54 protein-coding genes and 3 pseudogenes (1 of these 57 running past the window's edge) are annotated in these 55,328 nt (G+C 69.9%); 30 read left to right on the top strand and 27 right to left on the bottom strand.

All coding sequences use genetic code 11. The annotated features are described in order from the left end of the window. Positions 1–897, top strand: the 3' portion of a protein-coding gene (locus ACWGJ5_RS21420) for an alpha/beta hydrolase family protein (protein WP_453311248.1). It extends 396 nt beyond the left edge of the window; only the last 897 of its 1,293 coding nucleotides appear in the window; its start codon lies beyond the left edge, outside the window; its stop codon occupies positions 895–897. A gap of 40 nt (positions 898–937) precedes the next feature. Here ACWGJ5_RS21420 and ACWGJ5_RS21415 read toward each other — a convergent pair whose 3' ends face one another. Together ACWGJ5_RS21415 and ACWGJ5_RS21410 are read right to left on the bottom strand one after the other, a co-directional pair. Next, a complete protein-coding gene (locus ACWGJ5_RS21415; RefSeq protein WP_453311247.1) occupies positions 938–1,945 on the bottom strand; it encodes an NADP-dependent oxidoreductase in 1,008 nt (335 codons plus the stop codon). 121 nt (positions 1,946–2,066) lie between these two features. After that, positions 2,067–2,771 carry a TetR/AcrR family transcriptional regulator gene (locus ACWGJ5_RS21410; protein WP_453311246.1) on the bottom strand — a complete coding sequence of 235 codons (705 nt, stop codon included), beginning with the start codon at positions 2,769–2,771 and terminating at the stop codon, positions 2,067–2,069. A gap of 90 nt (positions 2,772–2,861) precedes the next feature. On the opposite strand from ACWGJ5_RS21410, the gene ACWGJ5_RS21405 reads away from it, so the two are divergent. The 3 genes from ACWGJ5_RS21405 to ACWGJ5_RS21395 all read left to right on the top strand — a co-directional run bounded on the left by ACWGJ5_RS21405 (position 2,862) and on the right by ACWGJ5_RS21395 (position 6,141). Further along, on the top strand, positions 2,862–3,914 hold the full coding sequence (locus tag ACWGJ5_RS21405; protein ID WP_453311245.1) for an alcohol dehydrogenase catalytic domain-containing protein: 1,053 nt from the start codon (positions 2,862–2,864) through the stop codon (positions 3,912–3,914). A gap of 155 nt (positions 3,915–4,069) precedes the next feature. Then, positions 4,070–4,528 (top strand): DUF485 domain-containing protein, encoded by a 459-nt coding sequence (locus ACWGJ5_RS21400; protein WP_453311244.1) that lies wholly within the window; start codon positions 4,070–4,072, stop codon positions 4,526–4,528. After that, complete coding sequence (locus ACWGJ5_RS21395) at positions 4,525–6,141, top strand: sodium/solute symporter (RefSeq protein WP_453311243.1); 1,617 nt, start codon at positions 4,525–4,527, stop codon at positions 6,139–6,141. The genes ACWGJ5_RS21400 and ACWGJ5_RS21395 overlap by 4 nt, the downstream gene beginning before the upstream one ends. Positions 6,142–6,176: 35 nt before the next feature. Here ACWGJ5_RS21395 and ACWGJ5_RS21390 read toward each other — a convergent pair. The 8 genes and pseudogenes from ACWGJ5_RS21390 to ACWGJ5_RS21355 form a co-directional block, all read right to left on the bottom strand. Beyond that, positions 6,177–6,464: pseudogene (locus tag ACWGJ5_RS21390) on the bottom strand (ATP-binding protein); the annotation flags it as partial. 233 nt (positions 6,465–6,697) lie between these two features. Then, a complete protein-coding gene (locus ACWGJ5_RS21385) occupies positions 6,698–7,123 on the bottom strand; it encodes a PucR family transcriptional regulator (RefSeq protein ID WP_453311242.1) in 426 nt (141 codons plus the stop codon). A 10-nt stretch (positions 7,124–7,133) separates the two neighbouring features. Further along, positions 7,134–7,325, bottom strand: coding sequence for a hypothetical protein (locus ACWGJ5_RS21380; protein ID WP_453311241.1), 192 nt, complete (start codon positions 7,323–7,325; stop codon positions 7,134–7,136). A gap of 476 nt (positions 7,326–7,801) precedes the next feature. Continuing rightward, positions 7,802–9,079: an ABC transporter substrate-binding protein gene (locus ACWGJ5_RS21375; protein ID WP_453311240.1), complete on the bottom strand. Its 1,278-nt coding sequence runs from the start codon at positions 9,077–9,079 to the stop codon at positions 7,802–7,804. A gap of 5 nt (positions 9,080–9,084) precedes the next feature. Beyond that, positions 9,085–10,233, bottom strand: a complete 1,149-nt coding sequence (locus ACWGJ5_RS21370) for a branched-chain amino acid ABC transporter permease (RefSeq protein ID WP_453311239.1) — start codon at positions 10,231–10,233, stop codon at positions 9,085–9,087. Further along, complete coding sequence (locus tag ACWGJ5_RS21365) at positions 10,230–11,111, bottom strand: branched-chain amino acid ABC transporter permease (protein WP_453311238.1); 882 nt, start codon at positions 11,109–11,111, stop codon at positions 10,230–10,232. Before ACWGJ5_RS21365 ends, ACWGJ5_RS21370 begins: the two co-directional genes overlap by 4 nt. Positions 11,112–11,116: 5 nt before the next feature. Beyond that, on the bottom strand, positions 11,117–11,911 hold the full coding sequence (locus tag ACWGJ5_RS21360; protein ID WP_453311237.1) for an ABC transporter ATP-binding protein: 795 nt from the start codon (positions 11,909–11,911) through the stop codon (positions 11,117–11,119). Beyond that, positions 11,908–12,666 (bottom strand): ABC transporter ATP-binding protein, encoded by a 759-nt coding sequence (locus tag ACWGJ5_RS21355; RefSeq protein WP_453311236.1) that lies wholly within the window; start codon positions 12,664–12,666, stop codon positions 11,908–11,910. The genes ACWGJ5_RS21360 and ACWGJ5_RS21355 overlap by 4 nt, the downstream gene beginning before the upstream one ends. 189 nt (positions 12,667–12,855) lie before the next feature. On the opposite strand from ACWGJ5_RS21355, the gene ACWGJ5_RS21350 reads away from it, so the two are divergent. Together ACWGJ5_RS21350 and ACWGJ5_RS21345 are read left to right on the top strand one after the other, a co-directional pair. Next, positions 12,856–14,151 (top strand): PucR family transcriptional regulator, encoded by a 1,296-nt coding sequence (locus ACWGJ5_RS21350; RefSeq protein WP_453311235.1) that lies wholly within the window; start codon positions 12,856–12,858, stop codon positions 14,149–14,151. Beyond that, positions 14,148–14,813 carry a TetR/AcrR family transcriptional regulator gene (locus ACWGJ5_RS21345; protein ID WP_453311234.1) on the top strand — a complete coding sequence of 222 codons (666 nt, stop codon included), beginning with the start codon at positions 14,148–14,150 and terminating at the stop codon, positions 14,811–14,813. The genes ACWGJ5_RS21350 and ACWGJ5_RS21345 overlap by 4 nt, the downstream gene beginning before the upstream one ends. A 91-nt stretch (positions 14,814–14,904) precedes the next feature. Here the strand turns inward: ACWGJ5_RS21345 and ACWGJ5_RS21340 are convergent, their stop codons facing one another. The 3 genes from ACWGJ5_RS21340 to ACWGJ5_RS21330 are packed head-to-tail and all read right to left on the bottom strand — an operon-like array spanning position 14,905 to position 17,543. After that, positions 14,905–15,597 carry a TetR/AcrR family transcriptional regulator gene (locus tag ACWGJ5_RS21340; protein WP_453311233.1) on the bottom strand — a complete coding sequence of 231 codons (693 nt, stop codon included), beginning with the start codon at positions 15,595–15,597 and terminating at the stop codon, positions 14,905–14,907. A gap of 52 nt (positions 15,598–15,649) precedes the next feature. Further along, positions 15,650–16,297 (bottom strand): HAD family hydrolase, encoded by a 648-nt coding sequence (locus tag ACWGJ5_RS21335; RefSeq protein WP_453311232.1) that lies wholly within the window; start codon positions 16,295–16,297, stop codon positions 15,650–15,652. Positions 16,298–16,343: 46 nt separating this feature from the next. Beyond that, positions 16,344–17,543, bottom strand: coding sequence for an acetyl-CoA C-acyltransferase (locus ACWGJ5_RS21330; protein ID WP_453311231.1), 1,200 nt, complete (start codon positions 17,541–17,543; stop codon positions 16,344–16,346). Between the two features lie 309 nt (positions 17,544–17,852). Here ACWGJ5_RS21330 and ACWGJ5_RS21325 point away from each other — a divergent pair, with 309 nt between their 5' ends. Next, entirely contained in the window at positions 17,853–18,053 is a 201-nt protein-coding gene (locus tag ACWGJ5_RS21325) for an alpha/beta fold hydrolase (protein WP_453311230.1), read from the top strand. Beyond that, positions 18,050–18,871, top strand: coding sequence for an SCO6745 family protein (locus ACWGJ5_RS21320; protein WP_453311229.1), 822 nt, complete (start codon positions 18,050–18,052; stop codon positions 18,869–18,871). The genes ACWGJ5_RS21325 and ACWGJ5_RS21320 overlap by 4 nt, the downstream gene beginning before the upstream one ends. Before the next feature lie 8 nt (positions 18,872–18,879). On the opposite strand, the gene ACWGJ5_RS21315 is transcribed toward ACWGJ5_RS21320, so the two are convergent. Both ACWGJ5_RS21315 and ACWGJ5_RS21310 read right to left on the bottom strand, forming a co-directional pair. Further along, a complete protein-coding gene (locus tag ACWGJ5_RS21315; RefSeq protein ID WP_453311228.1) occupies positions 18,880–19,641 on the bottom strand; it encodes a nitroreductase family protein in 762 nt (253 codons plus the stop codon). After that, the gene (locus tag ACWGJ5_RS21310) at positions 19,638–20,072 is read right to left on the bottom strand and encodes a hypothetical protein (RefSeq protein ID WP_453311227.1); all 435 of its coding nucleotides are present in this window, start codon (positions 20,070–20,072) and stop codon (positions 19,638–19,640) included. Before ACWGJ5_RS21310 ends, ACWGJ5_RS21315 begins: the two co-directional genes overlap by 4 nt. Before the next feature lie 580 nt (positions 20,073–20,652). Between ACWGJ5_RS21310 and ACWGJ5_RS21305 the strand changes: the two genes are divergently transcribed. Further along, positions 20,653–22,125 carry an alpha/beta hydrolase gene (locus ACWGJ5_RS21305; RefSeq protein WP_453311226.1) on the top strand — a complete coding sequence of 491 codons (1,473 nt, stop codon included), beginning with the start codon at positions 20,653–20,655 and terminating at the stop codon, positions 22,123–22,125. A gap of 320 nt (positions 22,126–22,445) precedes the next feature. On the opposite strand, the gene ACWGJ5_RS21300 is transcribed toward ACWGJ5_RS21305, so the two are convergent. Further along, positions 22,446–23,732, bottom strand: coding sequence for a PAS domain-containing protein (locus tag ACWGJ5_RS21300; protein ID WP_453311225.1), 1,287 nt, complete (start codon positions 23,730–23,732; stop codon positions 22,446–22,448). Between the two features lie 321 nt (positions 23,733–24,053). On the opposite strand from ACWGJ5_RS21300, the gene ACWGJ5_RS21295 reads away from it, so the two are divergent. Genes ACWGJ5_RS21295 through ACWGJ5_RS21285 form a run of 3 tightly spaced genes read left to right on the top strand, consistent with a single transcriptional unit; the run spans position 24,054 to position 28,836 of the window. Next, on the top strand, positions 24,054–25,427 hold the full coding sequence (locus tag ACWGJ5_RS21295; protein ID WP_453311224.1) for an ATP-grasp domain-containing protein: 1,374 nt from the start codon (positions 24,054–24,056) through the stop codon (positions 25,425–25,427). Next, a complete protein-coding gene (locus tag ACWGJ5_RS21290) occupies positions 25,424–27,436 on the top strand; it encodes a PEP/pyruvate-binding domain-containing protein (protein WP_453311223.1) in 2,013 nt (670 codons plus the stop codon). The genes ACWGJ5_RS21295 and ACWGJ5_RS21290 overlap by 4 nt, the downstream gene beginning before the upstream one ends. Before the next feature lie 8 nt (positions 27,437–27,444). Continuing rightward, the gene (locus ACWGJ5_RS21285; RefSeq protein ID WP_453311222.1) at positions 27,445–28,836 is read left to right on the top strand and encodes an MFS transporter; all 1,392 of its coding nucleotides are present in this window, start codon (positions 27,445–27,447) and stop codon (positions 28,834–28,836) included. Between the two features lie 133 nt (positions 28,837–28,969). On the opposite strand, the gene ACWGJ5_RS21280 is transcribed toward ACWGJ5_RS21285, so the two are convergent. Continuing rightward, a complete protein-coding gene (locus ACWGJ5_RS21280; protein WP_453311221.1) occupies positions 28,970–30,613 on the bottom strand; it encodes a M4 family metallopeptidase in 1,644 nt (547 codons plus the stop codon). An 860-nt stretch (positions 30,614–31,473) separates the two neighbouring features. Here ACWGJ5_RS21280 and ACWGJ5_RS21275 point away from each other — a divergent pair. From ACWGJ5_RS21275 to ACWGJ5_RS21245, 7 genes are all read left to right on the top strand, one after another. Next, positions 31,474–31,902, top strand: coding sequence for a hypothetical protein (locus tag ACWGJ5_RS21275; RefSeq protein WP_453311220.1), 429 nt, complete (start codon positions 31,474–31,476; stop codon positions 31,900–31,902). Positions 31,903–31,992: 90 nt separating this feature from the next. Next, positions 31,993–33,762, top strand: a complete 1,770-nt coding sequence (locus ACWGJ5_RS21270; RefSeq protein WP_453311304.1) for a fatty acyl-AMP ligase — start codon at positions 31,993–31,995, stop codon at positions 33,760–33,762. Continuing rightward, positions 33,752–34,654: an acyl-CoA desaturase gene (locus ACWGJ5_RS21265; RefSeq protein ID WP_453311219.1), complete on the top strand. Its 903-nt coding sequence runs from the start codon at positions 33,752–33,754 to the stop codon at positions 34,652–34,654. Before ACWGJ5_RS21270 ends, ACWGJ5_RS21265 begins: the two co-directional genes overlap by 11 nt. An 18-nt stretch (positions 34,655–34,672) precedes the next feature. Beyond that, positions 34,673–35,701, top strand: a complete 1,029-nt coding sequence (locus tag ACWGJ5_RS21260; RefSeq protein WP_453311218.1) for an acyl-CoA desaturase — start codon at positions 34,673–34,675, stop codon at positions 35,699–35,701. After that, positions 35,695–35,910: an acyl carrier protein gene (locus ACWGJ5_RS21255; RefSeq protein WP_453311217.1), complete on the top strand. Its 216-nt coding sequence runs from the start codon at positions 35,695–35,697 to the stop codon at positions 35,908–35,910. The genes ACWGJ5_RS21260 and ACWGJ5_RS21255 overlap by 7 nt, the downstream gene beginning before the upstream one ends. 19 nt (positions 35,911–35,929) lie before the next feature. Continuing rightward, the gene (locus ACWGJ5_RS21250; protein WP_453311216.1) at positions 35,930–37,024 is read left to right on the top strand and encodes a fatty acid desaturase; all 1,095 of its coding nucleotides are present in this window, start codon (positions 35,930–35,932) and stop codon (positions 37,022–37,024) included. A 20-nt stretch (positions 37,025–37,044) separates the two neighbouring features. Further along, positions 37,045–38,316 (top strand): cytochrome P450, encoded by a 1,272-nt coding sequence (locus ACWGJ5_RS21245; protein ID WP_453311215.1) that lies wholly within the window; start codon positions 37,045–37,047, stop codon positions 38,314–38,316. A gap of 609 nt (positions 38,317–38,925) precedes the next feature. On the opposite strand, the gene ACWGJ5_RS21240 is transcribed toward ACWGJ5_RS21245, so the two are convergent. After that, on the bottom strand, positions 38,926–39,264 hold the full coding sequence (locus ACWGJ5_RS21240; protein ID WP_453311214.1) for a hypothetical protein: 339 nt from the start codon (positions 39,262–39,264) through the stop codon (positions 38,926–38,928). A gap of 441 nt (positions 39,265–39,705) precedes the next feature. Between ACWGJ5_RS21240 and ACWGJ5_RS21235 the strand changes: the two genes are divergently transcribed. After that, a complete protein-coding gene (locus tag ACWGJ5_RS21235; protein WP_453311213.1) occupies positions 39,706–39,870 on the top strand; it encodes a hypothetical protein in 165 nt (54 codons plus the stop codon). Between the two features lie 558 nt (positions 39,871–40,428). Continuing rightward, positions 40,429–41,625: an alkaline phosphatase family protein gene (locus ACWGJ5_RS21230; RefSeq protein WP_453311212.1), complete on the top strand. Its 1,197-nt coding sequence runs from the start codon at positions 40,429–40,431 to the stop codon at positions 41,623–41,625. Positions 41,626–41,951: 326 nt separating this feature from the next. Here the strand turns inward: ACWGJ5_RS21230 and ACWGJ5_RS21225 are convergent, their stop codons facing one another. Both ACWGJ5_RS21225 and ACWGJ5_RS21220 read right to left on the bottom strand, forming a co-directional pair. After that, the gene (locus ACWGJ5_RS21225) at positions 41,952–43,166 is read right to left on the bottom strand and encodes a glycosyltransferase (protein WP_453311211.1); all 1,215 of its coding nucleotides are present in this window, start codon (positions 43,164–43,166) and stop codon (positions 41,952–41,954) included. Continuing rightward, positions 43,163–43,963: a MerR family transcriptional regulator gene (locus ACWGJ5_RS21220; protein ID WP_453311210.1), complete on the bottom strand. Its 801-nt coding sequence runs from the start codon at positions 43,961–43,963 to the stop codon at positions 43,163–43,165. The genes ACWGJ5_RS21225 and ACWGJ5_RS21220 overlap by 4 nt, the downstream gene beginning before the upstream one ends. Before the next feature lie 262 nt (positions 43,964–44,225). Between ACWGJ5_RS21220 and ACWGJ5_RS21215 the strand changes: the two genes are divergently transcribed. Continuing rightward, complete coding sequence (locus ACWGJ5_RS21215; RefSeq protein ID WP_453311209.1) at positions 44,226–44,414, top strand: hypothetical protein; 189 nt, start codon at positions 44,226–44,228, stop codon at positions 44,412–44,414. A 22-nt stretch (positions 44,415–44,436) separates the two neighbouring features. Here ACWGJ5_RS21215 and ACWGJ5_RS21210 read toward each other — a convergent pair whose 3' ends face one another. Genes ACWGJ5_RS21210 through ACWGJ5_RS21190 form a run of 5 tightly spaced genes read right to left on the bottom strand, consistent with a single transcriptional unit; the run spans position 44,437 to position 46,964 of the window. After that, the gene (locus ACWGJ5_RS21210) at positions 44,437–45,000 is read right to left on the bottom strand and encodes a hypothetical protein (RefSeq protein ID WP_453311208.1); all 564 of its coding nucleotides are present in this window, start codon (positions 44,998–45,000) and stop codon (positions 44,437–44,439) included. Next, positions 45,000–45,209 (bottom strand): hypothetical protein, encoded by a 210-nt coding sequence (locus tag ACWGJ5_RS21205; RefSeq protein ID WP_453311207.1) that lies wholly within the window; start codon positions 45,207–45,209, stop codon positions 45,000–45,002. The genes ACWGJ5_RS21210 and ACWGJ5_RS21205 overlap by 1 nt, the downstream gene beginning before the upstream one ends. Next, the gene (locus ACWGJ5_RS21200) at positions 45,202–45,390 is read right to left on the bottom strand and encodes a hypothetical protein (RefSeq protein ID WP_453311206.1); all 189 of its coding nucleotides are present in this window, start codon (positions 45,388–45,390) and stop codon (positions 45,202–45,204) included. The genes ACWGJ5_RS21205 and ACWGJ5_RS21200 overlap by 8 nt, the downstream gene beginning before the upstream one ends. Before the next feature lie 56 nt (positions 45,391–45,446). After that, positions 45,447–46,187 carry an ABC transporter permease subunit gene (locus ACWGJ5_RS21195; protein ID WP_453311205.1) on the bottom strand — a complete coding sequence of 247 codons (741 nt, stop codon included), beginning with the start codon at positions 46,185–46,187 and terminating at the stop codon, positions 45,447–45,449. Positions 46,188–46,208: 21 nt separating this feature from the next. Beyond that, positions 46,209–46,964, bottom strand: coding sequence for an ABC transporter ATP-binding protein (locus tag ACWGJ5_RS21190; protein WP_453311204.1), 756 nt, complete (start codon positions 46,962–46,964; stop codon positions 46,209–46,211). A 268-nt stretch (positions 46,965–47,232) separates the two neighbouring features. Between ACWGJ5_RS21190 and ACWGJ5_RS21185 the strand changes: the two genes are divergently transcribed. The 5 genes and pseudogenes from ACWGJ5_RS21185 to ACWGJ5_RS21165 all read left to right on the top strand — a co-directional run. Beyond that, positions 47,233–48,462, top strand: a complete 1,230-nt coding sequence (locus ACWGJ5_RS21185) for a sensor histidine kinase (protein ID WP_453311203.1) — start codon at positions 47,233–47,235, stop codon at positions 48,460–48,462. Further along, positions 48,459–49,133 carry a response regulator gene (locus ACWGJ5_RS21180; protein ID WP_453311202.1) on the top strand — a complete coding sequence of 225 codons (675 nt, stop codon included), beginning with the start codon at positions 48,459–48,461 and terminating at the stop codon, positions 49,131–49,133. The genes ACWGJ5_RS21185 and ACWGJ5_RS21180 overlap by 4 nt, the downstream gene beginning before the upstream one ends. An 86-nt stretch (positions 49,134–49,219) precedes the next feature. Next, positions 49,220–50,113 carry a class I SAM-dependent methyltransferase gene (locus ACWGJ5_RS21175; RefSeq protein ID WP_453311201.1) on the top strand — a complete coding sequence of 298 codons (894 nt, stop codon included), beginning with the start codon at positions 49,220–49,222 and terminating at the stop codon, positions 50,111–50,113. A 26-nt stretch (positions 50,114–50,139) separates the two neighbouring features. Next, positions 50,140–50,493, top strand: coding sequence for a BlaI/MecI/CopY family transcriptional regulator (locus ACWGJ5_RS21170; protein ID WP_453311200.1), 354 nt, complete (start codon positions 50,140–50,142; stop codon positions 50,491–50,493). A gap of 23 nt (positions 50,494–50,516) precedes the next feature. Then, positions 50,517–51,089 (top strand): annotated as a pseudogene (locus ACWGJ5_RS21165) (M56 family metallopeptidase); the annotation flags it as partial. Between the two features lie 167 nt (positions 51,090–51,256). On the opposite strand, the pseudogene ACWGJ5_RS21160 reads toward ACWGJ5_RS21165, so the two are convergent. After that, a pseudogene (locus ACWGJ5_RS21160) lies at positions 51,257–52,603 on the bottom strand (glycoside hydrolase family 27 protein); the annotation flags it as partial. Between the two features lie 161 nt (positions 52,604–52,764). Continuing rightward, complete coding sequence (locus tag ACWGJ5_RS21155) at positions 52,765–53,409, bottom strand: NPCBM/NEW2 domain-containing protein (protein WP_453311199.1); 645 nt, start codon at positions 53,407–53,409, stop codon at positions 52,765–52,767. 174 nt (positions 53,410–53,583) lie between these two features. Here ACWGJ5_RS21155 and ACWGJ5_RS21150 point away from each other — a divergent pair, with 174 nt between their 5' ends. The 3 genes from ACWGJ5_RS21150 to ACWGJ5_RS21140 all read left to right on the top strand — a co-directional run bounded on the left by ACWGJ5_RS21150 (position 53,584) and on the right by ACWGJ5_RS21140 (position 55,019). Then, on the top strand, positions 53,584–53,880 hold the full coding sequence (locus ACWGJ5_RS21150) for a hypothetical protein (protein ID WP_453311198.1): 297 nt from the start codon (positions 53,584–53,586) through the stop codon (positions 53,878–53,880). A 198-nt stretch (positions 53,881–54,078) separates the two neighbouring features. Then, the gene (locus ACWGJ5_RS21145) at positions 54,079–54,372 is read left to right on the top strand and encodes a hypothetical protein (protein ID WP_453311197.1); all 294 of its coding nucleotides are present in this window, start codon (positions 54,079–54,081) and stop codon (positions 54,370–54,372) included. Between the two features lie 320 nt (positions 54,373–54,692). Next, positions 54,693–55,019 (top strand): hypothetical protein, encoded by a 327-nt coding sequence (locus ACWGJ5_RS21140; RefSeq protein ID WP_453311196.1) that lies wholly within the window; start codon positions 54,693–54,695, stop codon positions 55,017–55,019. The last annotated feature ends 309 nt before the right edge of the window (positions 55,020–55,328 follow it).

Below are 55,328 nucleotides of genomic sequence, written 5' to 3'. Positions count from 1 at the left end.
GAGGGCGGCACCCTGCCCGGCTATCTCTACCGGGCCGACGCCTCCACGACGGCCCGGCCGACCGTGGTCATGCACAACGGCTTCGACGGCACGGCCGAGGAGATGCACTTCTTCGGAGCGATGGCGGGTGTGGAGCGCGGCTACACCGTCCTCGTCTTCGAAGGCCCGGGGCAGCCAGGGCCGCTGCACCGCGACGGACTGGTCTTCCGTCCGGACTGGGAGAACGTCGTGGGCCCCGTCCTCGATTTCGCGCTGACCCTGCCGGAGGTCGACGGGAACCGGGTCGCGCTGCTCGGCAACAGCATGGGCGGACTGCTGGCGCCGAGGGCGGCGGCCTTCGAACGCCGGCTGGCCGCGGTGATCGCCCTCGACGGCGTCTACGACCTCGGCCAGGCGGTCACCAACGTCGTACCCGGCGACCGGGACGAGGCCGAACGGCGGCTTCGCGCGGATTCGGACCCCGAACTCGACGCCACGCTGGACCACTTGATCGCCACCGACCCGGTCATGCGGTGGGCGCTGAACCACGGCATGTACGTGATGGGAGCCGGCACCCCCCGCGCCTTCGGTGCCGCCTATCTCGACTACCACCTCCGCGACGGCCTCGCCGAACGGATCGAATGCCCCACGCTGGTCTGCGAGGCCGTCGAGGACCTGTTCTTCGGCGGGCAGGCCCGGCAGCTCTACGACCACCTCACCTGCCCCCGGACCCTGATGGAGTTCACCACGGCAGAGGGCGCCGACGCCCACTGCCAGGCGGGCGCCCAGCGACTGGCCCTCGCCCGCATCTACGACTGGCTGGACGACACCCTGCGGCACGGCCCACGGCCGACGCGGTCAGCCACGGACGCCGACACCGTCGCGGCGGACCAGGGGCAACAGCCGACTCAGCTATGAGCTGTGCCGTGTGCTGGCGCGGCCCCAGTCGCGTCAGCGGTCACGCCAGCTCCAGGACGAGCTTGCCGACGTTCTGCCCGCGGAAGAGCATCTGCAACGTCTCGGGGAAGTCGTCCACGCTCCCCCGCACCACCTGTTCCTTGACCTTGATGCGGCCGGCGCCGATCCAGGCGGAGATCTCCTGCGCCGCCTGCGCGTAACGCTTGGCATAGTCGAAGACGACGAAGCCCTCCATGCGGGCGCGGCGCACCAGCAGCGAGAGGTAGTTGGAAGGGCCCTTGACCGGCGTGGCGTTGTTGTACTGACTGATCGCACCGCAGATCACGACGCGCGCGTGCATCGCCAGCCGGGTCAGGGCGGCGTCGAGGATGTCCCCTCCCACGTTGTCGAAGTAGACGTCGATGCCGTCGGGGGCATGGTGACGCAGCGCTTTCCTGACGTCTTCGGCGCGGTAGTCGATCGCCGCGTCGAAGCCCAGTTCGTCGGTGAGCATGGCGCACTTCTCCGGCCCTCCGGCGATGCCGACGACCCGGCAGCCCCTGGCCTTCGCGATCTGTCCCGCGATGGTGCCGACCGCGCCGGCCGCCCCTGACACCACGACGGTCTCGCCGTCCTTCAGGGCCCCGACGTCCAGCAGACCGAAGTAGGCGGTCATGCCGGGCATGCCCAGCGCGCCGAGATACGTCGAGGGCGGGGCCAGTGAGGTGTCGATCTTCATGGCGCCCTTGCCGTCGGAGATCACATGCTCCTGGACGCCGAACACGCCGACCACGTGATCGCCCGGCTGGAAGTCGGGGTGGTGGGATGTGGTGACCTCGACGACCGATCCGGCGCGCATCACCTCACCGATGCCCACCGGCGGCAGGTAGGAAGGGCGGTCGTCCAGCCAGCCCCGCATGGCCGGGTCCAGGGAGATGACACGCGTCCGTCCGGCGAAAAGTCCGGAGCCCGGCTCTTCGACGGGCCCGGAGCAGTGCTCCCAGTCCTCGGGCTTCACTTCGCCCACGGGGCGGGCCGCCAGACGGATCTGTCGGTTGGTCACGGACATCGCGCCTCCTGTCGTTCAGGGCCTCGCTGCAGGGTACCGACCAGTAGGTATGTCGAGGTGTGTGATGTTCACCACGCGCAGCACCCCGGCGTTGTCCAGTTCGGCCGCAAGGCCGGACCGGTCAGCGCGTCGAGGCCTTCCGCTCGAACCCGCCCTTGCGGTCTCGCTCCTGCAGCAGTCGCCCGGTCTGCGCGGACACCGGCGCGGCCAGCAGCGCGGTGACCAGGTCGACCAGCCGGCTGGTGAACAACCGGTCGTCCCTGCGAGGGCGTCCGGCGGCCCGGGCGGCGAGTTCGGCGTGGCAGAACCGCATGGCGGTGAAGCGGGTGTGGAACACCGCGATGGACTCGGGAGTCAGCAGCGGCTCCACCAGGCGCCGCCAGGGATAGATGCTCGACCCCTCCGTCACGACGGCCTCGACCAGGGGTTCGGGGCGGTTGAGCAGTTCGGCCACGATCTGCAGGAACTCGCGGCCGCCGTCGGGGTCGGCGAGTTTCGCGGCGGCCGGCAGCACCAGTGCGGCGGCGAGGGACCGGAGATCCACGGCGCCACTGTCCTCGCACTGCTGCAGCAGTACCTCCCGGCAGGCGTCCACCGCGGGGAGGTGTTTGTCGAGCACGGCGCGCAGCAGACCCGCCCGGTCGCCGAAGTGGTACTGCAGGGCCATGGCGTTGCGCTGGCCGGCGGCCCGCTTGATCTCGTTGAGCGACGCACCGTCGACGCCCTTCGCCGCGAACAGCTGCTCGGCAGCCCGGATGAGGGTGGCGCGCGTGTCACCCGCCTTCCGGCTCCGAGGCGACGTGGCCTGCGTCTCATGTGCTGTCACGAATGCCCATGCTAGCGTCGCCCCGCCGAAGTAATACGCGTGCATTAATGACTGATAAATGCGCCTTGGCGCGCTGCGGGAGTCAATCCAGTGAAGGCACTGACCTACCACGGCCCCCACGACATCCGCTTCGAGGATGTCCCCGACCCGGCCGTCACCAGCCCCACCGACGCGGTCATCCAGGTCACCACGGCCGGCATCTGCGGCAGCGACCTGCACATCTACGGCGGCCACGGGTTCACCCCGGAGACCGGTTACACCCCGGGACACGAGTGCGTCGGCGTGGTCGCCGACACCGGCGACCGTGTCACCCGATTCAAGCCGGGCGACCGCGTCCTGGTTCCCGCCTCGGTCGGCTGCACGCTGTGCGGAACCTGCGCGAAGGGACTCACCGCCAGGTGCGAGCGAGCACATGCGCCGACGGACCTCTGTTACGGAGTGAGCCCGGGCCTTCCGGGGAGCCAGGCCCAGTTCCTGGCGGTGCCCCATGCCGATGTCAACCTGGTGCACCTGCCCGAAGGCATCTCGGACGAGGCGGCCATCGTCCTGACGGACAACGCACCCACGGCCTGGTACGGCTGCCGCCGAGCCCGCATTCAGCCCGGCGAAACGGTTCTTGTCATCGGCCTGGGCCCGGTCGGCCTCATGGCCGCGCAGTCCGCCTTCATGATGGGTGCGGCCCGTGTGCTGGGCGTGGACCTGGTCGCGGAGCGCCGGGCCTTCGCCGAGACCCTGGGCGTCGAGCCCGTCGAGGGTGAGGATGCGCGAACGGCCGTACGGGAGATGACGGCAGGGCGCGGGCCGGACGCCGTGGTGGAGGCCGTGGGCTCGGACGCCACCATCGGGCTGGCCCTCAAAGCCGTCCGGCAGGCAGGACGGGTCAGCGTCATCGGCGTCAGCCAGAGCAAAGCCTTTCCCTTCCACATGGGACTGGCCCAGATCAAGGAGCTGGAGTTCGCCATCGGGCTCTGCTCAATCCATTATGAGCTCCCTGCCCTGATCCCCCTCGCCCAGGCCGGCCGGATCACGCCGGAGGCCGTGGTCTCCCACCGCTTCGCCCTCTCGGACGGCCCCGCGGCGTACGAGCTGTTCAACAGCCGCGCCGCCGGTGTCCGCAAGATCCTCCTCGACCCCGCCCGTTGATCCTCCGCCGTCCGCCGGTCTCCGCTCGGCGGAACCGCATCGTCCCTGAAACGTGACCCACGGCAGACTGACAGTCATCCCAACCAGTCGGTATGGTGCGCGGCATTCCTCCCCGTTCACCTCCACGGATCCGAGCCGTGGTGGAAGGCAAGGCCATGACATACGCCGACGAGAACCCGTACCCCCCATCAGGGCCGACCGGTTCGCCGTGGTCCCGTACCGAGCCCCAGTGGTACGGACACGACGCCCCCGGACACGACTGGTACGGGCGAGCCACCTGGGACGAGCCGTACGCGCACCAGGCTCGTCCTCAGCATGACGACCTGACCGCCCTCCGCTCGGCCTACCGGCTGCTCCGCCGGATCTCCACACTGACCGCGCTCGGCTCCTTCGTGGTGTACGTCGTGCTGTCCTGCTGGGCGCCGGGCCTGATGGGGTCCAAGATCGCCGGAGAGCTGAGCCTGGGAATGGCCCTGGGGGTCCTCCAGCTCGTGGTCACCTTCGCGGCGGTCTTCTGGTACGGACGCAGCGCCCGACGCTCGGTGGATCCGCTGGCCCGCGCCGTCAGGGAACGGGCGGTCCCCACCGGCCGGAACGCGGGAGTGGCGAAATGAACAACTTCGGTTCCGGGACGCAGGCCACCGTCCTCATCCTGTTCACCGCCCTGGTCACCCTCACGCTGCTGATGTGCGTGATGGCGGGACCGGAGCGCGACGACCTGACGAACTTCTACACCGGCTACCGCTCCCTCACCCCGCTCAAGAACGGGCTTGCCATCGCGGGTGACTACATCTCGGCGGCCACGGTGCTGAGCACCACCGGCATCGTCGCGCTCGCCGGATACGACGGCTACGTCCTCGCGGTCAGCACGGCCCTGTCCCTGGTGCTGCTGATGTTCCTGCTGGCCGAACCTCTGCGCAACGCCGGCCAGTTCACCATGGGCGACGTCCTGGCCCGCAACATGCCCGGGCGGGCGGTGCGTGTCGCCGCCTCCGTGGTGACGCTCGCGGCCACCCTGCCCTTCCTCGTCGTCCAGCTCTCCGGCGCCGGGTCGCTGCTCACCTTCATCCTGAACCTGCCGCACGTGGCCGGTGCCAGGACGGTGTGCATCGTCATCGTAGGCAGCCTCATGATCATCTATGCGGCGCTCGGCGGCATGCGAGGCACCGCGCTCATCCAGATGATCAAGATCGTGCTCCTGATCGGCACCAGCGCCGTCGTCGCCGCCCTGGTCCTGAACCGCTTCGACTGGAACCCCGGCGACGTGCTCAAGGCCGCGCAGCACGGCAGCGGCGCGGGCCCCGCCTTCCTCCAGCAGGGCCTTCAGCTGGGCACTTCGGCCGCTGAGCGGCTGGACTTCATCGGTCTCCAGATCACCGTGGTCCTCGGTGTGGCCTGCCTGCCCCACATCACGATGCGTCTGTACTCCGCGCGGGACGTGCCGGCGGTGCGTCGCTCCATGTCGTGGGCGGTGGGCACGGTCACCACGTTCTGCCTGCTCGTGATCGTCATGGGAACGGGCGCGGCGGCGCTGGTGGGATCGCGGTACATCACCGCGGCCGACCCACAGGGCAGGACGTCGGTGCTCATGCTGTCGCAGGTGCTCGGCGGGGCAGCCGGCTCCGTGGGCACGACGATTCTCTACTCGGCCGTGGCGGGCATGGTCTTCATCACCCTGCTGTCGTCGGTCGCGGGGATGACCCTGGCCGCGGCCTCGTCGCTCGCCCACGACCTGTTCGCCCATGCGGCGCGGCGGGGACAGGCCGAGCCGCGTACGGAGATGACGGTGGCGGCGTGGACGAGCGTGGCCGTGGGAACCGTAGCCATCGGGCTCTCCGTCCAGGTCCAGAACTGGAACGTCGGCGTGCTGACCACGCTGGCCATCTGCATAGGGGCATCGGCGGTGGCACCCGCGCTCACCTACTCCCTGTTCTGGCGAGGCTTCACGCGCACCGGCCTGCTCGCCACCCTCTACGGCGGAGCGGCCTGCGCGCTGCTGCTGATGGTCTTCTCCAGGGCCGTTTCGGGCACACCGTCCGCCGTCTTCCCGAACGCCCACTTCGACCTGTTCCCCATGCAGTCCACCGGGCTTGTGTCCGTCCCGTTCGGCTATCTGGCGGGCTGGCTGGGCAGCCGGCTGGACCACCGGCGCCGTACAGCCGCCGGCCTCGAGAACCGGCGGCTGTACGAAGAGAGCGAGGCACGGCTGCTCGCCGCGGCCGAATGACCACGGCGGCGGGGCCCCAGGACAGCCTGGGACGGTCAGGCGAATGGGCCGGTCAGTGACTGTTCTGTCCACACGGTCTTGCCCTCGCGGGTGTAGCGGGTGCCCCAGCGGTCGGTCATCTGGGCCACCAGGAACAGGCCGCGCCCGCCCTCGTCGGTGGTGCGGGCGCGGCGCAGATGGGGTGAGGTGTGACTGGAGTCGCTGACCTCGCACACCAGACACCGTTCACGGACCAGCCGCAGGGTCGCGGGGCCACTGGCGTAGCGGTAGACGTTGGTGACCAGCTCGCTGGCGATCAACTCGGTCGTGAACGCCAGGTGTTCCGGGTTGCTGGACTCCGACGCTGCAGGCCCCCACGCGTACCACCGGTCCTGCCAGGGCCTGCTCCGGTTCCTCGCCGCGCGAGCACCGCCAAGGCGGCGAGGTGCGGGGCGAACGGATCGTCGTGGCTTTCGCTGAACTCCTTCATCCGCTTCTCCACCGCTGGACACCACCTTGTACTCGGTCGCTCGGCGCTCCCCGTGCACGCTGGCCTGCTGATGCCATGTAAGCAGCCTCACGGAGGTCTCCCCAGCTCACGTGCCGCCAAGGCCCAGCCGAGTTCCACCGCGGTGTCCGGAGCGTCCAGGCTGGTGCCGGTGAACTCCTCGAAACGGCGCAGCCGGTAGCGGACGGTGTTGACATGGACGTGTGCGCTGCGGGCGGCTTCGCGGATGTGCCGTCCCCTCTTCAGGTATTCCCGCACCGACTCCTCGATGAGCGCACCGAACTCCCCCTCCGCCTCCAGTGGGCGCAGACAGCGGTCGAGCAGCGACTCGCCGAGTTCGGGTTCGGCGACGACCGCCACCCGCCAGGACAGGTCACTCAGGTCGTACACCCCGCGCAGTCCGTACGCGCGGGCGGCCTCCAGCATCCTGCCGGCGGTACGGAAGGAGCGGTGGACCGCGGCCAGGTCCACCGACGAACCGAGCCCCGCCGTCACCCGTGCCCTCTCACACCACGGCGAGAGCCCGCTGGAAGTGCCGGTGCCAGATCTGGTCCAGGAGTTCCCGCGGCACCGCACGGTAGGACGGGATGTGATCCGTCAGATCCGCGTGCAACCGCCCGCCCACCTGCCCGCGCTGCGCGGCCATCGCGGCGATGACCAGTTCGAGGGGCACCGCCGCGCCCGACTGTGTGGGCATGGGTCTCACCTTCGCCCCTGTGGTACCGGCCGTTGTGGAATTGAACAATATGCCGTCCTCCGGCCTTGAGGGCGGCACGTACCGTCGGCCAGGGCCGCCGGGGTCACCGACGAGGGGATCCGACGGGTCGGCGCGGGCCCGGACGCCCAGGGGTGGCCGCCGACCGGAAAGGGGACACGGCCATGCCTGAGCCCCGGCACCCCGCGACCACCCACCCGGCCGGGCTGCTGACCGGCCGGAACGTACTGGTCATCGGCGCGGGCACCCGCCCCGGCGACAACCCGAAGGCCCCTGTGGGCAACGGGCGAACGGTCGCCGTGCTCGCCGCCCGCCTGGGAGCCTCCGTAGCCTGCGCCGACATCTCCCCCTCCGCCGCGGCGGCCACCGCCGCCCTGGTCGGCGGCCAACGCGCCCGTGACCTGCCCGTGGTCGGTGACGCCACGGATCCCGACCAGGCCTCGACCGCGCCCGCCGGCTCACCCGGCCAGCGGACCGAACTCCTTGCGGGTGTCCACCGGCTTGCCGAACAGCTGCCACCGCTCGCCCTTGAACCGCATCAGCTGCATCGTCTCGAGCGGGAAGGCGTCGCCCGGGCCCGTGGACATGGTGACCCCGGGCAGCAGGAGGCCCACCTTCACGTTCTTGAGGTTGCGCACCGCGTCCCGCAGCCCTTCCCTGGTCGGGCACTTCATCGCGTCCAGGGCCTGGTGCAGGCTGGAGGCGACGGCCCAGCCGTACGCGTTGAACTGGTTGGCCGGGTCGGCGTCGGGGGCGTACTTGTGCATGGCGTTCAGGTAGGTCTTCATCCCGGGGTCGTTCGCCCACTGCGGGTCGGCGGGGTCCTTGAAGTAGGTCGCCGAGACCACGCCCTGCACGTTCTTGAACCCGACGGGCTGGAGCACGGCGGCGGACGAGGCCACGTTGTTCACGATGTGCAGGGGGTTCCACCCGGTGTTCTTGGCGTCGGCGGCGAGGGCCTGGCTGCCGAACTTGGGGGTGGTGACGTCCAGCAGCACGTCCGCCCTGGAGCGGGCGAGACTCGCCATCTGCGCCGACACGGACGGGTCGGTGACCTCGTAGCTCTCCTCGGCGACCACCTTGATGCCGCTGCCGGCGACGGCCTTCTCGAACCCGCCGAGCAGGTCCTTGCCGAAGTCGTCGTTCTGGTAGAGGACCGCGACCCTGGCCTTGGGCCTGGCCTCCTTGAGGTACTTGGCGTACACGCGCGCCTCGGCCACGTAGTTGGGCTGCCACCCGAGGGTCCAGGGGTGCTTGTGGTCCGTGCCCCAGACAGAGGCACCCGTGGCGACGAAGGGCTGCGGCACCTTCTGCTGGTTGAGGTAGTCCCACACGGCTGCGGTGGAGGGGGTGCCCAGGGTCTGAAACACGGCGAAGACCTTCTCCTGCTCGACCAGTCTGCGGGCCTCCTCGACCGCCTTGGGCGGCTGGTAGCCGTCGTCGCGGACGATGAACTGCACCTTGCGGCCCTCTATGCCGCCCTTGTCGTTGACGTACTTGAAATAGGCGGCCACGCCCTTGCTGATCGTGCCGTACGCGGAGGCCGGTCCCGACAGCGGGTAGATCCCGCCCAGCTTGATGCTCTTGTCGGTGATGCCGGTGGTCTGCTGGCCCTTGCAGGCACCGCCGGCGTCGGTGCCCTGGTCGTCCTGCCCTCGCTGGGTTCCGCAGGCGGTCGCGGTGAGCAGGGCGGCGGCAGCGGCAGCTGCCGCCCGCAGAGCGGTGGTCTTGCGCATGTGATTCATTCCTTTTCCGTGCGGGGCGGTGCGCCCACGGGTTCGGCGTCGGCAACTGCGGGGGCGGCGGGATCGAGGGGCGCGAAGGGGCCGTCTTCGGCCTGGGGCTCCGGCCGCGCATCGGGCGCGGACCCGGTCTCGGGCGTCCGGTCGAGTGCCGCGGCCGCGCGGGGCAGGTGGCGGGCGACAGCGCCCCGGACGCGGCCCGGCAGGCCGGCCAGTCCCGTCGGGGCCACGAACATCACCGCGATGATCAGCAGGCCGAACACCACGCCCGGTGCGGCCTCGTCGAGGTCCTGGGACACGCTCGGCACGTACATCACGAACGCCGCCCCCAGCAGCGGTCCGTACAGCGAGGCGAGCCCCCCGACCACCAGGCCGGCCAGCAGGGTGACGGACAGGACGAAGCTGAAGGAGTCGGGCGAGACGAAGCCGATCACCCAGGTGTACAGGCACCCGGCCACACCCGCGAACATCGCGCTCCACGCGAAGGCGAGGGTCTTGTGCAGCGACAGCCGCACGCCCATGACCTCTGCGGCGCTCTCGTTGTCCCGCACGGCGAGCAGTGCCCGGCCGACCCGGGACCGCAGCAGGTTCCGGGCGAGCAGCAGGGCCACCGCGGTGACGGCGAGGACGACGAAGTACGTCCACTGGTCCTCGGCCAGCCCGCTCCAGGCCGGCGGCTGCAGCTTTTCCACGGTCAGGCCCATGGAACCGCCGGTCAGCGGTTCGAGGCGCTTGAGCAAGGGCGGCAGGAACACCGCGAACGAGAGGGTGACCAGGGCGAGGTACAGCCCGCGCAACCGCAGCGCGGGCACTCCGAAGCCCAGGCCCAGCAGGAAGCATCCGGCGGCCGCGACCGGCAGCGTGGCGACGTGGCCGGTGTCGTACCGGTCGAGCATGACCGCCGCCGTGTAGGCCCCCGCCGCGAAGAACGCGCCGTGCCCGAGCGAGATCTGTCCGCCGAAGCCGACCAGCAGGTTCAGGCCGGCCAGCGCCACGGCGTACAGCAACACCATGGTCAGCTGGAAGACCTGGAAAGGGGCAAAGTAGAACGGTATGTAACCGGCGACTGCCCCTGCGAGCAGCAGCGTGAGCGCGGTCCGCAGGCGCCGGACGCGGTCCGTGCCGAGTGTGGTGACGATCGTGCTCATGCGCGCTCCACCGCCGCCCGTCCGAACAGGCCCTGGGGCCGTACCAGCAGCACCGCCAGGATGATCACCAGGGGGACGCCCACCTTCAGATCGGCACCGATGACGTCGACGTACGCCCCGGTCAGCGTCTCGGCGACGCCCACGAACAGGCCCCCGACGACCGCGCCCACCGGGCTGTCGAAGCCCCCGAGGGTGGCCGCGGCGAACGCGTAGATCAGCACCCCGCCCATCATGTTGGGTTCCAGGAACAGCACCGGGGCGACGAGCACGCCGGACACCGCGCCGACCGTGGCGGCCAGCCCCCAGCCGAGCATCAGCACCCGGCCCACCCGGATGCCCGACAGCCGGGCGGAGGCCGGATTGCAGGCGACCGCCCGCATCACCAGGCCGATGGAGGTGTGCTGGAACAGCAGGTACAGCAGCCCCATCACGACGGCCACCACACCGATGATCCCGAGCGTCGACCAGTCCAGGCGCACCCCGGCCAGGTCCAGCCCGCCGTCAGGGAACGGCTGTGGGAAGTCCTTCACGGTGAACGACCAGATCAGGCCGGCCAGCGCGTTGACGAAGATGAACAGGCCGACCGTGACGATGACCACCGTCAGCTCGGGTGCGCCCTGCACGGGTCGGATGACGATCCGCTCGACCAGCATGCCCCCGGCGAAGGACACCGCGAGGGTGACCGGCAGCGCCAGCCAGAACGGCATCCCGGACGCCACCAGTTGCCAGGCGACGTACGTCGAGAGCATGGCCAGCTCACCCTGCGCGAAGTTGACGATGCCGGTGAACCGATGGATCAGCACCAGGGCCAGCGCCAGGCTGGCGTACACCGCGCCGGAGCCCAGACCCTCCACCACTTGCTGGAGAAGATCGGTCATGGCGCTCACCCGGCTTTCCGGGCGAGGGCGGAGACACCGAGGTACACCTCGGCGACCTGCCCGTCCTCGCGGATCTGCCGAGCCGGTCCGGACAGCACCAGGCGGCCGGTTTCCAGTACGTGCGCCCGGTGCGCGATGTCCAGCGCGAGCTGGGCGTTCTGCTCGACGACGATCACGGTAGTGCGTTCCTCCTCGTTGACGGCACGGACGATCTCGAACAGCTCGCGGGTGACCATCGGAGCGAGCCCGAGGGACGGCTCGTCCAGGAGGAGCAGCGAGGGCCGCAGCATCAGCGCCCTGCCGATGGCGAGCATCTGCTGCTCTCCGCCGCTGAGGCTGCCGGCGGCCTGACCCGACCGCCGGCGCAACTTGGGGAAGTGGTCGTAGATCCGTTCCAGGTCGGTCGCCACGCCTGCGCGCTCCGCACGGCCTCGTCCCCGCAAACCGGTGCGCAGGTGGGCACCGATGCGCAGGTTCTCCTCCACGGTCAGGTCGTTGAAGGTGCCCCGGCCCTCGGGGACGTGCGCAACGCCGAGCCGGGCGGCGTGCTCGGGCGAGCGGCCCAGCAGTTGCGTACCGTTCAGGGTGACGGAGCCACGGCCGCGGACCATGCCGCACAGCGCCCGCAGTGTCGTGGTCTTGCCCGCGCCGTTGGGCCCGAGGACCGCACACACCTCGCCGCGGGCGACGGAGAAGTCGAGGCCCTGGAGCACGTGGGCCTGGCCGTATCCGGCGTGCAGGCCGGAGACCGTCAGGAAGTCCGCCTCCGTTGTCGCCTCGATCCCGGTGGGCTCGCTCATACGGCCACCCCCAGGTACGCCTCGACGACCGCCGGGTCGCGCTGGATCTCCTCCGGCACGCCCTCGGCGATCTTGCGGCCGAAGTCGAGGCAGACCACCTTGTGGCACAGGCCCATCACGAACCCCATGTGGTGTTCGACCACCACGAGGGCGAGGTCGAAGTCCTGGTGCACCGAGCGGACCAGATCCGCGAATTGGTCCACCTCGCCGTGGCTGAGCCCGTTGACGGGCTCGTCGAGCAGCAGAAGCCGGGGCCGCACCGCGAGCGCCCGGGCGAGTTCGACGCGTTTGAGCGTGCCGAACGGCAGCCCGGAGGCGGGGTGGTCGGCGACGTCCGCGAGGCCGAGCCGTCGTAGCAAGTCGTCGGCCCGGTCACGCAGTTCCCTCTCCTCCCGCCGGACGCGGGGCAGCCGGAGCGCCGCGGCGAGGTGTCCGGTATGCCCTCGGCTGTGGGCGCCGACCATGACGTTCTCCCGGACCGTGAGGCGCGGGAACAGGCCCAGGTTCTGGAAGGTGCGGGAGATGCCGCGCCCGGCCACGGCGTGCGGCGGGAGGGCCAGCAGGTCCTCGCCTTCGAACCGCACGGTTCCCCCGTTGGGAGTGCAGCGCCTGGTGAGGCAGTTGAACAAGGTGGTCTTGCCGGCTCCGTTCGGCCCGATGAGCCCCACGGCGGTGCCCGGCTCGACGGTGAACGCGACACCGTCCAAGGCCGTGATCCCGCCGAAGCGCACGGTGATACCGTCGACCGCGAGCATGAGTGACGCCCCTTCCGACGTGCTGGGGGGGTGGGCGAGCGTCACAGTAGGTCGGGGCCTTCCGGGCGCACATTGGGTGTGAGCACCCAACTTCCCGGTCAGTGGACTGTGCGCCGCGCACAGGTGCCGGGAGATGTCTCACGCCGAGCCTGTTGACGGAGCACGAGGCGGACGGCGACGATCTGCGCCATGCCTCGCGGTCCTGCCCTGGGCACTCCCCAGCTCTCCGAACCGCTCCGCCGGGAGCGGTGGCGGATCCTGCACGCCGTCCACGACCGGGTCGGGGAGGTGGCGGAGACGGCCGTCGAGGTGATGCGCGCGGAGATCCCGTCGTACGCACTGCAGGACGAGCGGTTCTTCGACGAGGTACGGGGGCAGGTGCTCGAGCATTACCGGATGCAGTTGGCGGCGCTGGCCGGCGACCGCGACATCTCTGCCGAAGACCTCGTCTTCAGCCGCGCGGCAGCCATGCGCCGAGCGCGCGCGGGGTTCGCGCTGGAGGACTGGATCAGTGCCTTCCGGGTCGGCCGGCAGGTGATGTGGGACGCGCTGCTGGACTGCGCGGGCACGTCCGCCGAGGCCCAGCAGGCCGCGCTGTCCCTCGTCACCCCGCTGATGCGGTACGTCGACTACGCCAGCACCCATGCCGCGCAGGCCTACGTCGAGTACCAGCAGCACGTGGTGGCGGACGCGGACCGGGAGCGACGGGATCTCCTGGACCAGCTCCTGGCCGGCCTGGCACCGACGCGCGGTCCGCTGTCCGCCGCGGCGCAGGCGTACGGCATCGGACCACGTTCGCCGATGATGGCGGTCGTGGCGGTGTGCGTCGGCGACACGCGCACCGGGGACCTCACGTCGGCCGAGCACGGGTATGCCACCAGCGCGTCGATCAGCATCGCCGGGCCCTGGGCCGGCAGAACCCTGGTCGTCGTGCGCCACGGCGAGGCGGTGGCCGTGCCCGTGGTCCGGGCCGGCATGAACGCCGAGGACATATGTGCCCACTTCGAGGACGTGCGGCAGCGGCTCGCACGGGAGGGCACCATGCTCTCCATGGGCATCAGCACGGTCGCACAGGGCGCGTCGGAACTGCCGCGCGCCTATGAGGAAGCGCGGGCCGCCCTCGACCTGGTGCCGAGCGGGGGCGGGGTGGCGGCGCTGCCGCGGCTGTCCCCCTTCGACTACCTGGCGCTGCGCGCCGACGACCTCGCCCGCCAGTTGGTCGATCCCCGCGTGCGTGTGCTGCTGGAGGAGGACCACAGACGCGGTAACACGCTGGCCGCCACCATACGGGCCTTCGCGGAGGCGGACCTCAATCTGCGGCTGGCAGCCGACCGGCTGCGGGTGCATCACAACACGGCGCACTACCGGTTGCGCCGGATCGAGGAACGCACCGGCCGCAATCCGCGCCGGATCGCCGACCTCCTGGAACTACTGGTCGCCCTCGCCATCCGCGACGGGGACGGGGAAGGTGAAGATTGCCAGTGAGCGGCATCGTGCAGTCCGCGGACACCGAGGCGGTGCGTCAACTCCCGGTCGGACAGGGGGACATGGACCATCCGGAAAGGTGCGCGGAGCAGGACCGAACGGTCCGGCAGACGTTGCTGGACGCCGCGCTGGGCGTCTTCACCGAGCGCGGTTACACCGACGCCGGCCTCACCGAGATCGCGGCGCGCTCCGGCATCCCGGCAGGCACACTCTTCCAGCACTACGGCGGAAAGCGCGGTCTCTACCTCGCCCTGTGGGAGGAGTTCCGGGAGGAGCAGGAGCACCGGACAGCGGCCACGCTGACCGCCGAGCGCGGCCGTGGCGTGGACGACCCCGTCGCCCTCTTCGTGGCCGGAGCCAGGGCGTACCTGGCGGGCGCCTGGGACAACCGGCGGCTCGCCAGGCTCCTGGCGGAGGACGACGGCCCGGCGGGCTTCGACGCGCTGCGCCGCCAGTGGGACCGCGCATGGGTACGGCGCAACGCCCGACTGCTGAAGGTGGACGAGCGTCGACGCGCCGGCCGGGTCCGGGTGAGCGTGCTGACCACCGTCATCGGCGGGGCGGCGCGCGAGCTGGGCGACTGCGGGGACGAGACGGAGGCCCGGGAGATCGTGGACGAGGTGTGCGGCATCCTGGTCCATCTGTCGACACCACCCGGCTGAGACGCCCGGCGCATGCCCTTGGGAGCTGCGGGCGAGTGCCTCACGCTCTGGACGGACGCCGGGCGCCGGCGGCCGCTGGGGGCAGGCCGGATCAGCGGTGGCCGGAGAACCGCAGGGCGTTCGCCCAGAGCCGGGTGACCGTGGCCACAAGCTCCTCGAAGTCCACCGGAGGACCTTGCTCTTGCCGTTCGCCGAGCACGAAGGCGTTGTAGGCCATGACGCTGACCATGCCCGACAGCGCACGGGAGGCCATCATCGGATCGACCTCGCGGTCGGCGACACCGCGCGCCTGCAGGTCCGCGATGCCGCGGGCGTTGCGGCGGATGAAGGCATCGGCGCGCCGGCTCCGGAATTCACGGAACTCCGGCTCCACTTGCGCGACCTGCTCGAGCAGTGCCATCAGTTGGGCATTGCGCTTGTACGCCTCGAGATACGCGCGATTGCTCGCCTCGAGAACCGCATAGGGATCGTCGGTTCCCTGCACCCGGCCCATACCGGGGTGCATCATGTCCTCCTGCGCCTCCAGCAGGACGGCGGCGAGAACCTCTTCCTTATTGGCGAAGTAGGTGTAAAAGGATCCCGCCGCGCACTGAGCCTCTTTGGTGATGTCGGTCAGGCGGGTGTCGAGGTAGCCGTCCCGTTCGAACACCTTGCGCGCGGCCTTCACCAGAGCGGCCCGTGTCCGCGCTCCTCGCTTCGTCGTGGGCGGCTCGCGAAGGTGTGAAAGGGGCGCCATGGGCGGTGCCTCCTCGCCGTCGGTCTCCTGGGGCGACGTGCTGTCCATTCCGGGAACTCTACTTGAATCCGACACCATGGTCAGAAGCCCGATTGCAGGGTCAGACGGTGATCCCGAAGCGCTCGGCGAGTTGGCGGCGGGTGTCGGCGGAACTCGTGTGCAATACGCCCCCGATTCCGATCCTGGCCGCTCCGTCGAGGTTCTGCTGCAGATCGTCGATCATGACTGCTTCCCCGGGATCGATACCGAGGCGTTCACAGGCGAGCGCGTAAATACGCCGGGAGGGCTTGCGGATCCCGACCTCGGCGGAGATGACGACCACATCGGCGACGGCGGCGAGGTCGACGCCGTCGTAGGTTCCGGTACCGAACGAGTTGGACACCAGCGCGACCGGACGGCCGGCGGCCCGGAGGTCACCGAGCAGTGCGAGCATGTCCTGGTCGATCGACAATCCCGCCTGCATCCGGGCCGTGAGACCCTCGGCCGGTACATCGGCGCCGTGGACAAGGAGACGTTCGGCGAATCCTCGCTCGAAGGCTTCCGTGTCGATACGGCCGCACTCGTGGTCGGCCAGGAGCGCGCGCGATGGCTGGTCCCTGCCCAGAAGGTCCAGTGGCAGACGCGGCTCGCCGCCGAGCGATGCACCGAATTCGGTGAAAGCCCGCAGCACAGAGGAAGTGATGACCCCGCCGAAGTCCACCAGGACCGCGGTTCGGGTCTTTTCCACCATGTTCGACACGGTGTCCATGCCTCTCCCTCGCAGTTGTCCCTAATACCTGGCTGGTATGGCGAGTTCAGGCGACCTCGAACAGTCCGGCTGCGCCCATTCCGCCGCCGACGCACATCGAGATCACCACGTACCGGACCCCTCGGCGCCTGCCCTCGATGAGGGCATGCCCCACCAGGCGGGCTCCGGTCATTCCGTACGGATGACCGACCGAGATCGCGCCGCCGTCGACGTTGAACCGCTCCGGGTCGATGTGCAATTCGTCGCGGCAGTACAGCGCCTGGGAAGCGAACGCCTCGTTGAGTTCCCACAGGCCGATGTCGTCGATGGTGAGGTTGTGCTGCTTCAGCAGTTTCGGGATGGCGAACACCGGACCGATGCCCATCTCGTCCGGTCCGCAGCCGGCAACCGCCATACCCCGGTAGACACCAAGTGGTTCCAGCCCTCGGCGCTCGGCTTCGTCCGACTCCATCAACACCGAGGCCGAAGCCCCGTCCGACAGCTGGGAGGCGTTGCCCGCCGTCACGCTGGACCGCGCGCTCACCTGACCGTCGGGCAGCACCGGGGCCAACCCGGCCAGGCCCTCGAGCGTCGTCGACGCGCGGTTGCCCTCGTCCCGGGTCAGGGTGACCTCCTCGTCCCGCACCTCCCCGGACTGCCTGTCGGGGACCTTCCTGACGCTGCTGAGCGCGACGATCTCCCGGTCGAACCGGCCGGCCTCCTGCGCCGCCGCGGTGCGCTGCTGCGACACCAGCGCGAACTCGTCCTGGCGTTCCCGGCTCACGCCGTAGCGTTCGGCGACGATCTCCGCCGTCTGCAGCATCGGCATGTAGATGGCGGGCTTGTGCTCGACCAGCCAGGGATCTGCCATGCGGTGGGTGTTCATGTGGTCGTTCTGCACCAGGGAGATCGACTCGACGCCGCCGCCGACAGCGACCTGCATCCCGTCCGCGACGATCTGCTTGGCGGCCGTCGCGATGGCCATCAGGCCCGACGAGCACTGCCGGTCGATCGTCATTCCCGACACGGTGTCCGGAAGTCCGGCACGGAGGGCGGCCTGACGTGCGACGTTGCCACCGGAAGAGCCCTGCTGCACGGCGCAGCCGAAGATCACGTCCTCGACCTCGCCTCCTTCGAGCCCGGCGCGCTGCACGGCGTGCGAAAGGGCGTGCGCGGCAAGTTCCTGCGCCTGGGTGTCGTTGAACGCGCCGCGGTAAGCCCTGCCGATCGGCGTCCGTGCCGTCGAAACGATGACTGCTTCCCTCATGTCGCCTCACTGTTTCCTGTTGGTCCGGCTCGCCCGGGAGCGTCGGGGCGGGATATTTGGGCTCCGCGCGCCGGGATCGGTGCCGGTGGGCGGCGCCGAGCGCCAACTGCGGCCCGGCGAGGGTTCGTCCACCGTCCCCTGTGGTGGCCGATGACATGAGCCATGACCGCGGGGTGACAGGAGTCGGCCTCCGGATCGAGTTATAGTTGAATCCGGCGTCAAGTTCAACTTGATCGGTATGCGCCCTCGCCTTGACAGTCCGGCCTTCCACCTGAAGGCTACCGACCAGTCGGTATGAGGAGGCGGAGGGTGACCCAGCTGAGCATCGCCACCGTCGCGGGCACGTTCGACGCGATCGTGGCGGGTCCGCCCGGGGGCCGCCCCGTGCTGCTGCTGCACGGCTTCCCGCAGACGGGGCTGGTGTGGCAGCGGCAGATCGTGGCGCTGACCGCGCGTACGGAGCCGCGCCGCATACCCCGCTCATCGACTCTCCGAAGAGGTGACCCATGAAGACAGCGCGTGCGGCCTGGCGCCGGCTCGAGCCCGTACACGGCATGATCTACTTCGTCCCCGAGGCAAGGCGACGGTACGCGGACCTGGGACTGAGCGGACGCGCCGGGTACTTCGCGTCCCGGAGCGCCGCGTTCGGCCGGGCATCCGCCGAGCTGGTCATCTCGACCTTCTACAACTTCAACCCCGCTTTCGTACGGCGGGCGGTGGACGGGGTCTGGGACACGGTGACGCCCCAGCAGGTGCTGGACGCTCGGTACGCCGCTGTGGGCGAGGCCCTGCGGCGGGTGGGAATCCACGAGCTGCCCGGCTTGGACGAGGTGCTGGCCCTGACCCGCCGGGCCGCCCAGGCGGCCTGCGAACACGCACAGGGCCGCCCGCTGTTCGCCGCTCATGCCGCGCTCCCTTGGCCGGAGGAGCCGGTACTGCAGCTGTGGCACGCCCAGACGCTGCTCCGGGAGTTCCGTGGAGACGGCCATGTCGCGTGCCTGCTGAGCGAGGGCGTCGGGGGCCTGGAGGCCCTGGTTCTGCATGCTGCCACCGGTGAGATTCCCGTCGACTTCCTCAAGGCGAGCCGCGCCTGGCCCGAGGACGAGTGGGCCGAGACAGAGGAACACCTGCGCAAGCGCGGTCTCCTCGACGGCGACTCCCTCACCCCGGAGGGCGTACTCCTGCGCCGGCACATCGAGGACCGCACCGACCGCCTGGCCCTTCCGGCCTACGCCGCCCTGGGTGACGCCGGCTGTGAGCGTCTCGCCGAACTCGCGAGCCCCTTCGGTCACGCCGTGGTCGATGCCGGCCTTCTCAAGCCTGGCTGACCGGGATTTCAGCCTCTGGAGTTCGCCCGTGACGCCGACCTGAGTGACACGCCACCCTCTTCGCGTTCGTCTACCAACCACCTCGTCGACTGCACAACCCGCTGCCGAGAACCGGTTGCACGGAGGTCAACCGTCATGCCAGCCGTTGTGGTGCAGGACCTGCTCCAGCGGCAGCCGCGGGCCCGGCCGGAACGTGCCGCGCACGGGTACGCCGTCGGCAGCAGTGCGCCCTGGCGGACGCTGGGCGGCAGGCCCAGCAGGTCGGCGATCTCCTGCTCACGGTCCAGATGGACCGCTGTCCAGGCGGTGACCAGACCGCGGCTGCGGGCCGCGAGCGCATAACTCCGGGCGGCGGGCAGTACCGACGCCCACAGACCGGCCTGGTTGCCCTCCGGCAGCCGCCCGTCGGCCACTTCGATACACGGGAGGACAAGGACGGGTACCCGGTGCAGCCGGTCGGCCAGCGCCCGGGCGGCGGTGAGCATGGAGCGCGTGGCCTCGGGCAGCTCCGCCGGACGCTCGAGCACGGCGGCGTTGCGGTCGTAGAAGGCGGCCCGGTACACCTCGGCAACGTCGGCGCGGATCCGCGGGTCGGTGAGCAGGATCCAGCGCCAGTTCTGCCGGTTGTTGCCGTTGGGTGCCTGCAGGGCGGTGCGCAGGCAGTCCTTGACCAGTTCCGGGTCCACCACCCGCTCCGGGTCCAGGCCCCGCCGCACGCAGCGCGTGGTGGTCATCAACTCCTCGCAGGTCAGCGCGAGTTCGCCGATCACGGCAGCAGCACCGCCCGGACGACCAGCGCGAGGTAGGTGGCCACGACGAATCCCATCGCGGTCGGCATCGGCCAGCCGCCGCGGCGGACGGCCATGAACCGCCAGGTGCCCCATGCGGGCAGAGCCGCCGCCAGGCAGGGCAACAGCCCGAGCGGGCCGGCCGACGCGAACAGCAGCACCTGGCAGCCGACCGCACCGGCCGCGAAGCCTGCGGTGACCACAGCGCTGCGACGGGGCCCGAGGTCCGCCGAGTACAGGCGGGCGTCGGGCGGCGGCTGCCAAGCCGACTTGCGGGCGAACTCGAAGTGCAGGAAGACGCAGGCGGACAGGGCGAGCAGCGCCGGGCCGCGCCAGTCGGCGGTGACGGTCCCGGCGGCGACGAGCGAGCCGTACACGTAGGCGCCGCGCTCCGGGGTCATCGGCCTGGTCAAACAGCCACCACCGGGTCGGCTGACGGTGCAGGTGGACGGCGAGTTGCCCGCGACGGATGAGTCCGGGCCGCCGGAGTGGACCCTGGACGCACTGGCTGCTGACGCACAGCGGCTGGGCATCGAAGTCAGCCGCAGTCAGGTCCGTCGGATCCTGATGGCCGAGGGGGTGCGCTGGCGCGGCACCCCGTCCTGGACCCCGTCGAAGGACCCGGAGTTCGAGGGAAACCAGCACTCTCAACCCGCGCCTTACGGCGCCGATATGTGTACACCGTTTGAGGAATCCAGCACTACTGTAGCGCGCTCCCCCGAAAGTCCCATTGCTCACACAAGCGGCGTCGCCGGATTGTGAGCGCCGAGCGCGTGACCAAGCGACACGAGCCCCCAGGCGCAACGTCTGCCCGAGCATGTCGAAAACAAAGGGCTCCAACGCTGTGGTCACCAGTCACCGCGGGCGGGCCAGTGCCGTCCGGCAACCGAACGCCGCCTGTGTCCGTCCTGCAGGTCGACGGCGGCGGGTGGCCGTGACTCCAGGTCTCTCACGCCTCACCAGTCCCCAGCATCTTCCGGAAGGTGGAACCAAGTGACCTCGAAAAGGCGGCTCCTGACCCTCTCGGTGGCCACAGCCCTGGGCCTGACCGGGCTCAGTGGACCGGTGACCGCGACGGCGAGCCCCAAAGGCGGGGCGTCACTCACCTGGGGCGCCTGTCCAGCCGGGTCGCAGGCGCCGCGCGGCACCTACTGCAGCACGATCAAGGTTCCGCTGGACTACGCGAAGCCGACCGGACGTCAGATCACCCTCACCTTGTCGATGGTGGGGAGCCGGGACGCCGAGCGGACCCTGGTGGTCAACCCGGGCGGCCCCGGGCAGTCGGGCATCGAGGCCGCGCAGCCGGTATGGGCCGCGATGTCTCCCGAGGTCTCGGCGAAGTACAGCGTCGTCAGTTTCGATCCCAGGGGAGTCGGCGCGAGTGCCCCTGTCTCCTGCGGTGACGCCGGCAAGCTCATCAAACACCCGGCTCCGGACTACACACCGGCTGACGCCAAGGCCGAGCAGGCCCGGGAGGCGATCGCCCGGGGCGTCGCTGAGCGGTGCGCCACCGCGTCCGGCGCCCTGCTGAACTCGATCTCCACCGCGAACGCCGCGCGCGACATGGACCGCGTCCGGGCAGCGCTCGGCCGGTCCAAGCTGGACTACCTGGGCTACTCCTACGGCAGCAAGCTGGGGGCGACCTACGCCACGCTGTTCCCCTCCCACACCGGCCGGATGATCCTCGACAGCGTGGTGGACCCCGACGTCACCGAATACGCCGCCACCTACGAGCAGGAACCGGCACTCGAACAGCGCACCCGCCAGTTCTTCGCCTGGGCCGCCCGCAACGACCGCACCTACCATCTGGGCGCCACCGAGGCCAAGGTGTCGGCCACCTGGACGGCGGTCCGGGCCGAGCTGCGTACCGCCCCCGCGAGCGGGCAGGCAGGCGCGACCGAACTGGACGACCTGCTGGCGTCGGCCCTCTACACCGACCTGTCCTGGCCGGACCTGGCGAGCACGGTCGCGGACTACCGCAAGGGCGACCCCTCGTCTCTGGTCGGCGCCTCCGAGCAACTGGCGGCCGGTGCCGTCAACCCCGCCCAACTCGCCTACAACTGCGTGGACGGCCCCTGGCCGCGGAACTGGAAGACTTGGCACGATGACACCTCTGCTGCGGCGAAGAAGGCACCTCTGTTCGCCTGGATGTACACCTGGATCACCGCGCCCTGCGCCTTCTGGAAGGCGCCCACCGCCGCACCGGTGAAGATCGGATCGGTGAAGGTCCCACCGGTGCTGCTGCTCCAGTCCCACGACGACCCGGCGACACCGCTCATCGGCGCGCAGCGGATGCGCCAGGCGCTTTCCGGCTCCCGCCTGGTGGTCGCGGGCGGCGGCAACCACGGCCAGTACCTGTTCGACGGCAACGCCTGCATGGACGGATACGGAAACCGGTACCTGCTCACCGGGAAGCTCCCCGCGGCGGACGCCACCTGCAAGGCCACTCCCTCACCGACCCCCTGACGACGCGTTCCCGAGGGGCAGCGAGCGGCACTTGAGCCAGTCGCGACTTGGACGGCAAGCGCCCTGGGATTCTCCCGGTCGCGGCCACAACCTCGTCCCAGTAGGCGCGCCGGAACCCGGGCGACTGCTTGCCCAGGTTGCCGATGCCCACGGAGACCCCGTCCAAGGACCGGCCCCGCAGGGCGCCGGGGCGGAAGTCGGCACTGGCGTGCAGCAGGTTGCGGCGCCACAGGAGACGATCCCGTACACCGGCGCCGCCCCGCCCTGCGTCAGTGCTGCGAGCCCCTTCTTCGGGCGGTGCCTGGACCGGAGCGCAGCGTTCAGACCGGGCTTGCGGGATTCGCCGCCGTCGAGGAACGGGGCGGCCAGGTCTGTGATGAGAGGATGCCGAGCACATAGGCTCGGGCGACCAGCGCCGGGCGGGTGGCTGCGTCGAGCAGTGCGCGCAGGCGGCTCAGGTGGTAGTCCAGCGTCTGCCGGGACAGGCGCAGCGTTCCTGCGATGTCCGCGTTGCTGTGCCCGGCCGCCAGCAGGGCGAGTATGCGAACCTGGGCGGCCGTCAGGTCCGGTCGGGCCTGATGACGCAGGCCGAGGTGAGTACCGACGGCCCATACGCCGGACACACCGGGTGTCGTACCGCACACGGTGCTCAGATGGATTCGGGCCCGGCGCCGCCAGCCGTCCCGGTCGACGAGTACGGCACAGGTGCAGGCGCTTCGGCGCCGGCCGCTGATCAGGTCGTCCCAGATCCGGTGCAGGGCGCTCCGTTCGGGTGTCCTGGCGAGCAGGGTGTCGGCCGGCAGGCCTATCAGGTCCGAGAGGCGGATGCGCAGGACGTCGGCGACCGCGGTGCCGGCCTCCCTCACCCGCCCGTCCGGGGTCAGGCGGACGCAGAGGAGTCCGCTGCGGTCTCGCAGGGCCTGCAAGTCGGCCTCGGCCCGGTGTCGTTGGTCCAGCGCCTGGGCGTAGTCGGTGACGTCGACGTAGATGCCCGCGACACAGTGCGCCGCGCCCCAGCGGACGGGGAAGCGGTAGCCCGCCGCGCGGCCCGGGCAACCGTCGACGCGCCGGTAGGTGAGGGTGTGCCGTACCGGGCGGCCGCGCGTCAGGACCTCCTGGTCGAGGGTGAGGAACCGGGTGATGTCACCGGCGTCGTCGACGTCGGCGAGGTGACGGCCGATCACGGCGTCGCGCGTGGTGCCGTACAGATGGGCGTAGGCGTGGTTGGCCCACAGGTAGCGGCCTGTGGCGTCGCGCACGAACGCCGCGGCCGGGGCGAGGTCGGCAAACGTGGCGTACGGGTCGTCGTCCGGCCGGTCGACCACCTCGATCGCCACTCCCCTGCTGCCGTGCCGTCCCGGCCCGCCGCCGGGTTCCGGCCAGTGGACGTGGAAGGTTCTGCCCTCGAAACACGCGTGGTACGGGCCGCAGCCGGACGCGCTGGACGCACCGCAGCCGTCCGCGTGAAGGGCCTCGAGGAACCGGCGGGTGGCCCGCCGGTCGTCGAACGCGGCGCCCCCGCTGTCGACCACGCTCAGGCCGCTGTCGGCTTCCCACCAGGACACCGCAAGAGGCGCGAGTAACGCCTTGAAATCAGCTTCGTCCACGTCCAACTCCTTCAACCCTGCACCACATCACTTTGGGTGATACCTCATGCGTATCCCGTAGGGGATGGGGCATGCGAGCGGGGCAGACGTTCCGGCAGCGGCATCGGTCGCGCTAGCGCACGACCGCACCTTCACCTGACACGAATCGGCGGCAGCAGTAGGGCATTTGCCTGAGTGCTTCGGGAATCTCCGCTCCTCGGGCGCGGGCGGGTGCTGGTTCGCTTGAAGGAGACGGCGTGACCGTGGTCGATGTACCGCCGCGGACCACACATCGGCGCGGCCCGGTGGCCGCCAGACGACATCAAGAGGAGTTGGAGTTCCGTGAGCAAGGTGCTGTACGTGCATGCCAAGGGCGGCCCTCCGGTGGGCCATGCCCTGACGCGGGTGGCCGCGAGGTCCGCGGTGCACCTACTGGCCCTCAGCGAACTGCCCGCGCCCGTGGCCCATGACGCGGCGCGGCTGTGCGCGTCGGTCGTCACACCTCTCGACGCCCGCGGTGGCGACCTGGTCGAGCTCATCACCACCCGAGCCGGCGAGGTGGGGGCGGACGCCGTTCTCACCTTCTCGGAGTACGCGGTGGTCGCGGTCGCCGAGGCGTCCCGGCGGCTCGGCCTGAGGGGTGCCGGGCCCGCCGCCGCCCTCGCACGCGACAAACGCCTGATGCGCGCCGCGTGGAAGCGCCGCGACATACCGCAGCCGCGGTTCCGCGCCGTCACCAGCGCGACCGAACTGGAGCGCGCGGCCGTCGAGTTGTCATGTCCACTTCTTTTAAAGGCTGCCTGGAGCGCCGGTTCGACCGCGCACCAGATCATCGAGCGGCCCGCGGACGCGCTGGACGCCTGGCAGCGGTCGCGCGCCGTGATGGCCGAGTCCGCGCTGCTCGGATTCGCGGAACTGCACGTTCCCGGCGCCTCGGAGCACTTCGTCGTCGAGGAGATCGTCAGCGGATGTGCCGAGGAGTGGTTCGACGGCCCCGGCTGGGGCGACTACGTCAGCGTCGAGGGCGTGGTCGTCGACGGAGAATTCCGTCCCGTCTGCCTGAGCGGGCGGATGCCGACGGTGGCGCCCTTCACCGAGCGCGCCGGTATCACCCCGGCCGCCGTGGGAAGCAAGACCCAGCACACCATCGTGGACCTCGCCCGGCGGGCCGTGGATGCCCTGGGGCTGGAGAACTGCGGCACCCACACGGAGATCAAGCTGGGCAGGGAAGGCCGTATGTGGGTCATCGAGACGGCCGCGCGGTTCGGCGGGGCGATGACGGTGCCGCAGATCGAGCACGTCTTCGGCCTCGACCTGGTCGGTATGTTCACCGACCAGCTGCTCGGCGGCTCGCCCGCCTGGCCCGCACGGGCGTTGACGCCCGAGGACGCCACGGGCGCGGCCGGATCGCTGGTGGTCCTCGCCGTGCACGGCGACGGCACTCCTTGGCCCCGCCGCCATCGATGGGACCCCTCGGCGGTCGTCCGTTCGGCGCCGGTCAGCGCCGGCAGCACGCTGTCGGTCGTCCGCGAGAGCTCTCTGCCGGACGGCGCCCCCGTGCCGGTCTACGAGCCTGCCGCCGGGGCCAACACCATGGCGGGCCTGTGCCTGTTGTCGGCGGACCGGCCGCAGTCCGTCGTCAGTGACTTCACCGCCCTGGTCGACGCGCTGCCGCGCATCCTGCCCACGGACGCCACCGAGGGGGCCCGGCCATGACCCACGCACCGCACGAGGCCGACATCCCCGGCACGGCGGGCGATCGTACCGTCGTCGGCGCCAATCTCTCGCTGCCGTTGTTCCGCGCGCTGTCCGGCGTGCTCGCCGGACACGCGTACCTGAAGATCGTGGTGGACAGGTCCGAGGACACCTGGCATCTGCTCGACACCCGGGTGCACCCCTTCCACGTCGACTACATCGCCACGCGCATCCTCGGCATGCGGATGGACGAACTCGACACAGCTCTGGACGCGTTCAACACATCCGTGTACATGGCGCCTGACCGCCGCTTCCTGCTCGGGGTGCTGTCCCTGCACAGCGACGAGGACGCCGAGGGCTCCGAGCGGCCCTTCCTGGTCCTGGAGACGACCGAGGCGGACACCATGCACGCCGCACTGCTGGAGGAGTTCTACCACTACGTTCGCGCAAGGGTGGACGGACGGCTTGCCCTGCTGCTGAAACCGGCGAACCACGGGCAGGAGCACGAACTCGCCTCGGTCAGTGAGGCACGCGTACCCCGCATCCTCAGCCAGGAACTGTTCGGCAACCGGACCCGGACCTGCCTCAACCCGGGCGTGGCCGAAGGCCGACTGCGCTGCTTTCGCCATCTGGCGGATTACCGCAGAGCCGCCCCACAGCTCGGCTGGGCGGACATCGTCGCGATGGCCTGCCTGCCCGATGACGTGCCCCGGGTGGCCGGGTTCGTCAACACGGAACCCACGACGCCGCTTTCGCACACCAACGTCCTGGCGTCGGGCTGGGGCATCCCGAACGCCGTCGTCCGCGACCTGGACGCTCTGGTGCGGCGAGACGGACTGGACGGCGCATGGGTGCGCTACCGGGTGTCCGAGGACGCCATCACCCTGGAGCGACTGTCCGACGCCCCGGACCTGGAGAGGCCGGTCTGGCACCAGCAGCGCATCCGCATCGACGCACCCCTGCTGGACGAGGCGCCGATCATGGCTCTGCACCGGCTGCGGCGCGCCGACCGCGACAGCTACGGCACCAAGGCCGCCAACCTCGGCGAACTGCACCATGTCCTGGACAGCCGCACGGCGGACCTGACCGCGTTCTACGCACGCCCGCGCCCGCCGCGGCCCGATCTGCTCACCCACCTGGCCCTACGGCTCGGCGAGCCGGAAGCGCCCGTCGAACTGCTGCGGGCCGCAGCGGCCGAACGCGTGGCGGCCACCATCCGGGCACCCGAGGGGGTGGCGCTCCCGTTCCGCCTGCACCATCTCTTCCTCACCTCGTCGGCCGCTCTGCAACAGGGCATCGGCAAGCTGAAGATGGCGCTCGAACTCGAAGCGCTCGACGTGATCGACTCCCTCTGTCTGGACCTGCAGCGCCTGATGCACAGCACACCGATCCCCGACGAGGTGGCACGGGCCGTCACCGGCGCCGTGCCGGGTCTGCTGGCCGACGGACGTCGTCTCGTGGTGCGCTCGTCCTCCAACGCCGAGGACCTGCCCGGTTTCTCGGCGGCCGGGATCTACGACTCGGTGACCACCGTGCGCGGTGAGGAGCAGTTGCTGGACGCGGTGCGGCAGGTGTGGACGTCGTTGCTGTCGCCACGGAGCGTACGTCTGCGGCACGAGGCCGGCATCGTGCTGGACGACACCTACATGGGAGTGATCATCCAGCAGTATGTGCCCGCCGATCTCGGGGGTGTGCTGGTGACCTGCAATCCGACCCGGCGTGCGGACTTCCGCAACGTGTACGTCAACTGCACCGCCGGTTCGCCGGAGCGGGTGGTCGACGGCAAGGTCCTGCCCCACCAGTACTTGTACAACACGGTCGAGGGCGGCGGGCGCACCGTGGACGTCGGCTCGTCGGGTGAGGACCTCCCGTCGGACACCCGCACGTCACTGGGCGAACTCGCCTTGGTGGGGCGTCTGCTGCAGTCCCACTTCAGTGCGGGCGACCCCGACGACGCTCTGGACATCGAGTGGCTCATGACCACCGAGGGGGCGTTCCATCTGGTCCAGGTCCGCCCGTACGCCCGGTGAGGCGCTCCATGACTTCTGTGTGGCGCCGCTCCGCGGATCCGGCCATGACCCCGGCCGCCCGCCGCATCATCCGCCTCAACAAGGGGTTCCAGCTGTTGTTCAACCTGTTGTGGTGGATGCCCGTGTTCTACGCCTACCAGCGTGCCGCGGGCCTGTCGGACGGCCAGATCTTCGGCATCCAGAGCATCTACTACGTCGCCTTCTGCCTGTTCGAGATACCCACGGGAGTCGTCGCCGACCGCGTCGGTGCCCGCAATTGCCTGCGCGCGGGCGCGGTGGTCATGACGGCGGCGAACACGGTGCCGGTGCTGGCGCCCTCGTACACGGGCTTCCTCGTGCACTTCCTCGCGATCGCCGCCGGGCGCTCTCTGACCTCGGGCGCGGCGAGCGCCTGCCTGTACGACGGCTTGCGCGCCGAGCAAGCGGACGCCCACTACCTCAGGGCGGAGGGAACGGCGCGTGCCCTCGGGCTCGCCGCCAAGGTCGTCTGCTGGCCGCTCGTCGGACCGCTGATGTCCGTGGCCCACCAGTCGCCGTACGTGCTCAGCGCGGCGAGCGCGGCGGGCTCTCTCGGCTGCGCCCTCGCCCTGCCCCGGATCGCCACCGGCGACACGGGCGCCGGGGCGAGCGCTCCTGGGCGGCGGAGGGCAACTCTGCTGCGGGACACGGGCGCCGCCCTGGGCACCCTTCGGTCGTCACCGTGGCTGGCCCTGCTCATGGTGCAGGGCGTGGCGGTCTTCACGCTGTCGCGGATCTGCCAGGTCAATCTGTTCCAGCCGGTGTTGCTCGAGCACGGCATCGCAGAGAGCAGCCACGGCAGTGTCCTCGCGGCGATGACGGTCGCCGAGGCAGTGACCTCCGCCCGGCCCCAGTGGCTGAGCTGGCGGCTGTCGGCCACGGCCTGGGTGTCCCTGCTGAGCGTCGCGCTCGCCGCCGCACTCGCCGGCACCGCTGTCGGCGGCCCCTGGGCCGTGGTCGGGCTGCTGTGTGCGTTCGCTGCGATCACCGGGTTCGGCTATCCGGTGCAGCGCAAGCTCATCAACGACGCCATCCCGAAGGGGGCCCCGCGCGCCACGCTGCTGTCGGTGGAGAGCATCGTGGACCGCGGCGTGTGTGCGGTGGCCGCGGTGGCCGCGGGCACGTATCTGGCGGCGGGCCGGCTCGACGCGCTTCTGTGGCAGTCCGCCGCGGTCACCTGCGTGCTGATGCCGGTGCTTCACCTGGCTCTGCGCCGCGTGAGTCCGGCGTCGGCCGGGCGTGGGACGCGCGGAGCACAGGGTGCCGACGCGGCCTCCGCCGAGGCGACCTCCACCGAGGCGACCTCCACCGAGGCAGTCGCACAGCCGGTTGAGGAGCCCGTTGCGCTGCCTGTCGACGAGGGCGTGGCTCCGCACCCCTGATCCGGCCCGAGGCGACTGACCGCGCCTGGGAGCACACCCCGGCAGACCACTGGGTGCGGTACCGGCAGTGACGTTGAGGGCCAGGGGCGGCACCCGGGGTGTGTCCCGGCTGCCGCCCAGGAGCCTGTGGGGATCAGCTCACGTTGACTGCGGACCAGGCTGCCTCGACCGTCTTGTACTCGGTGCTGGAGGCACCGTAGAGGTCGGATGCCGCCTTGAGGGTGCCGGTGCGGGCGCCCTTGTAGTCGGTCGTCGAGGTGAAGTACGTGGTCAGCGCCTTGTACCAGATCTGCAGCGCCTTGTCCCGGCCGATGCCGGTGACCGTGGAGCCGTCCTGGGTGGGCGAGTCGTAGCTCACGCCGTTGATTGTCTTCGCGCCGCTGCCCTCGGACAGCAGGTAGAAGAAGTGGTTGGCGACGCCGGACGAGTAGTGCACGTCCAGGCCGCCCACGCTGGAGGACCAGTAGTCGGCGGAGCCGCCGTCCTTGCTGGGCTTGTCCATGTAGCGCAGCGGCTTGCCGTCGCCGTTGATGTTGATCTTCTCGCCGATGAGGTAGTCACCCGGGTCGGACGAGTTGCCGGCGTAGAACTCCACACCGGTACCCATGATGTCGCTGGTCGCCTCGTTCAGGCCGCCGGACTCACCCGTGTACTCCAGCCCCGCGGTGTTGGAGGTGACACCGTGGCTCATCTCGTGCCCGGCCACGTCGAGCGAGGTCAGCGGGTCGTTGTCGCCCTCACCGTCGCCGTAGGTCATGCAGAAGCAGCTGTCGTCCCAGAACGCGTTCACGTACGAGTTGCCGTAGTGCACGCGGGAGTACGCACCCACGCCGTCGTTCTTGATGCCGCTGCGGCCGAAGGTCTTCTTGTAGAAGTCCCAGGTCTCCTGCGCCCCGTAAGCGGCGTCCGCGGCGGCGGTCGCCGCGTTCGACACCGTTCCGTCGCCCCAGGTGTCGCTGGACTGGGAAAGCAGCGTGCCGGTGCCCGAGGTTCCGTGGTTGAGGTCGTAGGCCTTGTGACCACCGCGCGTGGCGTCCGTGAGGGTGTAGGACGAGCCTGACTGCGTCGTCGACAGGTCCACCTTGCCGCTGTAGTGGGTGTTGCCGACGCCTGTCTCTATGCCCTGGTACTGGAACAGCTTCTTGCCGGTGGCAGCGTCGGTGATGACGTGCAGCTGGTTCGGGGTGCCGTCGTCCTGCAGGCCGCCGACGACCGTCTCGTAGGCGAGAACGGGCTTGCCGCTCACCGCCCATATGACCTTGCGCGGAGCCTGGTCCGGAACAGTCTTCGCCGACCCCGTCGCCTTGGCCACACCGAGGGCCTGCTTCTCGGCCTTGGCGGCGGTGATCTGCGGCTTGAGTGACGCGAGCTGCAGCTTCTGCGTCGTCGCTCTGGTCACGCCCTCGGTCTTGCCGGACTTGGCGGTGTGGATGACGAGGTCGCCGCCGAGCACCGGAAGACCCGCGTAGGTGCGCTCGTAGCGGGTGTGGACGGTGCCGTCGACGTCCTTCACGACGTCCTTGACGACCAGCTTCTCCTTGGCACCGAGACCTATGCGGTGCGCGGTCCGAGCCGCGTCGGCCTGCGCCGTCCGTATCAGACCGGTACGGGCGGCCGCCGACAGCGTGACCGGAGCTGCGGCGAGGCGGGCGGCGCCGGTGGCGGGCTCGGCGGTGGCAGTGGTGGTGAGCGTGGTGCTCAGAAGTGCCGTGGTGGCGGCGACGGCTGTGGCCGCGGCCAAAGCGGTGCGCCGGTGGCGTGTGTCGCGGGAGGTCACACAAGCTCCTTTTGTGGGGGGACGTCCGGCCGGCGTGGGGCCGTCCGGGACGGTTGTGGATGCTGTCGTGCTCGTGCGGCGGTTGGAGAGAAAGAGTGCCATGAATGACATGTACATGTCATCAACTTGAAGATGGCGTTGATGACAAAGCGCCAATATGCGAACGGGTTCGGAGATGGCGGGACTCACGGCATGCCGACTGCGGCCCGCGTGGACACTGAATCCGCGCGGGCCGACTTCTCCTGGTCGGCGGCTGTCAGCTTCCAGGCACGCTTGACGAGCACGTCACGCAGCGCGTACGCGCACCAGACGTCGTGGCAGCCGGGCTTGCAATCGCCCGACGGCTTCTCCGACTTCGAGCAGTTCGAGGACTCCGGCAAACCCTTGGCACCGGACGCCGGAGGACAGTGCGGAAGGCTCAGCCAGGGCCTGCGGCGGCACCTGTTCCGCTCAGGATCAGGGCAGTGGCAGGCAGGCCGAAATCGGCGCGGTGCATGAAGTCTCCGTAGGACGTGGGGGTTGGAGATGCACACACGAGACAACCTCAGTCTCGGCATAATCCGCTACGCGCGTGGACCGGATACGACAACTCCCCCACCCCGCCTTCACCAGCGGCGCACACAGACGGACCAGGCCCCCCTCAGACCCGACGACCCGAGGCAAGCACGGCCCCTGCGTATCCCATGACCCCGATCCGGTGCTTCGCCCGGACCAGTCACGGTCCGTCCACGCGCTCGTCCCCGGCCGTCCGCCACCCGAAAGCGGGCGATGTGCGCGCACAGCATACGAACGAACTGGGCGGAACCTGCTTGGGCAAGGGACCCTGCTCGAGTGACAGATGGATGGACTCGGCCAGCCGCATGGATCACGTAGGACATGCAGCCGAAGAAGGTCGCCCGGCGAGGGCTACGCCCCTCTTCGCTGCGCCCGGTCCAGGGCGCTCCGTAGCGTCCTGGGGCCGGCAGGGGCCGGGCACGGCGGTCCCCTACGGGACCTACGGCATCGCCGCCGGCACCGGCTACCGCACCCGCGCCTGGAAGAGCCGACTTGCGGTCCCGGCCACCGAGACCGACCTGCTGTTCTGCGCGCTGGAGCTGGCCCCCGCTGAAGGCGTCCGGGTGCTGCCCGAACGCCACTTGGCCGATCTGGCCCACTTCATCCGTGTAGTCAAGCGGAAATTGATGAAGATAAACTACGGTCCTCGGCTGATCGGCTGCCGTCTGCTCTCCACCGCCCTCGGTGCAGATCGCAACGTGACCAGATCATCGGACTCCACGAGTTCAGCTTGAGCAGTGGGAGCTCCCAGCCCGGCAGCTCTGGGAAGGGGTCCGGTGGAGCATGAGGTCACGACACGTCAGCGCGATCGAGGGTCCTCACAGATCGCGTGGTACACGTCCCGGCCGGATGCGACGCTCACCGGCATCCTCGGTGTTCGGGCACGCTTCACGCCCCACCGCCCGGCGTTCCGCTTTCTGGCTGACGGGACGAGTGACCGTATTGAGTCGTGGACCTATCGCGATCTGAAGCGGCACTCCGACGCTGTGGCGGCGCGGTTGAGGGCCGAAGGACACAGCGGCGACCGCGTGGTGTTGGCCGGTCAGCCCGGACTGCGGTTCGTGTCGGGGCTGATGGGCATACTCCAAGTCGGCGGGACGGCTGTCCCGGCCTCTCCTCCGACCAACCGAAGGGCCGTGGCCCGGCTGCGTTCGATCCTGGCCGACTGCGCGCCTGGTGCGATCCTCGCCGACTCCCGCCAGGAGCGGCGATTTGCCGGGATGGCGGCCGGTGGTGACACGATGCCGCGGCTGATCCCACTGGACGACGAACCTCCCTCGAATGCGGCTGACGGGCATGCCTCGACGACGCCGGACGATCCTGTGCAGCCGACGGACACAGCCGTGATCCAGTACTCGTCCGGCTCGACGGGCGACCCGAAGGGCGTGGAGCTGACGCACGCCAACCTGATGAGCAACTGCCACGCCATCGGCCGGCACATCGGCGCGGAGGACGATCGCGTGGGGTTGACCTGGTTGCCGCCCTACCACGACATGGGACTCATCGGGACCATCATGCTGGCGCTGCACGGCGGCTGGCCGCTGCTGATGATGACGCCGGAGCACTTCGTCCAGCAGCCGGTTCGCTGGCTTCAGGCGATCACCGAACACCGGGTGACCATCACCGTCGCGCCGAACTTCGCCTTCCAGCTCTGTGCCGACAGCGTGGACGACGAAGACCTGGACCGTGTGGACCTGTCGTCGCTCCGGCACGTCTTCAGCGGCTCCGAGCCGGTCGTGCTCGACACTTTGAACGCCTTCCGGGAACGGTTCGCGCCCCGGGGCTACCGGGAGAAGACACTGATCCCGTGTTACGGGCTCGCCGAGGCCACGCTGCTGGTGACGGCCAAAGCGCCCGCGACGTCCATCAGCGTCGAGTGGGTGGACCGGGAGGAGTTGTCGCGTGGCCGGGTGGTGGTCGGGACGGACGATGCGGTACCCATCGTGGGTTGCGGGGGCCCTGCGGAGGACCACGAGCTGCTTGTCGTCGATCCGGACTCCGGCCGACCGCTGTCCGATGGCGAGGTCGGAGAGATCTGGATACACGGGCCCAACGTCGCCGCGGGCTACCATCGCAAACCCGAGCTGACCGGCTCGACGTTCGGCGCGACGCCCGCTGACCGCACCGGTCCGCGAAAGAGAAGGTATCTGCGGACCGGCGACCTCGGCTATCTGCGCGCCGGGGAACTGTTCGTCACCGGCCGCATAAGCGGTCTGCTCGTGGTGGCCGGCCGGAACCTCTACCCTCAGGACATCGAGCGCACGGTCGACCGTGCACATCCGTCCGTTCACCGATCGGTCGCCTTCGCGGTCCGGGGCACGTCCGAGGAACACGTCATGGTGGTCGCCGAGGTGCGCGACAGCCGCCAGACCCAAACCGAACTCGAGGCCCTGCGCGGCAGTCTGCTGGCGGCGGTGGCCGCCGAACACGGCGTCCGGCCGACCGGCGTGCACCTCGTGCGGATCGGCACCATCCCCATGACCACCAGCGGGAAGATCCGCCGGGGGGCCGCGCAGGCAGCGTATCTGGAGCGGACCCTGGGCAGCGCTCTCGTGCCCTCCGACCTCTCCGGGGAGCCGTGCCATGAACGCTGAAGCCGGTGCAGCGCCACCGAGGGATCACTCCGCGCCGGCGCTCGCCTGCGCCACAGTCGGCGGATCCACGGCGGGCTTTGCGGCCGCCATCGTCTTCACAGCGCACCACGGCTGGTCGTGGCTGCATTTCGCGCTGTTCATCGGCATGTACGTCGTCACGTCACTGGGTGTCGAAGGCGGGCTGCACCGGTTCTTCTCCCACCGCTCGTTCTCCACCGGCCCGGTACTGACCTTCCTGTGGGGCGTCGCGGGCAGCATGGCGGCACAGGGGCCGATCCTGTTCTGGGTGTCAGTGCACCGCAAGCACCATGCTTTCGCCGACCGGGACGGCGATCCGCACTCGCCGCGCCCGCGGGGCGAGGGGCGGCTCGCGGTCCTGCGCGGCCTGTGGCACGGCCATGTCGGCTGGCTGTTCACCGTCCGACGGGAGGGCTGGGCCAAGGTCGTCCCCGACCTGCTGCGCGATCGCCAGGTCTGCACCGTTGATCGCTATTACGCCTGGTGGATCGCTCTGGGGCTGGCCCTGCCGGCAGCGGTGGGCTGGGCGGTGACCGGGCGGCCGGTGGACGCGCTCGGTGGACTACTGTGGGGCGGGTTCGCCCGCATGTTCGTCCTCGACCATGTGACGTGGACGGTCAACTCACTGGGGCACACGCTGGGCCGCCGCCCGTACGAGACCAGGGATTCCAGCCAGAACCTCGCCGTGCTCGCACCGGTCTCCGTGGGCGGGTCATGGCACAACAACCACCACTCCCAGCCGTCGCTGGCGCACAACCGGCACCGCTTCTGGCAGATCGACATCACCGGCGGGGTCATCAGTCTCCTGGACCGAGCGGGGCTGGTGTCCGAGGTCCGCTATCCCGCGCGTATGACCGCGCCCCCGGAAGCCTAGGAGAAGGGAGGGCGAGCCATGTCGGCTCCCAGTGCCTCGGCGGGCATCGTCCGGCTCGACCCGAGAAGCCTGCGGATCAAGAGATTCTCCGCGCTGACCACCATGATCCTTCCGCTCATCGGCACCGCCGCCGCCCTGTACCTGCTGGTGACCGGGCAGTTCACGGTGACCGATGTGGTCTTGCTCAGCCTGTTCTACTGCGTGCACCTGGGTGGAGTCACCATCGGGCTGCACCGGTATCTCGCCCACAAGGCGTTCAAGACCTCGCCATGGTTCCAGGATGTCCTGATGGCCGCCGGCTCCATGGCCGCGCAGGGCCCCCTGCTGTTCTGGGTGGCGACCCACCGGCGGCATCACAGGTTCGCCGACCGCGAGGGCGACCCGCACTCGCCGAATCTGCACGGCACGGGTTTCAAGGCCCGCATGCGCGGCCTGTGGTACGCGCACATGCCGTGGATGCTCAGCGAGGAGTCGTCGAAGTGGTCCGTCTATGCGCCGGACCTCCTGCGTGAGCGGCGCCTGATCCTGCATCACCGCCTCTACCCGATGTGGGTGATGGCCGGCCTCGTCCTCCCGGCCGCGATCGGCTTCGCCGTCGGGCACACGGCCATGTCCGCCTTCTCCGGCCTCGTCTTCGGCGGCCTCGCCCGAATCTTCCTCGCCAATCAGGCCGCGTGGTGCGTCGGATCCATCTGCCACGCCTTCGGCAGCAGGCCGTTCGACAACGGGGACAAGAGCACCAACAACTGGTGGGTCGCCGTCCTGACCTTCGGTGAAGGCCTCCAGAACAACCACCACGCCTTTCCCGGGTCCTACCGCCATGCCACCCGGTGGTGGGAGCCCCGACCTCAGCGGCTGGGCGCTGACCGCCCTCGGCAGGCTGCACATCGTGTGGAGCCTGCGCGAGCCCTCAGCCGCACGCATCACCCAAAAGCGACAGAGAACAACAGGAGCTCACCGTGTTTCGGCGTAACAAGAACGAGCGCACGTCCGACGGCCCGGTCACCGAGGAGGCCATCCGTGCGTGGATGGTCGACTACATGGTGAACAAGCTGTCCGTCGACCCCTCCACGGTCGACACGACCCGGTCCTTCGAGGACTACGGACTCGACTCCCGCACCGGAATCCACATGTGCGGAAAACTCGAGAAGTTCGTCGAACTCCGCCTGTCGCCCGCCCTGTTGTACGAGCACTCGTCCATCGACGCCGTGGCCGCCCATCTCGGCCGGCGGCTCGCCGAGGAGAGCAGCCACTGAGAGCGAGGACAACATGGCCATGAGCGGCATGCCGACCAGCCCGGACCAGCGGTTCGAGGAGTTCCTGGACAAGTCGCGGGCATTGGAAGGACGGCACCTGACGCAGTCGATCCCGCGCGAGTACTTCACTCCGCGCACAGCTCGCGGGGTGCTCGGACTCACCGTGAGCCTCGCCCTCTACGCGGGGGCAATCACCGGAGTCGCGTTCTCCCCTTCCTGGCTGCTCGACATCCCGCTGTGGTTCGTGGCCGGCCTCGGCGGCTGGGGCATGCACTGCATCGCGCACGACTGCGGGCACGGCTCGTTCTCCCGGTCACGACGGCTGAACACCGCCGCCGGAAGCTTCGCGCTGCTCCCGCTGCTGTACCCCTACCACTCCTGGCGGCATGTGCACAATCTTCACCATTCACATACCAACAACCTCGAACTGGACACAGACTGGCGGCCCTTGCCCCCGGCCGCCTACCAGCGCCTTTCCCCCCTCGCCAAAGCCGTCTACGCGGGCACCCGCACCTGGGCGTTCTGGGGAGGCACTGTCCGGTACTGGTTCGTGTCGGGCTTCAGACCGGGCTACTTCCCCAAACGGTCGATGCGGCACGACGTGTGGCGGTCCATCGCCTTCACCGGGCCTGCCGCCCTCGTCGGACTGTCGTCGCTCGTGGTGTTCACCGGTGTACGGGGCCTGCTGTTCTACTTCGTCCTGCCCTGGCTGATGACCCACCTGTGGTTCAGCGCCACGACGCTCATGCACCACAGCGCCGGCGATGTCCCCTTCCTGACCTCGCAGCACTGGACGCGCAACGCCAGCAGGTTGCTTCTGACCACGGACTACGCGTATCCGAAGGCGCTGTCGTTCCTGACCCACAACATCTCCACCCACACCGCGCACCACGTGGCCCCGGCAATCCCGTTCTACAACCTCCCCAAGGCGCAACTCGCCCTGAAGGAAGCCCATCCGGGAATGGTCAGGGAGGAGCGACTGACTCTCGGCCATCTGTGGCGGATCCTGCGCAGCCTTCACCTGTACGACACGGAGGCGGGGTTCTACACCGGCTTCCAGGCAGCGAAGCAACCACCGGGAAACCGGCCGCAGACGATGTCCCACTCCACATGACCTCGAGGGAGGCAACCGTCATGCCAGCGACCGATCACCAGCTCACCGAGCCGGTCATGGGTCCCGCCGAGGCCCTCTCGGAGCTGTTCACCCCAGCCGGAAAGCACAACCCCTACCCCCTGTACGACGCGCTGTGGGAACTCGGGCCGGTGATCCCCCTCGGCCCCTCCGGAACGCTCGTACTCGGCTATGACGAGGTCACCACCGCCCTGCGCGACTCCCGTTTCCTGGTCACCGACGCCACCGTCCACCAGGTGACCGGCCTGATCGACCACTCGTCGTGGCAGTGCTTCACAAAGATCATGATGTTCAGCAACTCACCTGACCATGAGCGCATGCGACGCTTCTCCGGCTGGGCCTACTCGCCCCGCCAGGTCGCCGGGCGGCGGCACCTGGCGGTCAGGGCCGCCGAACGGTGGACGGCCCGGCTCGCCGCCCTCGACGAGGGCGGCCCGCTCGACCTGGTGGAGTCCTTCGCCACCCGCGTGCCGATATCCGTCACCGGAGAACTGCTCGGCATCCCCGAGGCGGACCAGATGGCGCTGCGCACCGCCATCACCGCGACCACGATCGCGTTCGAGCCCGTCTTCGACCGCGACGAACTGCGCCCCGCCGACGCAGGGATGGACGTACTGGTCGACTATCTCGGCGACCTCGTCCGAGAACGTCGGCGTCGGCCGGGCGACGACCTGGTCAGCGTGATGGTGCGAGACCGTGATGCCGGCGGAGCGCTGAGTGAGGAGGAACTCGTCGCCAGCCTGGTGATGTTCCTGATCGCCGGCGTGCAGAGCCCCAGCGACCTGATCGGCAACACGGTGCGGCTCGCACTGAACCACCCCGCTCAGGGCCATGGGATGACCACGGATGACGACCTCGCCTCCGCCTTCATCACCGAGACCCTGCGGTTCGACCCACCGAATCACGTGCTGACGCGGGCCGCCGGGACGGACATCGACTTCTGCGGTCACCGCGTCGCCGCAGGCAGCCGGGCGCTCCTGGTCCTGGCCGCCGCCAACCGCGACCCCCGCCGGTTCACCGACCCGTCGGCGTTCGACATCACCCGGAAGGACGTCCGGCCGCTCTCCTTCGGACTGGGCCCGCACTACTGCCTGGGCGCCGCCTTCGCCAGAATGCAGGCCGAGGTCGCCGTGCCCATCCTGCTACGACGCTTCCCGCGCATGGCCCTCGCGGGCCCGCCCACCTACCGGGATCAACTGGTGACACGCGGCTTCGCCCGCATGGACGCGACGCTCGGTCGACAAGGCTTGCGGAGAATCGACATGCGGCTTTGATCCTCCTCGGGGGCTGGCTGCCGTACACGTCGAGGTGGGCGGACATGTCCGCCGGGGTGGGGAATCTGGCGGTTGGGCGCGGCATGGCGTGCTCGGCCAAGAGGGGCCGTACCTCTTGTACGGCCCGCGTGAGCGCGCTTCCGAGTGGGTCGTGCTGACCTCGGCGTAGTCCAGCGCGGGGAGCGCGGGAGCGGCCGTCGGCGACGGGCTTGCCGATGGTGACGACCGTCAGCGGGATGCGGGATGCGGTCCTCGTCGAGGAACTCCTTCTGGATGCCGGCGTGGTCGATGCCGTTCAGCGGACCAGCACGACCGGACGGGCATCCGCGTGTGGGGACCGCTGGCGAATGGATGGCCGGCCGGAACCGTGCGTCGTGGAGAGCCGCTTGCAGCGCATCGTGCCAACTTGGACCAGCGGGCCTTCTACCTCGACGAGCCCGAGAACCGGCGCGAGCCGGACATCCTCGACGCTCTGCGGGACATCGAGCAGGACGTGGGCGAGAGCCTGGTCGAGCCCGCGCCGCCGACATCGAGCTGGACGAGGCCACCGCGATCGAATCGACGCCGTGCTCGAGCCCGGCGTCGATGTCGCGCCACGGGAACGGTGGGCTATCTTCCGAGAACTGGTTGACCGCCGACTTCGGCGACGCGGCTGAGGTGTGCACCAGCAGCCCACAAGGATGAGGCGGAGACCTCCCGCACACCGCCCGCGAGCACTGCACAGGTGAACGCGATCACAGGAGCCTTCCAGTCCCAGGAGGCGAACACGATCACCGGTACGACAAACATCGAATGGACGGCGGAGACGGCGAACGCCGCCCGCGCCCAGCCTCCGCCGGTCACCGGCCGGCGTAGGGTCGCCCAGTGGCGCCACCACAGTACGGCAGCCACCGCCGCGACGCCGGCCATCACAGCAGCGCCCAGCCGGGCCAGGTCAGCATCAGTCACACTGTCAGGGTCCGGTGCGGTTGAGCCGGTCGTGTGCACACTCAGCGCTACCGCAGTCCATCCGAGGGCCGCCGCACCCAGCAGGGAAGTCAGAACTGCTGCGCGTCGCCGGTCCCAACTCGTCCCGGAATGCGTCAAGTTCGATTTCATGCCTCATCCTATGGGGTCAGTGTTGCTGCTGAACGGCGCAACTTCCCGTGTGAGCCACACCGTGCTCGAGTTCGCCACACGAAACGAGAACTCACCAGCGCGAGTGCTGAGTCGGAGAACGTCATAGATCAACGGATCTGACACTGCTTCTGAAGTTGAACGGTGGGACGAACACGCACCGAGCTCAGGCGCTGCGTCTTGCCCCGTGCCCGCGAAGCTGAGCGGCGAAGTCGGGTCGGCCTCTCAGCCCAGCCGCCCACCACGCGGCGGCCGTAGGCCGATCAGCCCGAGATGTCCGCGCACCGTCAAATCACCCCGGATTACGCGTCCCGGACAGCACTCGTTTCGACCCCCTTCGAGCCCGGAATCGTCGCCGCCAGCCTCATCGGCACCACCATCGAGTGGTACGACAACTCATCCGATCAGAGCTATGACCTGGTGTTTTCCCACCACTGACCCTCCAAAGTCAGCACCGAACCGGCACCGGAACCTGCACGTGCTCACACGGACTTGCCGAGCGACCCAACAGCCTGCCCCCTTCAGCCCCAGCGAGGGTCCTCCAGCGATTGCACACCGTGCCCCACAGAGCGGACGTCACCGCCGCAGCAGCCCCCTTGCGCGTGTCCAACGTGTCGCGACACTCCCTCCACACCGCCGCCCTTCACTCGGAGGAGCCGCTGCACCCCTGAGCAGCCAGGCACGACGGCACAACGAGCGTCCTTCGGGCGAGGGTGTGTTCCGGCGCATCGACTCGCACCGGCCGCGGTAGGCCCACCCCGCTTCTACCGCACAAGACGCATCGGGCACGGCGCGCCACAGAAAGCAACCGGACGATCACCTGCGGCGAGCAGGGCGATCCTCCACCTCGTAAACAATCAAGTCCGCGTTGGCTGAAAGGTTGTTGACGAGCCCCAGCGACAAATTCAGCCAACGGTCCAGTGCGTGCGGAGGCGCCGGAGCCGCCGGTTCCGTCACCGTGCTGGGTGCAAAACACCTAGCTGGAGGAGGTTGCACATGCGTCCGCACCGACGACTGGCCAGAAGACTGCTGACCTTGGTGGCCGCGCTGCTGCTCGCCCTGGCGCCGGAGATATCCGGTGGCGCCGCATCCGCGCAGGCGGCCGGGTCCGTTCCGGCGTTCGACCACGTCTTCACGATCCTGATGGAAAACCACTCGTACAACGAGATCGTCGGCAACAGCCAGGCGCCGTACATCAACTCGCTGGTCAGCCAGTACGGCATCGCGTCGAATTACTTCGCGGTCGGCCACCCGAGTCTGCCGAACTACCTGGAACTGACCGGTGGATCGAACTTCGGCATCACCACCGACTGCAACCCGTCGCAATGCACGGTGAACCAGCCGAACATCGCGGCGGACCGCATCACGCCAGCCGGCAAGACCTGGAAGGCATACGAGGAATCGATGCCGGCGCCCTGCACGCTGTCCGACTCGGGCGAGTATGCGGTGCGGCACAACCCCTTCGTCTACTACACCGACATTCAGACCACGTCGCAGTGCAACAACGACGTGCCGTACACCCAGCTCGCCACCGACCTCGGCTCGACGTCCACCACGCCGAACTACGCCTTCATCACCCCGAACCTGATCGACGACATGCACGACGGCACGATCGCCCAAGGCGACACCTGGCTGTCGCAGAACGTGCCGACCATCCTCAACTCCCCCGCCTTCACCGGCCAGAACTCGGTGCTCAACATCGTGTGGGACGAGGACGACGGCACCCGGAACAACCAGGTGGCGTCGATCGTGATCAGCAAGTCGACCACGGCCGGCTACCACTCGACCAACCTGTACAACCACTACTCCTGGCTGGCCACCATAGAGTCTGCATGGGGTCTCGCCCCGCTGACCAGCAACGACGGCGGCGCCACCGCGATGTCGGACTTCTTCGTGCCGCAGACCGGCCAGACCCTGCCCGGTGCCCCGACCAACGTGACCGCCACCGCCGGTCACCGGCAGGCGACCGTCACCTGGACACCGCCGGCCAGCAACGGGGGCTGCTCGATCACGCAGTACGACGTGGCCGGATCCCCCGGCGGTAGTGCGACGGTCAGCGGCACCTCGACCAGCGCCACCATCACCGGCCTCACCCCCGGAACCAGCTACACCTTCACTGTATCGGCCACCAACTGCGTAGGCACCGGCCCCGCCTCATCACCGTCCAACCCGGTCGTCCCGACCAAGCACTGACTCCGCCAGGCGTCTCTGAGCGCGACACCGCTCAGAGGCGCCTGGACTTGGGAACGCCGGCAACGACGCGGGGCGGGACCGTGCCTGAGTCAGTGCGGCATAACATTCCGGGTGATTCCCGCAGCCTTTCCGGCCGTGACTTCGCCACTCTCACGCCATTTCGGGTGCCGGATCCGATACACCCGGCACCGCCCCTTCGCCGTAACCCCCCGGGCGTCTTCGCGACCTGACCGTCTCGGCCGCACCGTCCTGCGCGACCTGCCGGTCCACGAACAACGCGTCGGCCTGGTCAGGCCGGGGTGACGAGGACGGTGAACCGGTTGGCATCATCCTGTGGTCAGCCGCTGGATGGCCTTGAGGGCCTGGCCTGCTCCGTCCTCGGTCGCCATCTGCTGCGCTCCTCTCGCGGCGGCTCGTGCGTATGTCTGCTGCCTCACGACTTGGTCGAGTGCGCCGGCGAGCCGATCGGCGGTGAGAGAGCGGAAGGGGATCGGATCGGTGGCGGCGCCGACAGCGGCGACTCGCCGCGCCCAGAACGGCTGGTCGGCAGTGACCGGCACGGTGACCGCGGGCACTCCGGCGCGCAACGCGGCCGCCGTGGTACCGGCCCCGGCGTGGTGAACCACCGCGGCAAGGCGTGGGAACAGCACGGCGTGCGGCACCTGCCCGATGGTGAACACGTCGTCGCCGTCGGCCGCGAGTCCGGCACTGCCGGCTTGGAGGATGCCGCGCAGCCCGACGCGGCGCAGGGCGGTCACGGCGATCTCGCTCAGCCGTTCACCGTCGCCGGCCGCCATGCTCCCGAAGCCGATGAGGACCGGCCGGGGCCCGACCCGCAGGAAGTCCTCCAGGTCCGTGGGCAGTTGTTCGGCCGCATCGTGATGTGGCCACCAGTTGCCCACGACCTTCAGGCCGGAACGCCAGTCGGAGGGGCGTGGCACCAGGGCCATGCTGAAGCCGTGCAAGACGGGCCAGTCTGCCTGATCCTGCTGTCGGCGCATTGCGGAGGCGGAGGCCGGGGGCAGCTGGAGGCGGTGGCGCAGCTGTGTGACTGCCTGCTTGCAGACGCGGTCGGCCATGCGCAGAGCGAAGCGTCCGGCCAGCCGGTTGGCGGGACGGCCCAGTGAGCGGGCGCCTGTGACGACGGGCGGGAAGTCGCCGGTCGGTGCGGTGGGCTGGAGGTACACGCCGAGGCTCGGTGTGCCCGTGGCCTCGGCGAGGTGCCAGCCGAGCGGGGCTGTGGTGGTCGACAGCAGGAGCAGATCCGTGTCGTCGGCCATCGCGTCGGCGAAGCCCTGGCCCAGATCGGTGATGAACGCGGCAGCGGTACGCATCAGCTCACGCTTGCCCGTGACGCCACCGCCCCGTCGCGGGTCGGCGGGGAGGCTGCGGTATTCAAGGCCGGCCTCGCGTACGAGGGGGGCGAACGTGTCCGTGGTGGCGAGGGCGACGTCGTATCCGGCCCGCCGCAGTTCTGCGCCCAGGCCCGTGTAGGGCGCAACGTCACCGCGCGATCCGGCCGCAGCGATCAGGATTCTCATCGGTCCTCCTCAAAGTCGGTACGGCCGTCTGCGTGGCGGGCCGCGTTGGCGTGGACCGCCTTGCACGTATAGGCGGCCAGGCCCGGGCGTTGCTGCGACGGCGGTACGACCAGCGCGAACGCGCGTGGGTCGGCGAGGAAGTCGTTCGCGATGCGCCGGTGCATGTCGGGCGGGCAGGAGGTGAACCAGCGTGAGATGTGCAGACGGTGCTCCTCGGCCAGGTCCATGGCCCGTGCGCCGTCACTCGGTTCCCCGTCGTCGAAGGCCGCGAGCAGTTCCGCGCGCCAGGCGGCAGCCTCGCCCATGAGCTGCCACCAGTCCTCCTTGGTATGGGCAGCCGCACGCGCCATCGCCTCCCGCTGCCCCTCCGAGTGCGCCCACTTCAGCTCTGCCTCGGTGGCGTAACTCAAGTCGAAGGCGATCTCACCGAAGACCTCGAAGCGTTCCTGAGGAGTCAGGGACACCCCGGTCTGCTGGACCTCGATGGCACGTTCCGCGACCTCGGACAGCCGCTGCAGCCTGGCGATCTCCTCATTCAACTGCCTCTGCCGGGACCGCAGATACTCCAGGGCATTCGCCTGCGGATCCTCGAAGATCGCGGCGATCTCATCAAGAGGGCAGCCGAGCTCACGGTAGAAGAGGATCTGCTGGAGACGCGCCAGGTCGGCGTCACTGTAGAGCCGGTAACCGGAGGGGCTGCGCTCGCTCGGCGAGAGCAGACCCTCCTTGTCGTAATGATGCAGCGTACGCACCGTCACCCCGGCAAAAGCCGACACCTGCCCCACGGAGTAGCTCATCCACCTGCCCCCTTCGTCGGCCTACAGCCTCAAGCCTGACGTAAGGGGAGGGTCAACCTCGCGCTCGCCGTGTTCGTAGCTGAGGACGGAGGCTCTTTGGAAGCGGCTCTCCGGTCGGCCCTCCCGATGGCACGACATATACCCCCCAGGGGTATTCATGCCCGTTGTGTCCCCACCCACATGCCTGCCTGGGCCCGAGTCGTCTCCGGCGGGACCGGCCCGGTGCGGCCGGCGTCATGCGGCCCTCATCAGCACCCCAGGCATGGTCGCGCCCATGCCCGGGGTGCTCGGCCACTGCGGCATCCGCCGTAGCGTCGACCTCCGAGCGGCGGAGATTCCGCTGTGGGGCCGCCTTCCCGCCGCCGTTCTCGCACTGCTGGTCGCCGAGCCGGCGCGTCCGGCCGAGGTCTGGTTTGCGCCCGGCCGGGCGCCGACGCTTCGGGGCTGCTGACGGCCCAGGCTCCGGAAGCGGTTCAGCGCACGGTGCGGGCCAGCGGGACGACGGCCTCGGGGTCGGGTGTCGGGTTCCGCTGGGCGAGCTGCCTGCGCTGCCCGTACCGGGTCATGCCGCGCGGCTTGTACACGGCCAGCGCCGTCGCCACCAGCAGGACCACGAGGGCAGCACCGGATTTGAAGGCGAGGTCGCCCCTCAGCCCCTCGAGCGCGCCGGCGGACCAGGTCGGGGCGAGCGCCACTCGGGAGATCCGGTCGATCGGCCCCATGTGCATCAGCAGGAACAGGGTGCACAGGACGTTGATCACCAACTTGAACACGACCCAGTAGTGCCGGAACAGGCCCCAGCTGGTGCCGAGCGAGGACACCGCCCCGGTCGCCAGGGAGGCGAGGCACAACGGGAGGATGACGAACCAGCCGGTCGGCCCCGTCACGGTGTCGACGGACCGCACCAGCAGAGCGTCATGGCTCGCCAGGCCGGTGATGGTGAGCGCGAAGTAGACGGCGACCGACCCGATCCAGCCGACCGAGGCGACGACGTGCGCGGTGAGCGCGAACTTGCGCAACGCCGGGGCCATGGCCATCAGTGACCGCCCATGTGGCTCATCCCGCCCCCGGCCAGGTGGATGGCGAGGAAGGCCGCGACCGCGACGCCTGCGGAGACGAGGAACCGCTTCACCCAGCGCGGGGGTCCGGCGGGTTCTGTCCCGAGGGGGTCGTGGGTGTGCCCGGGCCCGTGAGCGTGTGAGGCACCGTGGGTGTGCCCGGGACGGTGGGAAGGGTGATCAGTCATGGGGAATCTCCGGGTGCTTCGGATGGTGGAGGCGGGCGAGGATGTGCGCGCGCGTGACCGGGCGGTCGGTGCCCCGGTCGCGGGCGTGACCTTGGACGTGGGATTGGACGCGGGCGACGAGTTCGTCCTCGTTCTCGCCGCTGATCGTCTCGTCGCAGTGCCTGCACGTCAGGCTGAGCATGGTGATCGTGGCTCCCGGGGTAGGGACGGTGGTGGAGGGGTCGGCGCGGACCGGGGTCAGGACACGTCGCGGCGCATGCTGGTGCTGACGGCGAGCAGCGCGAACACCAGCGTGTAGACAGCGAGGACGGCGCCGCCGCCCCAGCGCGGCAGCAGGTTCTGGGCGACCATGGCCTTGGCCCCGGCGCCGAGCGCCTGGCCGGCGTTGAACGGCAGCCACCGGGCGAGGTTGCCGATCAACTGGCCGACGATGCCCTCCACCAGGGCGACCCATGCCAGCGCGACCGCGACCGCGCCGACCAGGCTGCGGATGAGCGCGCCGACTCCCACGCCGATGGCGGCGAAGGCCGCGTTCCAGGCGATGCCGCCGCCGATCGTGGCCCACATGGTCGAGTCGGACCACACGAAGGACACGCCCTTGTCCGACCACCAGGCTGCCGCCACGCCGAGGCCTACCAGGCTGCCCGCCACCGCGGTCAGTGCGCCGAAGACGGCGTGGACCAGGAGCTTGGCGCCGATGACGCGCCCGCGGGCGGGCGTGCTCAGGTACGTGTCGGTGACGGTCCTGTGCCGGTACTCGCCGGCGACCGCGAGGATCCCGAACACCAGCGTGAACAGTGAGGCCAGGCCCACGTGCGCGAGCGCGCCGCTCTGCATGCCGACATCCAGCGGCTTCTTGCTGGACAGCGCCAGGCCGCTGATGCCCGCGGACACCAGCAGGGGAGATGCAGCCAGCAGGAGCCAGGGGCTGCGGACGGTGCGCAGTTTGAGCACCTCGGTACGGATCAGGCTGTACATGTCACTCGCTTCCTGTGCTGCTCAGCCGCGGGTCGACGCCGCCCGGGCGCCGGTGGCGGAGTCGGATGCCGCGGTCGAGGTCAGCCGGAGGAACGCGGCTTCGAGCGTCTCCCCGTTCGCGCCGGTCAGATCCGCCAGCGGGCCGGTGTAGCGCAGCGTGCCACTGGCGACGATGACCACGCGGTCCACGGTCTGTTCCACCTCGCTCAGCACGTGACTGGACATCAGGACCGTGCGGCCTTCCGCGGCCAGGTCGCGCAGCAGCTCCCGCAGTTCGGCCATGCCGGCCGGGTCCAGGCCATTGGCGGGCTCGTCGAGGATGAGCACCCGGGGGTCGCCGAGCAGGGCGGAGGCCAGGCCCAGCCGCTGGCGCATGCCGAGCGAGTAGCCGCCCACCCGCCGGTCGGCGGCTTCGGCCAGCCCGACCCGGTCCAGCACCTCCTCCACGCGCGAGCGCGGGATGCCGCCGGCCTCGGCGAGAATCCGCAGGTGGTCGCGCCCACGTCGGCCAGGATGGAAGCCGGTCGCCTCCAGCACCGCCCCGACCACCCACCGCGGCTGGTCCAGTTCGGCGTACCGGAGGCCGTCGATCAGAGCGCGGCCCGCCGTCGGCGTCACCAGGCCCAGGAGCATGCGCAGCGTGGTGGTCTTGCCGGCCCCGTTCGGGCCCAGGAACCCGGTCACCACCCCGGGCTCCACCTCGAAGGTCAGTGAATCGACCGCGGTCACCGCGCCGTACCGCTTGGTCAGGCCGTCCACCAGGATGCCGCCGCTCATGGCGTCCTCCGGGGTCGGATCGCCGCAAAGGCAAGGGTCGGATACATGGCAGTGCTCCACTTCCGTGCGTCCACGCGTTGTTTCCCGGCGCCCGCCCAGGGCGCCGCGACCACCCTCCCCAACCGGCCGCCGCCCCGTCGTCGCCCGGCCACGGCAACCCCGGCTACCGCGTCTGCGGTAGTCCCCCGGCCCTCTACCGCGTGTGCGGTACCCCGTACTGCGGCGCACGGCCGACGGCACCCCCCGGGCGCCCGCCTATGGTGAAGGCATGAACGCCCTCGGCCACCTGCGTCGCGCCGTGCGCCGGCATGCACACCTGGCGGACGCGGCGATCGCCCTGGCCGTGTTCGCCGCCACTGTCCTGACCACCTTCGCCGGGCGTGACGTCGCCGCCGTGGGCCACCGCACGGTGGCGGTCGTCTCCGCCGTGCTCGCCTGCGGGGCGCTGGCCGGGCGGCGCCGGCGCCCGCTGGCGGTGCTGCTGGTCAGCGCGGTGGCCGCGGAGGTGTTCCTCGCCGCCACCGGCGGCACCCGAGGGGTGCTGATCCTGCTCGCCCCGCTGATCGCCCTGTACACGGTCGCCGACCTCGTCGAACGCCGGCGCGGCCTGCTCATTGGCGGAAGCGTTCTGGCCGCGCTCGCCATCGCCCACGCGCCCCTGCTCCACCCGGCACTGCTCGGCCCGCAGACCCTGGCGTTCATCGCACTCGGCGGCCTGGCGATCGCGGCCGGCGACTCCACCCGCAACCGCCGCGCCTACCTCGCCGAGGTGGAGCGGCGCGCCGAGCGCGCCGAACGCGAACGCGAACAGGACGCGCGGCGCCGCATCGCCGAGGAGCGGCTGCGCATCGCCCGCGACCTGCACGACGCCGTCGGCCACCAGCTCGCGCTCATCAGCGTGCAGTCCAACGTCGCCGGCCAGGCGCTCGACCGCGACACCGCGGCGGCACGCGAGGCGCTCGACCACGTGAAGTCCGCCAGCCGCAGGGCCCTCGGGGAACTGCGCGACACCATCGGCCTGCTCCGGCAACCGGGAGAGGCCGTCGCCCCCGTCGCGATTCCCGCGCCCGGACTGGACGCACTCGAGGAACTGCTCGCCTCGCTGCGCGCATCCGGCCTGGACATCGACTGCCGCATCGACGGCGTCGTCGTCCCCCTGGCGCCCGCGGCCGATCTCACCGCGTACCGCGTGATCCAGGAGTCGCTGACGAACGTCTGCAAACACTCCCGGCGACGGCAAGCCCGGCTCACGCTGAGCTACGACCCCCACGAACTCCACATCACCGTCGAGGACCTGGGAGACACGACTGCAGCCGACGGGCGCGCCCCCGGGCCTGCCGCCGTTCCCGCCGGCGGCCATGGCATCGTCGGCATGCGCGAGAGGGTCCTCGCGCTCGGCGGGCACTTCACCGCCGGTGCCCGTCCGGACGGCGCGTTCCAGGTGGTCGCGGTCCTGCCCTACCAGCCCCTCGACCTCGCTCCGGAGCCGACCTCGTGACCATCCGCGTAGTCATCGCCGACGACCAGCCCCTGGTGCGCACCGGTTTCAAGGCCCTGATCGCGCCGGCCCCCGATCTGGCGGTGGTCGGCGAGGCGGGCGACGGGCGCGAGGCGGTCCGGCTGGCGAAGGCCGCCCGGGCGGACTTGGTCCTGATGGACATCCGCATGCCGGTCCTCGATGGTCTCGCCGCGACCCGCCTGATCACCGGCGACGAGGACCTCACCGGAGTGAAGGTCCTCATCCTCACCACCTTCGAGATCGACGAGTACGTCTTCGAGGCGCTGCGCGCCGGGGCCAGCGGCTTCCTGGGCAAGAGCGCCGACGCCGAGGAGCTGCTGCACGCCCTGCGCACCGTCAGCCGGGGCGACGCTCTGCTGTCCCCCGCCGCGACCAAAAGCCTCATCGGCCGCTTCCTCGCCACCCCGGCCGCTCCCCTGCCCCTGGACGAGGCCGCCCGCCAGGGGCTCGCCGCACTCACCGACCGGGAACGCGAGATCACCACCCTCGTGGCGACCGGGCTGTCCAACGACGAGATCGCCGCACAGCTCGTGCTCAGCCCCGCCACCGTCAAGACGCACGTCAACCGTGCCATGGTCAAGGTCGGCGCCCGCGACCGCGCCCAACTCGTCGTCTTCGCCCACCGCAGCGGCCTCGCCGACGCGGTGTAGGCCAGGCCCTCTCCCCCACTTCTACTACACACGGATAGTAGTTACTATTCCGTTGTAGTAGATGGGATCGTCGTGCAGGAGGGGTGATGGCAGACCGTCAGGATGTGAACACCGAGCAGGCGGAGGCATGGAACGGCGACGAAGGCACGTACTGGGTCAAGCAGCTGGAGCGCCACGAAGCGATGTACCGGCGCCTCACCCCGCGTCTGCTGGAGGCGGCCCGGATCACCGGTGACGCCCGGGTGCTCGACATCGGCTGCGGCTGCGGCGGCACGACCCGGGCGGCAGCCCGCACGGCGGTGCAGGGGACCGCACTGGGCGTTGATCTTTCCAGGCCGATGCTGGAGGCGGCCCGGCGCCTGGCAGTGGGCGACGGGCTGGACCGGGTCCGCTTCGAGCAGGGCGATGCCCAGATCCGCCCCTTCCCACCGGCGGGATTCGATGTCGCCCTCAGCCGGTTCGGGGTGATGTTCTTCGAGGACCCGCAGGCTGCGTTCGTCAACATCGCCCGCGCACTGCGGCCCGGCGGCCGGCTCGCCTTCCTGTGCTGGCGCAGCGTCGCTGAGAACGAGTTCCTCGCCGTGCCGTTCGGCGCGCTGGCCCAATACGTGCCGCTGCCCGACCTCGGCCGCCCCGGCGATCCGGGTCCGTTCTCGCTCGCCGACCCGCAGCGGGTGCGCGAGTTGCTGACGGGCGCCGGCTTCGGTGACGTCCGGGTCGAACCGGTCGACGAGCCCATGTGGATGGGGGCGGACGTCGACGATGTCGTGGCCTATCAGCTCGGTACGCCGGCCGCCCGCTCGATGCTCGCCGCCGCGAACGAGGCCGGCGGCGAGACCGTCGAGCGCGCCCTTGATGCTCTTCGCCGGGCCCTGGCCCACCATCAGGGCCAGGGCGGGGTCGAACTCGGCGGTGCCGCCTGGCTGGTCACGGCGGAACGTCTGGCATCCGACGTGTGCTTGACTACGACACAGCGGTAGTAACAGGTCGTCGTGGAGGCAGGACCGTGGTGCTGGGGAGGCTCGAAGCCGACGTGATGCGCGTGATGTGGGACGCTCCGGGCCCGCGGACGGTGCGCGAGGTCCTGGACGCGCTCAACCGCCACCGCGCCGACCCGCTCGCCTACACCACGGTGATGACGGTGCTCGCCCGCCTCGCCGACAAGGGCGTGCTCTCCCGGACCCGGCAGGGCCGGGGCTTCGCCTACGAGCCGCTCGTGGCCGACGAGGCGGGCATCGCCGTACGGGAGGTTCTGCTCCGCTACGGAGATGCGGCCGTCAGCCACTTCGTCGCCGCCTCCACCGCAGACCCCGACGCCAAGGAGCGGCTGCGGCGTCTGCTGGAGGAGGACGGGACGTGACGGGCAACCGGGCGCTGTGGGTGATGATCGGGACCGCGGCAGCGCTTCGGGCCGCCGTCGTGATCTCCGCATGCTGCGTGGTCCGGGTCCTCGTCGAACGGGTCGGCAGGCTCGGCCTGTCCGGTCTGTGGTCGGGGGACCCGAGCGCGCTCCCGGCCACGGTGACCGTCGCCCTCACCGTCACGGGGATCGCGGGCGGGGCAGTGAGCACGGGACGGATGACACGGGCCACGATCAGGCTCCGCCGCCGGCTGCGCAGCAGCCGGATCGAGTGCCCTGCCAAGCTCGACGAAGCCGCAGAGCGTGCGGGACTGGCCGGCCGTGTCGCCCTGTCGGCATCGCCTCAACCACTGGCGCTCACCCACGGCCTGATCCGCCCCCGGGTCGTCGTGAGCACCGGACTTCTCGCCGCCCTGACACCGGCAGAGCTGGACGCGGTTCTGACGCACGAGCACGAACACGTCCGAGGCCGCGACCCGCTGAAAACCGCAGCCGCTCAGTTGCTGGCCGGACAGCTGTTGTTCCTGCCCCTCATCCGGGAACTGGCCGAACGCCATGCCGCAGGGCGGGAGATGGCCGCCGACTCGCGCGCCGTCGCCACTCACGGCCGACGCGCCGTGGCAGGAGCCCTGCTCGCCCTGGTGGACCACCCAGTCCGGGCGGCCCAGGCACCGATGGCGGCAATGGGATCGTCCGGGCGGATCCTCGATGCGCGGATCAAGCAGCTGGAGTCCGGGGCCGACGTACGCCTCGGCCCGCCGGGATGGACCCGCTGGGCCACGACCGCCGCCGGTGCCGCACTGCTGCTCTGGGGCGTGTGGGGGAGTACGACCCTGGCGGCCCACGCACCCGCGGCCCTGTGCCGGGCCACGGGAGTTCCACCACTTACCTGGAACGCGGCGATGCCGTGTGCGGGAACGCCGGCGCTGATGTCGCCGGACGTGGTCGATGTGTCGCCGGTCCACAGGCCGGTCAGCGTGAACGAGTTGCCGCTGAGACCGATCTCGGACGCGGTTGTGCGGACAGTGGTGGTCGCGTCGCTGCGGTTGAACAGGCCGATCGCCACCGATCCGTCGGACAACGGCTTGGCGAACACCTCGGTGTCGCCGTCGTCACGCACCCTGCGTCCGCCCGCGCCCGGTGGATCCTGGTTCACCGCGATCAGCCGCGGGTTGCGCAGAATCTCGCTCACATCCGCCGGCATCGACCGGATGTCGTTGCCCGCTATGAGCGGTGAACCCATCAACGCCCACAGCGCTAAGTGCGACTGCCACTCCGTCGGCGTCAGCCCCGGACGTCCCACTTCCAGCATGTCGGCGTCGTTCCAGTGCCCCGGTCCGGCCTGCGCGGCGAGGGGTGCGTTGATGTCGACTATGCCGGTGACGTTCGACCATTGGGCGCCTATGTCCCCGGTGGTCCGCCACATGTCCGCCACCTGGCTCCAGTTGTGGGTCGCCCCGGTCTCGTCATCGTGGTAGCTGTTCGAGTTGATGCTGTAGACGATCGGTCGGCCAGTGGCGCGCAGGGCGTCGCGCATGACGGAGAAACGGGCGACCTGATCGTCCAGGGTGCCTCCGGGGTCACACCAGTCGTACTTCAGGTAGTCCACACCTCACGCGGCGAACTGGCGTGCGTCCTGCGCCTCGTGTCCCAGGCTGCCCGTGGTTCCGGGGTAGTCGCCGTTCCGCTGCGCGCAGGTCTCGCTGCCGGGTGCTTCGTAGATGCCGAACTTCAAGCCCAGGGAGTGGATGTAGTCGCCGAGCGCCTTCATGCCGCTGGGGAACCTTGTCGAGTCGCCCTGGAGGTTGCCCTGGGCGTCACGCTGGGGATTGAACCAGCAATCGTCGACCACCACGTACTGGTAACCAGCCGCCTTCATGCCCGAGTCGACCATCGCTTTGGCCGAGTCGCGGATCAGCTGCTCATTGATGTTGCAGCCGAAGGTGTTCCAGGTGTTCCACCCCATGGGCGGTGTGAGCGCGGGACTGCCGTCTGCTGCGCTCGCCGGCTGGTCCACCCCGGTTACAAGGAGCGCCGCGACGCCGGCGAGCGCGGCGAGCGCGGCGACAGCAGAGCGCAGGAGACGTCGTTGGACACAGGTGGGCGACATTGCCTCTCCTTCGACAGGAACGGATGAGCGGGTGCGCTGTGCGGTGTGCGGTGTGGAGCATGGGATCAGGGGTCGACAACCGTCGGCGCCCTCGCCGCGGCCGCTGCGGTAGCGGGTGATGTCCCCCTGGGATGCACTCGGAACAGGCGAGTGTCGAACCTTCAGCCGATGCTGATCGCGTCGAGGTCGGGGGCGTATGCGGTGTCGTTGTGGCACTTGATGGTGTTGCTGCCCGCTTTCAGCGGGACGGTGATGCTGGCGGTGGCGACCGTGTTCCAGTCGGTCCCTGTCAGGGTTACCTGCTGATCGGCTCCGCCGTTGACGCTGACGAAGAAGGACCGGGTGCCGGAGAGCAGGTACTTGTTGGTCAGCTTCTGGTTGCCGTCCGAGTTCGCCGTGACGTCGTTGACCGTCACGTAGTTGGCGGGCCCGTTTCCGATGTAGCCGACGGCCTGGCCGTCGGAGCAGGCCGGGCAGCGCCTCAGGTTCGCCGCGCCGGCCATGGTGCTGCCCGGTGCCTCGGCTTCGTAGTCGGTCGGGCCGCCGCAGGTGACCTTGGCGTTGGCCCAGTCCGCGTGGTCGTAGCGCATGTAGTCACGGGCATCGGTGGCCCGCAGCTCGAGTTCGTTGACCCCGTTCGTCGACGCGATCAAGGTGCTCGCCGCTCGGCCGCCCTGTTGCACGTCGCTGTAGTTCAGGAGTCTGCCGTCACCGGGCCGAGCGGGCCGGAACCCCAGACGATCGAGGGCGCCCGGCAGCCGCTCCGGCTGCGTCTCGCAGCCCACCGCCCTCGCCGTCCTGATCAAGCAGGCCTCCTGTGGATCAAGCGGGCTTCCTGTGGCTGATCGCCCACCACTCCCCCTCGGCAACGCCCGCCCGCTCGACCCGCCACGGCCGGTCAGTGGGCGTCGGTGCCGACCTCCTCGATGCGACGTGATCCACTGGCCGTCCTCGACGTAGACGTCGGGCGACACACTGGCATGACGGGATCTCCTTGCCACGTCGGCTGCGGCGATTCGCAATCCGGCCTGCCGGTCCGCCGTGGAACGGCAGCCCGGAGGCTCTCCGTCCCGAGCCGCGGTGACCGTACGGCCGGGCCTCGGCGACCGTCCGCCTCTGCCGCTCCGGCCACGGGCGCCTCACAGGTCGCCAAGATCACCAACAAATACCTGATCAGCGCCTGGGCCGGCTACTCGGTCTTCGCGGAGAACGCCAAGTGCACCCTCATCTCCGGCAACACCATCCTGTGGGCCTGCAACATCACCCTCACAGCCTGATCTCCGGCAACCGCTTCCGCCGGGCCTACGGCGACGGCACCAGCACCCGACCCGTCCGGGGTCCACGACTCCTCCACGGGTTCCTTGCCTGCGCACGCGTGTGCCGTGCTTGTTCCGGTCCCAGAGTGAAGTCGGTTCTTGACGGCGGGCGTCGATCCGATGCCGCGCGTGGTGCCCTTGAGTGGAAGGATCGGTGTCATGGGCACCGAGAAGGGTTGGGCGTACCGGGTCGAGGAGCCGCACGGCTCGCGGGGGTGGCGCCCCCACGGCGGCTGCCCCGAGCGGTGGCGGGGGACCGTGACCGCCGACGATCCCGAGGAGGACGCCGAGTACGTCGCCGCCCTCGTCGTCACCGACCTGGTGACGGAGTGGGAGGTGCGCGGCGGCGGGCAGAGGCACGTGCGTGTGATCGTCTGGGACGAGGAGGAAGGCGACAACCCGGAGGACGCCGTCTTCACCGTGGAGATCCAGCCCGACATCGATGCAGAGTGACCGATGCGGCCGGACGGGTCCGGCTTGCTGCTCTTCGGTTCCGCAGAGGGTGGGCGCGGCAAAGCCTTCGCGCCGCGGCCAGGCCCGCGCGAAGGCTTTGAGGGCAAAACAGTCCCCGGTAGTGCTGCGCGTGTCCTGAAGCCTCAGTCGTCACTGTCGCCTCGGTATCGCGCCGGCTTGCCGGGGGCCTGAACCACATCCTGTCCAAGTCACTCCGCCGGCTAGACGTCCTCACCGACTTTGTGGCTCTTTCGGTGTTGTGGTCTAGTAATTACTTTGCGCAAGATGCGCCCAAAGTCAATAGGTTTTGGGTAAATTTTTTGGCATCCAATGGATGCCGCTGGATCGCCGCCGTCGACGACCCCGCACTCCCGAAGCGCAACGGCCTGAGCGACATCGAACAGCAGCTGCCGGGCCGGCCGGATACCCCTCGCCGGACGGCCCCAGACCTGCCCTACCTGCGCGGCGAGGACGGCGCCCGCCGCGAGTGGCGCGTGCCGGCCGTCTGCCACAACGTCCACGAGATCTTCCGACACGCCGGATCAGCCGGTCTCACCGTAGCGATCGCCTGCCCCGGCCCGGCCATCAGCCCCCGGTCACGTCCCCCACCCGGTCGGCTCCAGAACCGGAAGGACCGGCCACCCTGAGCCTGCACCTGGTCACATGGGCGAAGAGCTCAGACACCCGGCGGGCAGCCTCGACCTGATTCAACACCTCACCGATCCGCACCGCGAGCACACCGCCCCCAGGCCCACCGACCAGCTCCCGCCCGGCACGGTCATCGGCCCGGCCTGCGGCATGAGTGTGGGCCTCGGCACCGCGCATCTCACCCCTGGAGTGCGAGGCCACCCTCTTCGGCTGCTGAAGCCGCCAGTGCCGACGGATCTTCGCGGACGAGCACGGCGCACCGATCACCGGCCGGCGGGTCGGCCCGCCCCGGTGTTCCCGCAAGAGCC

Source organism: Streptomyces sp. NPDC054783 (genome assembly GCF_053611725.1).
This window is presented reverse-complemented; position numbering and strand designations above follow the sequence as displayed.

What these genes read in the sequence shown, in the direction of transcription:
- ACWGJ5_RS21175 (WP_453311201.1), top strand. Translation starts at nt 49,220, where the DNA reads ATGGCAGACCGTCAGGATGTGAACACCGAGCAGGCGGAGGCATGGAAC.
- ACWGJ5_RS21290 (WP_453311223.1), top strand. Translation starts at nt 25,424, where the DNA reads ATGACCCACGCACCGCACGAGGCCGACATCCCCGGCACGGCGGGCGAT.
- ACWGJ5_RS21145 (WP_453311197.1), top strand. Translation starts at nt 54,079, where the DNA reads ATGGGCACCGAGAAGGGTTGGGCGTACCGGGTCGAGGAGCCGCACGGC.
- ACWGJ5_RS21150 (WP_453311198.1), top strand. Translation starts at nt 53,584, where the DNA reads ATGACGGGATCTCCTTGCCACGTCGGCTGCGGCGATTCGCAATCCGGC.
- ACWGJ5_RS21185 (WP_453311203.1), top strand. Translation starts at nt 47,233, where the DNA reads ATGAACGCCCTCGGCCACCTGCGTCGCGCCGTGCGCCGGCATGCACAC.
- ACWGJ5_RS21380 (WP_453311241.1), bottom strand. Translation starts at nt 7,325, where the DNA reads ATGCCCACACAGTCGGGCGCGGCGGTGCCCCTCGAACTGGTCATCGCC.
- ACWGJ5_RS21350 (WP_453311235.1), top strand. Translation starts at nt 12,856, where the DNA reads ATGCCTCGCGGTCCTGCCCTGGGCACTCCCCAGCTCTCCGAACCGCTC.
- ACWGJ5_RS21395 (WP_453311243.1), top strand. Translation starts at nt 4,525, where the DNA reads ATGAACAACTTCGGTTCCGGGACGCAGGCCACCGTCCTCATCCTGTTC.
- ACWGJ5_RS21320 (WP_453311229.1), top strand. Translation starts at nt 18,050, where the DNA reads ATGAAGACAGCGCGTGCGGCCTGGCGCCGGCTCGAGCCCGTACACGGC.
- ACWGJ5_RS21330 (WP_453311231.1), bottom strand. Translation starts at nt 17,543, where the DNA reads ATGAGGGAAGCAGTCATCGTTTCGACGGCACGGACGCCGATCGGCAGG.
- ACWGJ5_RS21355 (WP_453311236.1), bottom strand. Translation starts at nt 12,666, where the DNA reads ATGCTCGCGGTCGACGGTATCACCGTGCGCTTCGGCGGGATCACGGCC.
- ACWGJ5_RS21415 (WP_453311247.1), bottom strand. Translation starts at nt 1,945, where the DNA reads ATGTCCGTGACCAACCGACAGATCCGTCTGGCGGCCCGCCCCGTGGGC.
- ACWGJ5_RS21220 (WP_453311210.1), bottom strand. Translation starts at nt 43,963, where the DNA reads ATGAGCTACTCCGTGGGGCAGGTGTCGGCTTTTGCCGGGGTGACGGTG.
- ACWGJ5_RS21195 (WP_453311205.1), bottom strand. Translation starts at nt 46,187, where the DNA reads ATGTACAGCCTGATCCGTACCGAGGTGCTCAAACTGCGCACCGTCCGC.
- ACWGJ5_RS21200 (WP_453311206.1), bottom strand. Translation starts at nt 45,390, where the DNA reads ATGCTCAGCCTGACGTGCAGGCACTGCGACGAGACGATCAGCGGCGAG.
- ACWGJ5_RS21275 (WP_453311220.1), top strand. Translation starts at nt 31,474, where the DNA reads ATGGATCACGTAGGACATGCAGCCGAAGAAGGTCGCCCGGCGAGGGCT.
- ACWGJ5_RS21245 (WP_453311215.1), top strand. Translation starts at nt 37,045, where the DNA reads ATGCCAGCGACCGATCACCAGCTCACCGAGCCGGTCATGGGTCCCGCC.
- ACWGJ5_RS21235 (WP_453311213.1), top strand. Translation starts at nt 39,706, where the DNA reads ATGTCCGCGCACCGTCAAATCACCCCGGATTACGCGTCCCGGACAGCA.
- ACWGJ5_RS21370 (WP_453311239.1), bottom strand. Translation starts at nt 10,233, where the DNA reads ATGAGCACGATCGTCACCACACTCGGCACGGACCGCGTCCGGCGCCTG.
- ACWGJ5_RS21225 (WP_453311211.1), bottom strand. Translation starts at nt 43,166, where the DNA reads ATGAGAATCCTGATCGCTGCGGCCGGATCGCGCGGTGACGTTGCGCCC.
- ACWGJ5_RS21400 (WP_453311244.1), top strand. Translation starts at nt 4,070, where the DNA reads ATGACATACGCCGACGAGAACCCGTACCCCCCATCAGGGCCGACCGGT.
- ACWGJ5_RS21250 (WP_453311216.1), top strand. Translation starts at nt 35,930, where the DNA reads ATGAGCGGCATGCCGACCAGCCCGGACCAGCGGTTCGAGGAGTTCCTG.
- ACWGJ5_RS21255 (WP_453311217.1), top strand. Translation starts at nt 35,695, where the DNA reads ATGGTGAACAAGCTGTCCGTCGACCCCTCCACGGTCGACACGACCCGG.
- ACWGJ5_RS21335 (WP_453311232.1), bottom strand. Translation starts at nt 16,297, where the DNA reads ATGGACACCGTGTCGAACATGGTGGAAAAGACCCGAACCGCGGTCCTG.
- ACWGJ5_RS21375 (WP_453311240.1), bottom strand. Translation starts at nt 9,079, where the DNA reads ATGCGCAAGACCACCGCTCTGCGGGCGGCAGCTGCCGCTGCCGCCGCC.
- ACWGJ5_RS21205 (WP_453311207.1), bottom strand. Translation starts at nt 45,209, where the DNA reads ATGACTGATCACCCTTCCCACCGTCCCGGGCACACCCACGGTGCCTCA.
- ACWGJ5_RS21365 (WP_453311238.1), bottom strand. Translation starts at nt 11,111, where the DNA reads ATGACCGATCTTCTCCAGCAAGTGGTGGAGGGTCTGGGCTCCGGCGCG.
- ACWGJ5_RS21210 (WP_453311208.1), bottom strand. Translation starts at nt 45,000, where the DNA reads ATGGCCATGGCCCCGGCGTTGCGCAAGTTCGCGCTCACCGCGCACGTC.
- ACWGJ5_RS21340 (WP_453311233.1), bottom strand. Translation starts at nt 15,597, where the DNA reads ATGGACAGCACGTCGCCCCAGGAGACCGACGGCGAGGAGGCACCGCCC.
- ACWGJ5_RS21260 (WP_453311218.1), top strand. Translation starts at nt 34,673, where the DNA reads ATGTCGGCTCCCAGTGCCTCGGCGGGCATCGTCCGGCTCGACCCGAGA.
- ACWGJ5_RS21215 (WP_453311209.1), top strand. Translation starts at nt 44,226, where the DNA reads ATGGTCGCGCCCATGCCCGGGGTGCTCGGCCACTGCGGCATCCGCCGT.
- ACWGJ5_RS21285 (WP_453311222.1), top strand. Translation starts at nt 27,445, where the DNA reads ATGACTTCTGTGTGGCGCCGCTCCGCGGATCCGGCCATGACCCCGGCC.
- ACWGJ5_RS21190 (WP_453311204.1), bottom strand. Translation starts at nt 46,964, where the DNA reads ATGAGCGGCGGCATCCTGGTGGACGGCCTGACCAAGCGGTACGGCGCG.
- ACWGJ5_RS21360 (WP_453311237.1), bottom strand. Translation starts at nt 11,911, where the DNA reads ATGAGCGAGCCCACCGGGATCGAGGCGACAACGGAGGCGGACTTCCTG.
- ACWGJ5_RS21230 (WP_453311212.1), top strand. Translation starts at nt 40,429, where the DNA reads ATGCGTCCGCACCGACGACTGGCCAGAAGACTGCTGACCTTGGTGGCC.
- ACWGJ5_RS21265 (WP_453311219.1), top strand. Translation starts at nt 33,752, where the DNA reads ATGAACGCTGAAGCCGGTGCAGCGCCACCGAGGGATCACTCCGCGCCG.